Origin of the sequence: Bacteroides sp. 11BF (assembly GCF_019633765.1) — a bacterium.
Classification (GTDB): domain Bacteria; phylum Bacteroidota; class Bacteroidia; order Bacteroidales; family Bacteroidaceae; genus Bacteroides; species Bacteroides hominis.
Genome location: NZ_JAFKPJ010000001.1, coordinates 1 through 57,671, shown reverse-complemented (window position 1 = coordinate 57,671; position 57,671 = coordinate 1). Strand labels below are relative to the sequence as shown.

The following is a 57,671-nucleotide window of genomic DNA, read 5'->3' as shown; positions in this document are numbered from 1 at the left end:
AAGTGGGACAGACCGGAGTCATACTGCGGTCGAACAGCTTCACTCCCAATTCTTCCTCCAGTTTCTGGATCATCGCACTCAAAGTAGGTTGCGTTACCCGGCAATACTCGGCAGCTTTTGCAAAGTGCCGGAACTGATCGACGGCCAGAATATATTCCAATTGTTGTATAGTCATCGTTCTCTGATTTATTAAAGATATAGAATCTATCAATGCAAAGATAGAAATTTTCAGTTTGACACGAATCATTTTGTGCCGTATCTTTGTTCCAGATAAAAAGAAGATATATAGTATTAACTCAAAAAAACAATAGCATTATGAAAACTTTAAATTATACACATTTGGATGAAAAGGGAGCTAACAACATCGTAGTATCATTGCAGCAATTACTTGCCGATTTTCAAATTCACTATGCAAACTTAAGAGGATTTCATTGGAATATCAAAGGACACGGTTTCTTCGTACTGCACGGTAAATTCGAAGATCTCTATAACGGAGCTGCCGAAAAGGTGGACGAAATTGCCGAACGCATATTGATGCTGGGAGGAACTCCTGCCAATAAGTACAGTGACTACCTGAAGATGGCACAAATCAAGGAAGTGGACGGAGTGAGCAAAGCCGATGACGCGTTGAATCATATTCTTGAAACTTACGGGTATCTGATAGCAGAAGAGCGTAAAGTCCTGTCTCTCGCCTCTTCACACAACGATGAGGTAACAGTGGCTATGATGAGCGACTACCTGAAGGAACAGGAGAAAATGGTTTGGATGCTGACAGCATACAACGGATAACTCCAAACAGGGTTACGCCCTTTTATCTAAAGGGTGCAGCCATCCCGGCGGGATGGCTGCACCCTTTCTCTTTTATCCGATTCAGATGATACTTGTACGTTTTGTAAATTCTATAATTTCCGGAATATATCCGAATGCAAGTCCCGTCACCGTATCTGCACATCCGTAATAGATAGCAATTCGTCCGGTCTCCGAATCATGAAGCGCTGCGCACGGGAAGCAGACATTAGGCACATCGCCCATGCATTCGTACTCTTTCTGGGGTGAAATCAAGTAAGGCCCCGAACGGAATTTTACTTTCCAGGGTTCATCAAGGTCAAGCAATGCGGAACCGAAACTATACACAAAACCATTGCATGAAGCTAATACACCGTGATAGATCAGCAACCAGCCTTCTGATGTTTCAATCGGAATAGGTCCTGCACCGATCTTGGTGCACTGCCAGGCACTGTCTTCAAACGGAGCCGGAGACATTACATGACGATGGCGTCCCCAAAATTCCATATCGGGAGATTCACTATAAAAAATATCTCCGAAAGGAGTATGTCCATTGTCGCTCGGACGACTCAACATGGCAAAACGGCCGTTTATCTTACGAGGAAACAAAACTCCATTCCGGTTAAAAGGAATAAAGGCGTTTTCCAGCTGATGGAACGTTACAAAGTCATAGGTATAAGCAACACCAATAGTAGGACCATGATAACCGTTGCACCAAGTCACATAATAGCGGTCCTCAATGAAGCAAACCCTGGGATCATATCCATAAACCCAGTTCCCGATCTCCGCATCATCACATTGAAACTTCAACGGCTCTTCATTGATGTCCCAACGAACGGCATCTTTACTGAACCCCACATGCAGACGCATGCGACGGTTGGTATCATCACAACGAAACACTCCTGCATAGCCATCCTTAAACGGGACTACGGCACTGTTGAATATACTGTTTGAAGTAGGGAGCAAGTCGCGCGGAATAATCGGATTTGCCGAACAACGCCACACTACATCTTTACATCCTGCCGGACGTTCTTCCCAAGGCATGGCCGGCAAAGCAGCACCTGCAATTTTAAATTCTTCCATGATTCGATTAAATTAATATTATGTATATATCTCGTTTATATTGAAATTCTCTTTTATTTCTTCTTTCCGTCCGGATACGTAAAAGGTACTAACCAAGTGACGACAAAAGCCGGTATGGTAGCGATCAGCACCCAGACAAAGAAATCACGATAACCCAGCCAGTCGCTCAGATATCCGCTCATCATCCCCGGAAGCATTACTCCTAAATTCATGATACCGGTGGCAAAAGCATAATGTGCCATCTGGTGTTTGCCGGGGGCTACTTGCTGCATCATAAAGAGCATTAATCCGACGAAACCAAATCCGTACCCCAAATATTCAAATACAATGGTCGTACCGATAATCAACAGGTTAGAGGGTTGGTAAAGTGCCAACAGTAAGTATACCAAAAACGGAATATTAAAAGCGCAACACAAAGAAAACAAGGTCTTCCGAAGTCCGTAAGCCGAAATGTAATAACCCGCCAAGAGCGAACCGAGGATAAATGCTCCTGCTCCGAACGTACCGTATACCAATCCGATGTCCTGAGTACTAAGCCCCAATCCGCCATCTGCAACCGGTGCTTTCAGGAACAACGGTACAATCTTCAGGGCGTATCCTTCGGCAAATCGGTACAAAATGATAAAGACAATGTAGAAAGCAATATGTTTTTTTTGGAAAAAAGAACGAATGACTTCCCAAAGCACGTTCAATGCATCTCTCACCGTATTTACTTCACCGGAAGCACCTCCTCCCGAAGGCAGAATCCGAATGTGGTAAAGCCCGATCAAAATCATAATACCCGCACACATCAACATCACAATCATCCAGGCATGTACCACTCCAAATTCATCCTTCAGCATACCTGCCAGCCAAACCAAGCCTCCGTTGGCAAGTATCTTGGCCAGATTATAAAAAGCTCCCTGCCAACCGATATACTTGGCTTGCTGGGTAGCAGTCAGCTCCGTCAGGTATACTCCGTCACCCGCAATGTCATGAGTCGCACCACTGAGAGCAATGATCCCCATCAGAGCGATGGCATAACGAAAAAAATCGGGCAACGGCAGCGAAAGTGCCACCAACGCAAATGCCAGTCCGGTAATGATTTCTGTAGCGACAACAAAGTACTTCTTCGTCTTAAACATCTCCAGAAACGGACTCCATAAAGGCTTCAATGTCCAGGGAAGCATAATGAGAGAAGTCCAGAAAGCAATCTGTGCATTCGACACCTCCATATCGGAAAACATAAGGACAGAAACCATCGAAAGGGCCACAAACGGCAATCCCATCGCAAAGTAAACAGTAGGCACCCAACATACAGGGCTTATCGGCTTTTTATTCATCAGTTAGTTTTTTATAATAATTCCATCGGTTAACAATTCCAGTAAGCAAAGATAGGGGATATTAAAAACATAGCCCAAAATTACGACAAGAAGTTGCATTCACTATATAATAATACAACTGACTTCACAAAATCACTAATCCTTACCGGTTCTTTTTTTTGCTCTGTCGGGATGAAGTACACAAAAGAAGCACCGAAACCCCATGGCCCCGATGCTTCTCCCCCTTATCTACAATCTAAACACCTCTATTGCTTCACAAATAAATTTATTTCCGCAAATCCGGTATAGCTATCCGGGCTCAGACAATTAATCCTGAACTCTTTAACATCCCCGATAGGTGGTTCGATGACTGCATACTGCGGCTCGTTTCCTTTAAAGCTCCTGAAAGTCAAAGTCCTCTGATAAGTCACCCATTCTGTCGCTCCGTCTTTCCTGACTTTGATCTCCGCACTTTTCAGATTGTATGACGATCCGTAAGCACTCTGTTTAGTAACCGAGAATCCTGCCAAAGTAACAGGCCGGGGCAATACTGTATTCCACCAGCACTCTTCAGCATTGGCTACTCCCCACGAAAACCAAGATGTATTTGCTTCACCATCGATAGCCAGATGTGCACCATATCTGGCATCATCGTTTGCGTATGCATTACTGCAACTTACATCCCATGCACTGCGGTCCACTGCCGCCCAGTCTGCAGGCTTCGTATAGCCGGTATAGAGTATGCTGGCATAAATCCGGATATAGACCGTATTCATAGATGTACTTACAGCCTGTCCGTCCATACCGGTAACTTCTTTAAGCATCACCGGGAGTACGTATCCGTCAGGGTTACTCAATTTCTCTATGTTCTTCAAAACCACACGGAAAGAAGACTCGGCCACAGTCTGTCCGGTTTTCAGAGTGGACTCTTTTTTCTCAATGTCATAATTATCTCCGGGCAACAATTCACATTTCGTCTTCTTAGCCGAATTATAAGCATTTACTTTCAGGGTATCGATACCTAAAGTAGCGGTGACCTCCCGTGAAACGGGTTGTACGGCACACAGTTGTATTTCAAAATCAGAACGGTCAGCGGTAGATGAATTACTTACGCGATCTACCACTACTACAGCACTCATTTCAGCCCCCGGTGCTACTCCCGTTCTGATATATATTTTTTGATATTTGTTCATTTCATTATCATCGTTACTACACGAAGCCAATGATACAAACCCCGTTATCAAACAGATTAAGGTCACAAAATTCAAATGTCTATTCATATCTTATTCTTCTTTTACATAGTTATTGTTTATCAAAACGAACATGCTCTTTCCATACAAGAGTCCCTCCTGCCGTGAGGTCGTATCCGTGTCCGGTACAATCGGCAAAAGCATTTCCTTTGCCCTCGTCCATTTTCCAGTAGCCTATCAGATTCGGATCAGCGGGTTTCACGGCAAAATACATGTTAGACTGAATTTGTGTCTGGCTGATCGCTGTCTTCCAAAGACGTACCTGAGCCATCTGGCAATTGTTCCGGAAGTAGCTGCCGCTTGAAACCATGTTCATCGTGTCGAACCGTACCGGGCCTCCTTTCGTTTGTAAAGTCACATCAAGCACCCCGTTAATATAAATCGATAACAATCCGGAAGAATTATAGACGAACGCCAGATGATACCATTTGTCTTTCTCAAACAAAGTCACCGTATTAACCTGACTTCCCAGCGTTTTCACCTGCAATGAATTATAAGGAATCATAGCGTCACCAAAACGGATATATACCTCATGGTCTTTGCTACCCGAATTGAAGATAGCCTGATTATTAATGTCAAAGCCATCCATTTGTACCCAGGCTTCAAGCGACCATTCGTTGGTTGTCACTCCCCACAAACCTTCTTTGGACGGTTTTACAGCATTGGCCGTATTCATAAACGGTACGGACTGTATCAGCGGCTTGTCCAGTAAAATAATAAACTTCGACGAAAGCCCGATCGTAGACACCGGTCCTTGAATTTCGGTGAGGGATACCGGAATGGCATAGAGTTCTCCGTTTTCATTCGAATAAGGTTTCACCTTAAATTCTGATGGTACCGCACTTACATCACCCGCCTGAATCTTTATCTCTTTATCATAAGAAAAATATTGTTCAGGAAGAACCTCGTACGAAGTTTCATTGGCTTCATTGTACTCTTTAAGAATAGAGGGGTCAATCGTCAAAACAGCAGTTACATCTCCGGCAACAGGCTGCCCCATGCGTACGGTCAAAGTAGTTGTGGTAACATTTTCAGGATCAACCGTAACCTTTGCCGAACCATTCTCGGATGCTTCATTCAGATAAATAGCATTGTCAATCACACGGTAATCGGCATCTTCGCATCCAGCCAGAATCATCGGCAGAACAACACAAGCAAGCAAATAAGATTTTATTGTTATTCTTTTCATAATCAAATTCATTTAAGTCATTTTACAGCGGGATTCATAATTCTGATTGCCTCACGCAAATATTTGTATTCAACGTCGCCCGGATAATCATATTCCATATGGTACGTCCCTACTCCGCCCTTTCGAACTTGTTTACCATCAATGACCGGAGTCCAGCGTGCCATTCCGGCAAGTGCCCGCATTTTATTTCCGTAACGATCTACATAATCGCCTCCTCCTGTCGGAGCATAGGATTCGAAATTTTCTGTGACGATGTACATATTAGCCACTTTTTCGGGAGTGAGTACCTCTTTAAAATTGGCAATTGTACCGGCCAGCCGCCTGTCAAGATTAGTATCGGAGTTACCCGCAAGGTTGGAGTATGCCTGCACGATGAAGTAATCAAAATAAGGTCCGGTTTCCGGATGAATGCTTTGTGGCTCACCATCGATCACAAGCAGTCGCCCCGTGCCCGATTTGGGTCCGATTCTCTCTCCTAACGCCTTTACGAAAGTGAGCATATTTTCGGGATAGCTGGCCAAATTTCCGGGAGACCCATAATTAGGTTCATAATCGATATCGAAACCATCATATCCATACTTATCGATGGAGTCACAAATGGCATTTGCATATTTTCTGATCGCGCCGTCGATAGCTTCCTGATCGCCATCTTTCCACCCCCAATATTCTTTATAATTCTCTTTATACTCTTCGGGAGTCAACTGATCGCCTACATTAGCTACGATAAAGCACATCAATGCACGCGTACCTTTCAGTTCTTTCACTTTTTTCTTATCCAGCATCCGGGCTTCATCCAGATTCTTCCAGTTTCCCCAGATGGAAACGAAGTCCACACTATCGGGAAGTCCCATCAGACTCCCCACCATCGAAGCTCCCACACCTGTCCAGCCTCCAAACCAGCCAAACGCAACCGAATGCTCCGAACGTTTATAAGCTCTCAGATTCTCGTAGTAGTCATTTCCCGGCATTTCAAAAAAATCCTCTGCTTCGGGTTTGGTCCAGTCACTGCAACCCAGAAGCATACTGACGAACAACGCAAAAACCACTATATTTAAATATCTCTTTTTCATTTTCTTTTCTCTTTTTAGCTTAAACATCAATTCTTTTTAGCCCACCAAAGGTCGGTAGCCCCAGTATCCGGGCCACCCAACATTGAGACGGCTACCGAAACATTGGCAGCATTTCCCTGCTTCTCGGACAATGGGAAAGGCAAACGCCGCAATTGCCGGTTGGTGTCAATTACTCCGTTACTCAAATTGCTGACAGATGGAAACACTTCCGGATAACCTGTACGCCGATAATCGGCCCAACCTTCAAAGCCCAGAGGGAAATTGGCTATCCATTTCTGAGTAATGATACGCTCCAGTTTTTCTTCTGTAGGAGCACCTTCATTCCACGCAATCGTTATCTTGGTTTTCGGTGTATAATTGCATTTAACCGGGTTAGTCGGGTCGACAAAAGGTTCAGGCACTGCCACTGCATTTGCCAGATATTCTTCTGCTCCACCCACTTTCCGCTGGTCGAATGAAAGTTTAACGCCTTGTTCGTAGAAGTCACGGGCACTACCTCCCATATCCCAACCACGCAGAGCACCTTCAGCACGCAAAAAGGCTGTTTCAGCCGCACAGAACATCAACATATCGTCTTTCTGATCGTAATTGGGCATAGAGTATCCTGCATAAGTGGCCGGCTTCACTCCTTCCAATCCCGAACGCATACCCATATACGGGCTATTGCCTCCCAACTTGGATGTCGTGAAATAGACTGCGCTACGAGGATCGGAATACCCTTTCATATAACTGGCAATAGTGGCATTGATACGGATTTCGCCCCAACTGGAGGCTACCAGCCACAGCGGATTGGGTTCGGCACCTACACCGACATATGCATTATTATCATTCGTATCTATCAGTCCGCGGGCACTCTTTACCGCTTCCTCAGCTTTCGCACGGGCAAGTTCGGGCGCCACATTGCTGATACGGACAGCCAGACGCAATTTAAGCGAATTAGCAAAACGCATCCACTTATTATAATCTCCATTATAGACCGGATCATAGCCCTCCAACGGCTTCAATCCGCCGACCTCGTCTACAAATTCGCCCAATATCTGTACTGCATAATCCAAATCTTCAAACATGTGTTTATATACATCTTCCTGACTGTCGTATGCAACAGCCGTTTTGCCATTGGCCACTTGACTGTAGGGAATGGGGCCGTAACAATCGGTCACACGCAACATTGTATTTACGCGAAGCAGCTTCGCCATTGCCCAATAGTGACCTTTTCCGCCGGTTGCCGTTTCCAATTTAAAGTAGTTGGAATAGAATTTCTCAAAAGGCGTATTGAAAGGAATCTGATTCCAGGATTCCGTCTGGTTGAATGTATTGAAGTTAGAACCACCCCATGAGTTAGCCATTGTCAGATAGCCGCTAAAAGGTCCCGCTACCATCTGGTCAATCATCTGATTGTCATTCTGCTGTACATTGATTCCGGTAGTAATCATTGTTGCAAACAGCATGGGCGGATTAAGTGAATGGGGTTCGTACGGATTGGTGTTGTATTCCTCAAAATTACTGGTACAGCAACACAAGAGTGGCGTGATAGCTGCGGCCAAAGCCATATTTAATATTTTATTTTTCATAATAGACTTGTTTTAAAATTGAAACTTAACATTGAAGCCAATATTACGTGTGCTCGGCTGCATAAAGTAATCTACCCCCTGATAGAAATTGCTGGTAGTAGAAGGGGTCATTTCCGGATCGAACGGTGCTTTACAATAAATCATCCAAAGATTCTTTCCTACGATACCTGCCGTTATGCCCACTTTATTGTTAAACCACTTACGAGGTAATGTATAACTCAGGTTCAACTCGGAAAGGCGTACGTTCGTCGCACTATAAGTGTAGTATTGTCCCAATCCTCCGGTAGAGCCTCCGATGGTCTGAAAATAAGACTTGGCATCCACGAATCCGTTATTGATCCACACTCCACCGGCATCACGTGCATCGGCTGTAGCTTTGGACACACCGTAATAATCGAGTATACCCTGAGTGTTCGACACGCATAATCCACCGACACGCGCGGTCAGAACCACGCCCAGGCTGACGCCTTTATAAGAGAAGGTATTGCTGAATCCCATATTGAAATCAGGATTCATCGTACCTATTTTTTTAGGTTCGGCATAGTCCTGCACTCCGACTTTACCTGTCTGGGGATCTACCCAGATATTTCCGTTACCATCCGTACGAAGCCCCTTATCTACATACAGGTCCCCCATCGTTCCACCTTCTCTCAGGATGACTCTGGGACCATATCCGTCGGCTCCCAACACAGCCATACGCAACTCCGGCATATCGATGATTTCACCGGTTATCGGATTCGTCGCGCCACTGGCCAGACGTTTCACCTTATTACGATTCATGGTATAAGTCAGGCTGCTGTTCCAGCTGAAATCCCTCCATGTATTATTATATCCCAATGCCAGTTCCAAACCATAATTCTGGATATTACCTGTCTGTACAATAGCCGAAGAATAACCGCTCGACGACGCCAGGGTGATGTTAAAGGTTTGGTTATACGTATTCGAATGATAGTAAGTGGCATCTATACTGAAGTGGTTCCATAATCTGGCATTTAAACCCACCTCCCACGAACGTGTGTCTTCCGGCTTCAGATTAGTGGCAGGCAAAGTAGTTGAAGAGCCCCACTGATGGGATTGTTCATTGAACTCAAAGCCCGGATTCGATAAATAACGTTCGAAAGACGAAGCCACCGAACTGTATGAACCACGCAGTTTCGCATAAGAGATGAACTCGGGCAACCGGAACATCTCCGACAGAACGACAGATCCGCCGATGGAAGGATAGAAGAAAGAGGAGTGTTTAGTAAAGGCAAGCTGCGACTCCCAGTCGTTCCGTCCGGTCAAGGTCAGATATGCCATGCTGCGCCAACCTAATTCTATATTCGCAAATACTCCCTGGGACTGATCATGATATCCGAACTGTTTGGGCTTATAATTACTTTCATAATTAATATTTCTCACTGTAAAGAAATTGGGTATACCGGCCAGATCGCCTTCATTACCCATTTGTTCGTAAACCAAATCTTTAATAGATGCACCGATATTGGCATTCAGCGAGAAATCCCCTATCCTCTTATCGATATTTACCATAATATCAGCATATGTATTACGGTCTGTACGGTTCTGGTCCGAGTAGAAACCATTGGCTCCCGCAAAAGTAGTCAGGGTAGATGCATAACGCTCCTGAGTCAAACGAATATCCGAATTATCTACTTTAACACGGCCCGCAACGTTCAGCCAATCCGTAAGTTTATAAGTCAGGCTTGCATTGATCATGTAACGTTTCTTTTCTGTTTTACGGTTCATGCGTTTCATAATCCAGTACGGGTTTTGCAAACTCAGCCCCTGATGCCCATAAGGCCAGAACTGCGCATTCACCCCACGGCTCTCGCTATAACGTTCGAACATACGGATCTCCTCAAAATTATCATTACGAGGAAACAGATATAATGCCGGCAACGGATTGAAATATTGTCCCTGTGCCGTTATATTTTTATCATTCTGGATGATGTAACTGGCACCGATGTCCAGAGTCAGTTTATCTTTCAGGAAAGTAGCCGTATTCCGGATTGAGAAGTTGTAACGGCTATAACTGTTATTAGGCAGGATACCGGTTGCATTCGTTGTTGAAGCCGATGCATAAGTCTGGTTTTTCTTTGTTCCGGTCGAGAAAGAGATGGCATTAATTACATTCACTCCGGTATTAAAGAAACGGGCAGGATCATAACTCTGTCTGGTTTTATTGCCCCAGCTTGCAAATTCTCCCGGATTATTTCCATACCGGTTTTGCATCTCCGGCATAATATACGCATCAGAGAACATGGTATTATTGCTGACTGTCAGAGTTGTCTTCTCGGCAGATCCCTTTTTCGTGTTAATCAATACAACTCCATTGGCAGCCGCATTGCCGTATAAAGCAGCTGCGGAAGGACCGGTCAGCATATTAATACTTTCAATATCATCCGGATTAAGGTCGGCCACACCGTCCGAACCACTCTGAGTAGCAAAGGAACCTTCGCTCTTGCCAAAACTGACATTGAACATTGGAATACCGTCGATTACATAAAGGGCATTGTTATCCTTTGTTATAGACTTAGTACCTCGCATCACTACCCTGGAGGCCGAACCGACACCACCGGCGGAATTGTTAATCGTTACTCCGGCAACTTTGCCCTGCAAAGAGTTAATGAAATTAGCATCTTTCACTGTATTGATGGCATCGCCACCCACTTGTTGCACATTGTAGCTCAATGCCTTTTGTGCCCGCTTGATACCTAAAGCCGTTACAACAACCTCGTCAAGCACTTCCGTGTCTTCTTGCATCACAATTTTCAGTGGCTTAGAGTCTGTCACTGTAATGGCCTGCGAAGCATAGCCGATATAGGATATCTCGATGACATCTCCTTTGGCAGCCGGTATTGAAAAGTGTCCGCTCATATCGGTGATTGTCCCGTTGGATGTTCCTTTCACCAGTATACTTACTCCGATCAATGGTTCGCCTTTAGCGTCCGAGACATTTCCCGTAACCGTGATTTTCTCCTGCTGAATAGCTTTATCCTTATCATTAGCTGAAAGAATGAGGTGTTTGTTCATAATAGAATAGGAAATCCCCGTCCCCCGAAGCAAACGATTCATCACAGACGTAATATTTTCATTAGTAGCTTTAACGGAAACGGGTTGATTGGGGTTAACATCCCTGGTGTTATACACGATAGATAATGAGGTTTGATGTCCGATTTCATCCAGGACATTACCTAAAGGGGCTTTAGTGAAGTCGATATTTACCCGGATATCTTGCGCTGAAGCAAAAATAAAAGCAGGCATCGACAATAGAAAAAATAGCAAGTACTGAAACTTGTGTTTCACTGATTTCTTCATCTTGTTCTTTTTTAATTAGAAAATGTTTTAGGTAAAAATTGAAAGGTTTAGCAAAAGAAAACTGCTAATTCATATTAAGGTTGGTTTTTAATTAAGGGTCCTTGTTCATCGTTACAGATTTTAGGGTTAACTATATTCACTTTTCTACTAATAATACATTTCAACCTATAAGCATACTAAATCAAGAAGCGACTTTTTTCAAAAAAAGAATAAAAAAAGAATAAGAATACAGATTGAGAAATAAAAAAAAGGAACCATTCCACATTGGAAACAGTCCCTTTTACTGATTTAGGTTATAATAATAAATCGCTATCTACCCGCCTTGGGAGTCAATATTATGTTATTATCCTCACATTTATAATCAAAACGTTTGGTAAGAGCAAGTATAGAAAGAATTTGTCTGATATCATCATCCGTACTAAAAGTACAGGTGAAACGTTCTTTTTTCAGCTGTGCATCAGAAATAATGAAATGTACATCAAAATGCTTTTCCAGACATTGCACAATCTCCACGAGTGTAGCTTGTTCGAATTTCAGTTTTCCGTTAATCCAAAGCAACACATCACCCGGACGATCAGCTTCGGTAAGCATCAACTGCATCGTACGGGTATCCACACTCAACGTTTGTCCCGGTTTCAGTAAGATCCCTTCTTCTTTGGACTGTCCCGGCAGCTGCACTTGCACCAATCCTTTCAATAAAGTCGTCACAACCTTTGCTTCGGACGAGCGTGCCCGGACATTGAATTTTGTACCGAGCACACAAGTCCTGACATCTTTACTATTAACAACAAAGGGTTTGTGCTTATTATGAGAGACCTCAAAATAAGCCTCACCATTCAAATCAACCAATCTTTCCCGCTTCCAGAAAGAAGGTTTATAAACAAGCTGCGTTGAAGCATTCAACCACACCTTCGTGCCATCCGGCAAAACAGCACGTGCCCGTTGACCGGCTTCCGTAGCAAAAACATATCCGGCAGACTTACCGGAAGACATCCAATACAAAGCTCCGGTAGAAATCAGTAAACCGCACAAAAAGGCAGCCAAAGGTACTGCATAACGCTTCCATTTTGAAACACGCATTTTACCCACCGATTTTCTATCCGGCTCTTTCTGCTTCATCCGATCCTTCAAAGCGCTCAGTGAACTTTCGGTGTCCACCGCATCCATCACCGCTTTGCGCTCACCGACAAAAAGCATATAATATAGTTGTTCAAGTTGTTTTTTATGTTCCGCAGAGTCATGGTACCATGTCTCTACTTCCAGACACTCTTCAGCATCTGATTCTCCTTTCAAGTAGTTCAGTAGTTTTGTTTCATCCATTGTATTAACCAAATCTTTTATACCTATATCATACGTTGTTATGTATAATACATTTCAGAAAGCAAAGTTACTAAATAAAAACACAAACTTTTTTTCTTCGAAGAATCATTTTGTCAGTACCGAAAATTTAGCTACGTTTGTTCGCTAATAACAATGAAAAAAGAATGGCACAGACTCTGACTAACCTAAACATAAATGATAATAATGCCGTTATATCAGCCTTGAGAGAAGGGTGCGAAGAAGTATTTGACAATGTTTACCGTCATTACTTTCGCGGACTATGCGTCTTTTGTTCTCAGTACGTCACACTGAGTGAATCGGAAGAAATCGTGCAGGACACCATGATGTGGTTATGGGAAAACAGAAAAACCCTCATTCCGGAACTAACCTTAAAAACTCTTCTTTTTACTATTGTCAAGAACAAGGCACTTAATAAAATCTCCCATTTCGAAATAAAGCGTAAGGTACATCTGGAAATTGCCGAAAAATATGAAAGCGAATTTTCTTCACCTGACTTTTATCTGGAAAACGAACTTTTCAGGTTGTATGAAGAGGCTTTAAGAAAGCTACCGGCAGAATTTCGTCAGGCATATGAAATGAACCGAAATCAACAACTGACTCATAAAGAAATTGCGGAGAAACTAAACGTCTCTCCGCAAACTGTCAATTATCGCATAGGGCAAGCCCTGAAAATATTGCGTTCGGAATTGAAGGATTACCTCCCTCTTATCATGCTGTTTCTATTTCTGCAAGGGCATAAATGAGATGGCTTGCCCACCACCGGCGGCCATGCGGATATTTATTGTGTCTCTTGCCGTCACCTCCTGTTCCGTAATCTGATATTCGGTCGGATTGGTTTTCCAGTCAGCCTGCTCGCCATCAGCATAGACTATTGCTTTATAAGTCTTCCCCTTTTCCAGAAAATCAAGGCTGACCGGTAAAGTCCGTGGTTCCTCATTCGTAGAAGCTCCCAGGAAATAATTCTGTTTAGCCTTGCGCACTATCACTACAAATTCTCCCGGCTCACCGGCCAATGCTTTTGATTCATCACAGTCCGGATCGAAATCACGAAAGAACTGGAAAGCAGGATGTCCTTCATAATGCTCGATCATATCAGAAGCCATCTGTAACGGGGAATATAAGATAACCCAATTTGCCAACTGTTTGGCCAGTGTCGTATTGACACGGCTATTGCCTTTATCCTGGTCATTCCACTTCTGACGTTTAGGAGAATCTTTCGTCTGTGTAAACAATATGTCGAAAGTACCCGGAGTATAATCCATCGGACCACCCAGTAAACGGGTAAACGGTAGCATCTCGTGATGGGAAGGAGGATTTCCCTCACTCCAGGCATTCCACTCCATCCCACGGGCACCTTCACGAGTCATCATATTGGGCCAGGTACGGCGTATTCCCGTATCTTTGATAGGCTCGTGCGCATCCAAAGTCATATGGTAACGAGCAGCCGTTTCAACTACCTTTTGGTAATGGTTGACTCCGTATTGTCCGTGATGCGAATGTCCGTCGGGAAAAGCACCCGCATAACCGGTTTTCAGTATATGAATACCTTTTTCGGTATACCACTTGATCGCTTTTTCCATCTGGCGTTCGTAGTTGGGAATATTTCCTCCGGTTTCATGATGTCCGATGATCTGAACATTTTTCTCACGTGCATAACGGGCTATTTCATCAATATCAAAATCAGCGTACGGTTTGGTAAAATCAAAATTCTGCATACCACCCCAGCTCTCCCAGCCTTCGTTCCACCCCTCGAATAATACCCCTTCGATATTATTGTCATGAGCAAAATCGATATACTTTTTCGCATTAGCGGTTGTGGCTCCGTGACGGTCATCCATCTTCCAGGTTTCTACCCCCAGATGCATTCCCCACCAAACGCCAACATATTTAATCGGTTTAATCCAGTCGGTAGTTTCCAGTTTACAAGGTTCATTCAAATTCAGAATCAAGGATGAATTAATCAGGCCGACAGCTGCCGGAGCAATCTGAATGGTACGCCATGATGTCATGAAATTATTCCCTTTACGGGCCTTGATACCATCGGGCCAGGAAGCAAGTTCCGACTTTAGAGCATGGCCTCCATCCTGCTTTAGTGTCATCTCCGGAAAATCATAAAGAGCAGCTTCATGAATGCTGCCATATATCCCACCGGGAGTTTTGAAAGTGAAAGGAGTATTGGCATTCTTCACTTCACTGATCTTCTGTTCCGAATACAACAATTCATAGGTTTCGAAGCTGACCGGAATTGACCAAGAAATTCCATCTTCGTGAAAGCAGAAAGCAGTCAATTCGTCGGTGACGAGCAAAGAGTCAACGCCGGGCACCTCATATTCATAACGAAAAGCTATACCGTCATCAAATGCACGAAAACGAAGAGTTAACTCTATATTGGCATCGTTCTTCAAGAAAACCGCCATTTCATTATAATGATTCCTGTTCGTTTTATTCTCTCCCCACGGTTGGGTCCAGGTTTCATCTTTATCTGTAAACGTAGTTTTCACGACACGAAATCCTTGATTAAGGTCAATCCCGTCTTTCGCCTCGAAACCAAGCGATGAGTTGTCCAACAAAAGAGTATCATTGACCGCCACCCGATAAACCATCTTTCCGTCAGGTTCTGTTGCAAAAGCCACCTTGATGTGTCCGTCCGGAGAGGATAACTCAGTCTTCGGAGTACAACTATAAAAACTCATCAGTATAAAAGCGACAAATAACAAATGCAAGTTTTGTTTCATGGTCATGTAATCTGTTTATGTGGTTTAGAATTCCAGGTCGGCCAAATGCGCGTTGTGATCAGACAAATAGGTAGAGTCTGTAATCGCGGAAGAAATAATTTCCGCATCCGCCACCTTTATTTGCGGAGTTACGAAAATAAAATCGATCTTCTCCCGCTCAGCCACCGGTACCCTTCCAAAATCATGGAAAGTATAGCTTTCTCCTGTCTGTTTCGCAGCTATCTTCCACGCATCTTTCAATATGAACTCATTGGATGTAATTGTTTTATAAGCTTCCCATTCCTCAGAAACATTAAAGTCTCCGGTCATCATAGAGGGGTGTGTACCGGCTATCTCTTTTATCTTATCAATAATAAGCAATGCACTGTTCCTCCGGGCTTCTGTCCCTACGTGATCAAAATGAGTATTTACCATCAGGAATTCTTTTCCGGTGGATTTCTCCTTCAGTTTAGCCCAGGTGGCAACACGGGTACAGGCAGCATCCCAACCAAGTTTACCGACACTATCCGGATGTTCGGACAACCAGAATGTATTGCTGTCCAGTAAATCATATTTATCTTTCCGATAGAAAACCGGAGCATATTCACCTTGAGTTTTTCCATCCTCACGTCCCACGCCTACATAGGCATAATCGGGCAGTCCGGCCAACAAGTCTTCTAACTGATGATGTAACACCTCCTGCATGCCCAGTACATCCGGTTGTTTTTCACGGATAAACTCACAAACCCGGTCTTTACGGAATTTCCAAGAATTCAGGCTATCGCCCGGATTATCGTAACGGATGTTGAAGGTAGCCAAACGGACATGTGAAATCGGACTGGAACTGCAACCCGCCAGAAGCAGGGTAATAAAAGTTCCGATAAAAAAGCAAATCTTATTCATTAGTTTATATGTGTTGGTTATTAAATTTAAAGCCATTCCGTATATGATACAACTGAAAAAGAAAAAACACTTAACGCCCCACCTGATAAGTAGCAGCTAATTGCCGGCAACCGGCACGATTTATTTTCCCTGTTTCCGTCAAGGGTATAGTGCCCACTGAAAAAACCATTTTAGGCAACTGGTACTTGGTAAGAAGCTCTTTCATCTTCTCCTCCAACCGTTCCGTATACCCTCCATTTTCTATCAAAAGAACAACTGCCTCCCCTAATGCGGCATCGGAAACGGAAGTGATGGCAAAGGGAACATGTATCCAGGGACGCAGTATATCTTCCACCTGCTCCGCCTGCACTTTGATACCTCCGGTGTTGATGGTATTGTCTTTTCTGCCCAGGATAGAAAAGCTACCGTCCGAATTTATTTCCGCCACATCATTTGTCACCAAAATCGTATCGCAAACCAGCGGAGCATCAATAATCAATGTATGCTCGGGTGACAAAGAAAGTCGTACCGAAGGAAAAGGATAATAAAGAGTACTCGCATCCGGTCCGTTCAGCCGTCTTAAAGCAATATGCGACAGGGTTTCCGTCATGCCGTACGTAGAATACACCTTACCCGGTAATTGACGTATCTCAGCTTCCAGACCGGCATCTATCGCACCACCGCCAATTATAAGAATATCAGTCCGGCAGAGCCTTTCTCTTTCCGCGGCTATCTGCAAAGTATTGTAAACCTGCAGCGGAACCATTGCCGAGAAACGTAACGGCTGATCCAAATCCGCCATCGGATGACCGGAAGGAGTGCGGACAACCAGATTCAGCCCGGCAACCAAAGCCCGCACCACAACCATCTTTCCGGCAATGTATTGCAAAGGCATACACAATAGCGCACTATCCCCCCGCCGAAGCCCCAGATACTCACAAGTCAACCGGGCACTCTGCATCATCCGGTCTTTAAGGACCTTCATTTGTTTCGGTGTTCCGGTAGAACCGGACGTCTTTACAGTAAGATAAGGAGAATCGTTGAACCAATCGTCCAGAAAACGGTAGAGTTCACACAGAAATACCGGCGTTGCGTCTGTACAACTGGCAACAAGTCTTTTTACATCTTCCCGGGAAAGCAAATTGCCTTCCAGCATCAGCTGTTGTTCTTCCCGATTAAATATCATAAGTATTTCTTTTATTTACAAAACCATAAACAATCTTTTCGAATCTCAAGGGGCATTTCGATATTGTCTGTAAACAACAGTCCGGTTCCCAATCCCTGAGGCAGCGGATTACGGAAAGTAGCACACCATTGTGCAATAGCATTCAGTCCGATGTTCGATTCCAGTGCAGAGGTAATCCACCAACCGATATGCTGCTTTTCCGCTTCTGCAATCCATTCATTACCACCACTGATTCCACCATGTAAAGATGGTTTCAATATAATGTATTGAGGACGGACAGACGTCAACAAATCTTGTTTTCCTTCGGGAGTATTACAGCCAATCAGTTCTTCGTCCAATGCAATGGGAAGCGGAGTGTCTGCCGTCAGGCGGGCCATTTCCTCCCACTGCCCGGCACGGATGGGCTGTTCGATGGAGTGTAGTTCCAATTCAGCCAACCTATTCAGTTTTTCCATAGCGTCAATGGGTGAAAAAGCACCATTGGCATCCACTCTCAACTCTATTTCCCTCGCCGAATAATGAGCACGGATATGCTTCAGCAGTGCCAATTCTTCTTCGAAGTTTATCGCACCTATTTTCAGTTTGATACAACGGTATCCTGACTGCATCTTTACTTCGATCTGTTGCAACATCCTATCAAAATCGCCCATCCAGATAAGTCCGTTGATGGGTATACCGGTTTCTCCCCGGGAAAAAGGAGTATCCCATAATGCCCAACTCTGAGTTTCATAATGACGAAGAGCTGTTTCAAGTCCAAACAGAATCGAAGGATAATCACGCAAAGCTTCCGTATCCAGTTCGCCTGTCTGCTCCAAACACCGGCAAGCATTGCAGAGTATTTGTTCATAATCCGGCAGGTCGTCACAACTCAGTTTAGGCAACGGAGCACACTCTCCCACTCCGACACGTTCCGGATACTCTGTCGTAGAAAGATAGATATACCAAACCTTCCGGGTAGTATAGGTACCGCGGGAAGTTCCTGCCGGCTGCTTGAAATGGAGGATACGGGGAATAATATTTATTGTATACATAGGAATACTATAAAGCAAAGGCCTCCCATCAAGAAGGCCTTTTTTACTTATGGGAACTTAGGATATTGCTTAAAATCTGGTTTGCGCTTTTCAAGGAATGCATTCTTGCCCTCCTGTGCTTCATCGGTAAGATAATAAAGCAGAGTCGCGTCACCGGCTAACTCTTGAATACCTGCCTGCCCGTCAAGTTCGGCATTCAAGCCGGCTTTAATCATGCGGAGCGCCAATGGACTGAGCTGCATCATCTCTTCGGCCCATTGGACATACTCGTCTTCCAGTTTTTCCAAAGGCACCACCTTGTTGACAAGTCCCATATCCAAAGCTTCCTGAGCATTATACTTGCGGCAAAGGAACCAAATTTCACGAGCTTTTTTTTGTCCCACCACACGGGCAAGATAAGAAGAGCCGAATCCTGCATCGAAGCTACCTACACGCGGTCCGGTCTGGCCGAAGATTGCATTCTCGGAGGCAATGGAAAGATCACATACTACGTGCAGTACATGTCCGCCACCGATAGCAAATCCGTTGACAGCGGCAATAACCGGTTTAGGTATCGAACGGATTTGTTTCTGTACGTCCAACACACTCAGACGGGGCACCCCGTCTTTACCGATGTATCCGCCTCGTCCTTTTACATTCTGGTCACCTCCCGAGCAGAAAGCTTTGTCACCGGCACCGGTCAGTACCACGACATTAATGTCAGGCTCTTCACGACAAATACGCAAAGCATCACTCATCTCACCGGTTGTGGTCGGTGTGAAAGCGTTGCGATAACGCTCGCGGTTAATTGTAATACGAGCAATGCCATTATAGTAATCAAATAGAATATCTTCATATTCTTTAATAGGAGTCCACTCTCTTTTCGTTTCCATCTTTATTCATTTTAATGGTTATTTCTTTAATAATTCCTGTACTTTCTTCTGGAGTCCGGGTGTCTTTACATTGGGGTTGTTCAACATTGCGATAGCGAAATTATTTGCCATCACCTCTTCCGGATCGATAACATATCCGGTATTCCGCCCAACCTTATCAAAAAAGTCGGCAGCTTTCTGCAACGGATAAATAACCGTCTTGCCATTTTCCCGAACTGGTTTGAATGCTTTATCCAAAGGAATCAAACCTACATTGATATACTGATAGAACTTACCAACGGTATAGGGCCTGTTGGCATATATAATCATGGTACAATTCTGAGGTTTACCATCGATTGTAAAAGTGGCATAGCTGTCCCAACGGCTGACATCGGGATTGGAAATCCGGTATTCCCGAATATCTTCGGGCAATTCAATCTCTTTTGGCAGAATATTAAATTCAATAGCCTCGTACATTTTCTTTTTGAATCCGGGATTGAAACGTGTCAGGATATGAAAAATTTCATGCACCAACAGACGAGTATGCGACTGCTCGTTTCCCCGCTGAAAAGTAACGTCGGTCAGTGCTATCCAGTTACTGCGAGTATACCCTCCGGCTCCTCCTTCATCTTTCATTGTTGTTTTTACCAATATTATTTCTTTCGGGAAAGGAATCCGGTAACCATACTTACGAATCGTGTCATTCAAGCTTTTTCTGATCCGTTCAATCTGTTGCGCCTCCCGGGGAGTCCATTCACGAACTTCACCAATAGCCAGACTGACGAGATCTTCTCTTTTTCCTTCGGGATTCTCAAGACGGGCTGCAATATCAAACGGAGTCCAGTTACGCGTATAATGATCCTCAACCGCTATCAGGCGTTTAGCTTCTTCGGCAGAGGCCAACCTAAAATCGATTGTATCTACATGAGTCGTCACCTCCTGTAATACGGTATTCCCGGGAGACATGGCCCCAACCTTCTCCACAAGTGGGCTTATAACAAACAGCAATAAGCCACCAATCAACATCACCCCTTGCTTAATCATAATCTTATTTTTTTAGTTGATGATAATAGTCTTTCAAAATACGTGCATCTTTATTCTTGTTTGTGAAAACTTCCATTAACACAGGCTGAGTCAATAACTCGGCTTGGGTGAAAACCTTCATTGCTTCGTCCAGCTGATTTTCATCCTGCACTTCCTGGTAAAGAAAGCCACGTTCTTCAGCCCACCCTTTAGCAGACGTCTTGTGTACGGCAGTCACAAAACGATGCGAAGTGCCGGACATTTCCAAACCAGGCAGAGTATGGAAGATTTCCCCTCCCCCATTATTTAAGAGAAGTATGCGGAGATTACTTCCGAAATGATTATTCCACAACGCATTCATATCGTAGAAAAAACTCAGGTCTCCAATGACCACAAAATTCAACTTTCCGGAGGCAGCGGCATAACCGACTGCTGTCGATAAGGAACCTTCGATACCACTTGTTCCACGGTTACAGCAAACCTCTATTGTATCGGGTAAAGGGTATAGTTGAGCATAGCGTACAACCGAACTATTGGCCAGGTGTAAAGCACATGAAGCAGGCAAAGCCTTTATCAACGCTCCTATGGCAGACATCTCCGAATAGGGCAACTCTGGTTGGGGAAGTTCTTTGCAAAAATTTTCCCATTGCCGAGGATACTCTGGTGTACGGTTGTCCAGCAAGAAAGCTATTTTCTCAAGGAACTCAAACGGGTCCATTTCAATGACCGTCGTGAGTGAACCTTGGAACAGATCAATCACTTCACCATCCGTCGACACATGCCAATGCTCCTTGGGCGGATGCTGACGAAGGAATTTTTTCATCCGCTTGGAGACGATATGTCCTCCATAAGTGATTACCAGTTCGGGCATCATCTTTTCCTGCATTTCCGGAGACATGGCATATAAAGCAGCATCAAAATTCCGGATCGGAATACCGGGAACAGTCTGGTTACCCAAATGTTCGGTAAACCAAGCAAACTGCTTATACAGCATCTTTGAATATTTCTTCTCAAACAGGTAAATCAGATTCATCTGTCCGACAATTATCATGCGCCGGTTGTATTTATTAAGCCGATCAATCAGACCGTCGTAATCGCGATCATAAACATTCAGTCCCTGATAACGTGTTATAACACGCTCTTCGGGAAGAACATCTGCCGTAAACTGGAACAAAGGCTCCGAAACCGGTACATTAATATGCACAGGTCCTTTGCCATGGTGATTCAGTTCAAGTAATGCTTCGTTCAACAAACGGTTACAATACCATTTGTCTTCGTCGGTGTGTATCTCAGGCAAGTTCGCAGACATCTTCACCAACGACTGAAAGACACCCGGTTGCGGTAAAGTCTGCCCATCCATCTGGTTAATCCAGGCTACGGGACGATCGGCAGAAATAACTACTAAAGGAACTTTCTGATAATAGGCTTCCGCCACGGCAGGATGCAAATTCAGCAGAGCCGTACCGGATGTGCAACAGACTGCCGCAGGTTTTCCGCCATGTAAGGCAAGCCCGATAGCAAAAAAACCGGCACTCCGCTCGTCTGTTACCGAATAACAGGTGAAATCAGGATGACCGGCAAGTGTGTGTACAATCGGAGCATTCCGGCTTCCGGGGCATAAGACCACTTTCGTCACTCCGTGTGCCCGAAGCAACGCTACCAACTGCAATATGTTTTCCTTATCTGAATACATCGCTCTATTAAGTTATTTATAAAGAGTTCAAGTTCTTCATCGTCTGCATCTTCTTTTCAGTCTCTTGAAATTCATCATCCAATTCGGAAGATGCCAGTAACCCACCTCCGGCATAAAGTGTCAGAGTATCCTCTTTCACATTCATACAGCGTAGGTTGACATACAGGTCCGTCTTCCCCTCCGGTTTGAGCCACCCAATAAATCCGGAATAATAACTGCGGTCATAACCTTCATTATCGAGAATAAACCGATAGGCTTCCTCCTTGGGTAATCCGCACACAGCCGGAGTAGGATGCAATAGCTTCAACAAATCCCCCAATTTACGACTATCGTTCAGTGAGAAACGGAAAGCAGTTTTCAGATGCGATAAAGCTCCGGCAAAAGCCGGATAAGGTCCCTTCTCCACCGGAGAAATACCTAACGATCGGAGTTGATTACGGATATATGCGGCTACATATTCCTGTTCTTCCCGGTTCTTCTCATCCCAATGCTGAGGAAGTTCACCATTTTGTAAAGACTGGGTTCCGGCCAATGCCACAGTATTCCACTCTCCCTTCTCACCCGATAAAATGATTTCCGGTGTACTGCCCATCCACACTCCCGTTTGCGGAGTATAGCAAAGATAGACATAGGAGTAAATATAACGCCTGCAAGCTTTATAGAAAGCACTTGCAGGAGAGAACCCCGGTTCTTTCTTTACCGTCACTTTGCGGGACAGCACCAGCTTATCGAAAATATGTGCCCGTAAAGCTCGGATAAAAATATCAAAACAGGCTGCATAAGCTTCTTTTGCTCTCACAGGCCGTTCGTTTTGTGCAGACCGGTTGCACACCTCTGTGCAGACAGGCTGCACACTCCTGCGCGGGCTGCCTGCACAGGAAGGAATTTCTTGACAGTCCGGTTGAATCAATATGATAGGACATTGCGGAGTAACCCGAAAAGGAGCGATAACAAAACCTGTCTGTCCGTTTAGTTCTTCCATTTCCCGAACCAAACGTACTTCTCCGTAAGTCTGCATCAGAAAGTGAGGTTCTTCTTCCCCCGGATTACGATACATCGCAAAACTTCTTCCCTGCCGGATCAACTCATCTATAATCTCACAATTATTTGTTTCTTCTGACGTCATCTCTTCTTTAATATACTATTCACCACCCGAATAGAAGACACCAACTTGTCGGTCGACGTAAATACGTCCACATTCCAGACATGAGATGAACGACCTTTATGGATGATGGTGCCGACAGCCCGCACCGTGTCTCCTTCGTGGGCAGATGACATGTGATTACCGCTGACTTGCATACCAACGACAATCTCGTCAGGCTGGCAAAGAATCATCGACCCCAATCCGGCTACAGTTTCGGCCAATGCCAAAGTAGCCCCTCCATGCAGAATGCCAAAAGGCTGTCGGGTTCGTTCGTCTACCGGCATGGTAGCCTCAACCCGGTCCTCGGACGCATAAGTATATTGAATACCCAGATTCCCCATCAATGCGTGACGGGCACGCTCGTTTAACTGATCAAGTGGAATCTCGGCAGGACGGATCTCTGCAAGAATCGCCTTTTCTACGGCAAGGGCAACTCCGTCTTCTTCGTTCGATGCAGTCACCACATCGGCACAAACTTTCACAGAGTCCTGGGCATTCCCCATGGCAATACCCAATCCGGCAAACTGTATCATCGAAACATCGCAGACACCGTCGCCTATCACAATCGTTTCTTCGGGTGTAATATCAAGGTGGGACAACAGTGCTCCCAAAGAGGTAGACTTATCGATACCGCAAGGCAACACTTCAAGAAAATAAGGTTCCGAACGGAATACATCGAGTGCACCGTTCAAACGTTTCTTCCAATGTTCTTCCAAAGCTACCAATGCTTCTTCATCATCACTGACCAACATACATTTGGAAGGAGCAAAATCTACAGCTGCCGAAAATTCGGGTTCCTCAATCAGCTCCATCCCATTGAGACGTGCTTCCCAAAGAATATGTTCATTATTAGCATAATCGGCAATCATCCGATCTTCGGTGTATGTAAAGATAGAAAATCCGTTTTTACGTGCCTTTTTCTCCAAATAGGGCAACATTTCCGGATTAATACGCCGCTCAAGCAATACTTCTCCATTTTTTGCATTAATAACCTGCGCACCGTTATAAGACACGATATATCCGCCATAGTTACCCAATTCCAGTTTTTTAGCCAATGGCAAAATCCCATAGGTAGGCCTGCCCGATGCTAAAACAAGATGTACACCCATCTGCTGCACTTTCAATAAGGTAGCGAGGGTACGTGGAGTAATCTCCTTTTCATCATTAAGCAATGTCCCGTCTACATCAAGGACTAACAATTTATACTTCATGACTTCGAGTTTTTGTTTAGATTACAAAGGTAAAATTTTTAAGGCAACATCGCCCCTTATTTAGGGAAAATTATACCATAAGAATGCGTTAACAAGGTGTTTTTATATTGTCAGAAAGAGAACAAACGGTGGACAAGTTGCACTGTTCTGCAACCCGCCCACCGTCTTAATCCAATTTATTTCGTAAAGCGAATCAGAACTCGCTCGTAAAGTGGAACCTAATATTTTTGAAATCCATCTGTGCCATCTGAAGCACATAATTCGAATCGGCCAGAAAGACATCACGCCCTTCGCGGTCTTTGGCCATATACTGATATTTACGCTTTTTGAATGCTTCCAGTTCTTCCAGATCATCACTCTCAATCCAGCATGCTTTGTACAGACTTAATGGCTCCCAGCGACAAGAAGCATTGTATTCGTTCAACAAACGATACTGAATGACCTCAAACTGCAATTGCCCCACTGTACCGATAATCTTGCGGCCATTGAACTGGTTGACAAACAACTGGGCCACACCTTCGTCCATCAACTGGTCGATGCCCTTGGCAAGCTGTTTCTGCTTCATCGGATCGGCATTCTCAATATACTTGAACATCTCCGGTGAAAAACTCGGTAAACCACGGAAATGAAGCTGTTCGCCTTCGGTAAGCGTATCGCCAATCTTAAACGTTCCGTTATCCGGTAAACCGATAATATCTCCCGCCCAAGCCTCATCGATAGTTGTCTTACGCTGTGCCATAAATTGGGTGGGCGAAGAGAAACGCATCGTCTTGCCATGGCGCACATGCAAATAAGGCGCATTTCTTACAAATTTGCCAGAACAAATCTTGCAGAATGCCACACATGAACGATGATTAGGATCGATGTTGGCTGTTATCTTGAAAATAAAACCGGTAAATTTAGGTTCTTCGGGAATCACCTCACGTTCCTCAGCATGTACCGGACGGGGAGCGGGAGCAATCTCAACAAAGCAATTGAGCAATTCCTGCACACCAAAGTTATTCAAAGCCGAACCGAAAAATACAGGAGCACACTCTCCCTGCAAATAAGTTTCTACATCAAATTCAGGATACACACCTTCAATCAACTCCAGATCACCACGTAATTTATCAGCCAGCGTATCACCAATCTGCTTGTTCAATTCCTCGGAATGAATATCCACTTCCACTTTTTCCGTTACCACCTGTTTAGAGGGTTGATAAAGATCGAGTTTCTGTTCGTAAATATTATAAACTCCTTTGAAACGGGCACCCTGTTCGATAGGCCACGACAATGGGCGCACCTGAATCATCAGTTCTTCTTCCAGTTCATCCAGCAGGTCAAACGGATCTTTCCCTTCACGGTCCATCTTATTGACAAAGATAATCACCGGTGTATTCCGCATCCGGCAAACCTCCATCAACTTACGAGTCTGGGTTTCCACACCCTTCGCGCCATCTACCACGATGATAACGCTATCCACTGCCGTCAGAGTGCGGTATGTGTCTTCGGCAAAATCCTGGTGTCCCGGAGTGTCCAGAATATTAATCTTATAGTCCCGGTAATCGAATTCCATCACCGAAGTAGTGACTGAGATACCACGTTGTTTTTCGATCTCCATCCAGTCGGAAGTCGCCGTCTTTTTAATCTTGTTACTTTTTACTGCTCCTGCCACCTGTATCTGTCCGCCAAACAACAACAATTTCTCAGTCAGTGAAGTCTTACCGGCATCCGGGTGTGCAATAATGGCGAAAGTGCGCCTTCTTAATATTTCTGTATTATCTGCCATATTTCAAGAATTGAGGATGAAGAATCACAGATTCTCCACTCTTAATTGATTAATGCAACGTTTCAGGCTTTCTTCCCAATGCGGGATTTCAATGCCAAATGTCTCTTTTATTTTCGTCTTATCGAGTACGGAATAATGCGGACGAGGTGCCTTTGCCGGATAATCAGCAGTATGCAATGGTTTCACCTTACATGAAGTGATTCCCGCTAAACGATGAATGGCTATTGTAAAGTCGTACCAAGAACAAACTCCCTCATCGCTAAAGTGATAGATACCACGGACAATACCTTTATTAAGGGCTGCAAAAATAGCCAGAGCCAAGTCATTGGCATAAGTCGGCGTACCGATCTGATCAAATATAACCCCCAAAGACTCACGCTCACGTCCTAAACGAATCATCGTTTTCACAAAATTGTTGCCATAGATAGAATACAACCATGCCGTACGGATTACCATAGCTTTTTCACAATGGTTCATCACGTTCTGCTCACCGGTCAATTTGGTAGAGCCATAAACTGAGGTCGGACAAGTGGGTTGATCTTCTGTGTAAGGGATATGGGCTGTGCCATCAAACACGTAGTCGGTAGAAACCTGAATCATCGCAGCTCCGTTGGCTTGTGCCGCCCGAGCTAAATATCCTGGTGCGACATTGTTCAGTTTGTCGCAAAATTCAGCATCATCTTCCGCCTTATCCACCGCTGTATAAGCCGCACAATTCACAATGACATCAATTTTGTGTTCACTCACATAGGCATAAACAGCTTGTTCATCACAAATATCCAACTCCTGCACATCCGTAAAAAAGTACGTATGCTGCAGGTTTTCTTTGGCAAGCACCTGCATTTCATTGCCAAGTTGCCCGTTGGCTCCGGTGACTAATATATTCATTTCTATCTTTTTTTGAGTTTAATTCACCACGGAGGACACAGAGAACACAGAGAATATCTTTTTCTTAAACATCTTAATAAACAAGAGATTAAAACTCTGTGTCCTCCGTGTACTCTGTGGTGAATCGTATTCATTTCTATTCCAATTTTAACTCTCCTTTTTTGTCCTTGTCGTAATAGTTAGCCAGCATAGACAGGAAACTGCTGATAGCCTCCATCGCCTTTGTAGTCTCCGGGCTGATAGGCTTCTTCTGCAAACGCAATAACATCATCCCATACAAAGCCTCGAAACAGGTTTCAAGTTCCGGTTCTTCCTTTTGACCGTTTTTATTTCGTAACTCTACAATGAAAGGCAGTGCTTTGAAGTAAGACGAACTATAGAAAGGAAACTTAGACGATGCCAGCAAAGCTGCATGCAGTTCGGTCAAGTTAATGATTACATTTCGGTTTATCTGGAGATGTCCTTCCTCACGGACTCCCTCTTCCCGCATCATTGAAGCCAGATTAGAATACCATTCCGTCAACTCACGGCGTTCTTCATCGCCAATCTTGTAACGGGATATAATGTTCTCCTTAATCCGGTCGATATCACAATCATTGGCACGGATCAGATCTTCTACCTGCCACATATATATAAGGTACTCGGCAATATTCTTTTCTTTCAGTTGTTGCGCTATTTTCATCTTCTTTCTTTTCTCCTACATTAATAGATAGATTCCCCCAACAGAGTGAATATCAATCCAAACACAGACACAGCCATCACAATACTTCCGATCACCCGGTTCAGAATCCAGATGCCACGCAAATTGAATCGTGTCCGCACTTTATTGACAAAGAAAGTAATTCCGAACCACCATGCCAATGCTCCGAGAGCTATGGCCAGATAACCGGTTATCTCTTCAAAAACCAACACACCGGGTTGCACAAATGCAAAACGGGCAAACAAACCGATGAAAAGGAAAATTATAAGAGGGTTTGAAAGTGTAACCGCAAAAGCGGTGATGAAATTGTGGAAATAAGAACCTTTATTGGCTGATACCGGACGGATGGATTGTACCGGGTTGCTACGGAATGTATATATACCAAAAACCAATAGCATAATGCTTCCGAGAAGCTGTAGATAAAAAATATTCTTATTGATATAATCGAACACGAAACTCATGCCATATCCCGTTAGAAGGGCGTAAGCAATATCACTCAACGAAGCACCCAGACCGGTAACGAATCCGTACCAGCGTCCTTTATTCAAAGTACGCTGAATACAAAGGACACCTACAGGCCCCAGCGGTGCAGAAACCACAATGCCAATCACGAATCCTTTAACAAGTATATCAAGTATAGTCTCTATCTGAATCATTTCGCAAATATCGCATTTTTTTATGATATGCCAGTATCCTGTTAACGTTTTCTATCACAATTTTGCCCTATTAACCGGTATACATCTTCATTCTCACCTACCACCCATACCACATCTCCTTCTTCAAAAGGAATATTTACGTCAGGAGTCATCAAAGCCTCTCCTCCCCGCTCTACACCGGCTATCAGGCAATGGTACTTATCCCGGATACCTGATTCACGCAACGTTTTGCCCAGAAAAGCAGAATCAGTATCAATCAACAATTGTTTCAATGTCATTTCACTTTTCTCAAACACATCCCAATCAATGACAGAAACATGAGACATTTCCTCTGCAAATGTATTTAACTGATCATCAGTACCAATAACCTGTATCTTATCCATCGGGAATAAACGGACAGAACCTCCCGGAATGTTAATCCGACGCTTTCCCCGTAGAATAGAAACAACATGCACTCCATACTTTTTGCCCAAATTCAGCTCAAGCAATGTTTTTCCGGCCCAAGCCGATTCTCCGGGAATTTCAAAATCGGTCAGGTGTAAATCTCTCGACAACAAACGCCCGGCATAAGCCGGCTTTTTCTCCCCCAAGTATTCGGCACGCATATCACGGGAACGGAGATTTTGAAAAAATTTACGTTCTATCAAAATAGATTGTTTCTTCAGCTGCCGTGAAAGAACCATCAGGATTACCAGCAACAAGGCAACTCCGAACATCAATCCGACAGACGCTTTAAAGAGACGGGTAATCACGAACATGACAAACAGAACGGAAACAGCAACACGAAACACAATCGTAGAAACCAAAGGTCCCCGGTTGACACGGTTGTCATTCCACAAAGTCATGAATTCTGCCGAATGGTTTTTCTTCACCATAATGGCCCGCAGGAAAGGAGATATACACAAAATAGTAAAAACAGCTCCCGCCAGTGGTCCCCAGATACCCGGAAGATGTTCACGAAACAAGGGCACCACAAAACGAAATGAAAGGGTAATCACAGAAATACTGACAATGGAGTAAACCACCAGAATCCGTGCCAAGGCAAACAGTAATTTCCGCCAAAGGCTTTCATGATTGACGGTCCGGGAACCGTTAGTATACCGCATCAGGAAACGTCGCCACGACTCAGGCAACTTACGGTCTACAAAATTTGAAGCCGGCTCGGCAACACGGATCATATAAGGAGTCAGGAATGTAGTGATAACAGAAACAGCAACTACGATCGGATATAAAAAATCACTTGTCACATGCAAGGACAAACCGAGAGAAGCGATAATAAAAGCAAACTCCCCTATCTGTGTCAAGCTAAAACCACACTGCATGGCTGTCTTTAAAGGTTGTCCCGCCAGCATAACGCCCATTGTGCCGAAAAAGGCCTGACCCAAGATTACTGCCAATGTAATAGCTATAATTGGAACTGCATATTCAACAATCATTGCAGGATCTACCATCATTCCCACTGATACGAAGAAGATAGCTCCAAACAAATCCTTCACAGGTTTCACCAATCGGTCAATAGATTCGGCCTCAATTGTTTCGGCAAGAATAGACCCCATAATAAAGGCACCGAATGCAGCAGAAAAGCCCGTATTGGCAGCGATAGCCACCATACCAAAACAGAGAGCCAGAGAAACAATCAGCAATGTTTCTTCACTCATCAATTTCCGACAACGTTTCAGAAATTCGGGTATGGCATAAATACCTACCACAAACCAAAGAATAAGGAAAAAAAGTAGTTTACCGATACTGCTCAACATCTCTGTTCCCTCAAAATTATTGCTGACAGCCATCGTTGAAAGCATCACCATCAACACAATGGCAAGTATATCTTCAAGAATCAGAATACTGAGCACCAAACCGGTAAATTGTTTCTTCCGCAACCCCAAATCATCAAACGCTTTGTAGATGATGGTAGTAGAAGACATAGCAATCATCCCGCCCAGAAACAGACTGTCCATACGCTGCCAACCAAAGCCCATCCCGACAGCAACCCCCAACAGAATCATACAGAAGATAATGGTACAGGCAGCAATGACAGCCGTACCTCCAACCTTCACTATCTTTTTAAAACTGAATTCCAGCCCAAGGGCAAAAAGCAAAAAGATGACTCCAATATCCGCCCAGGTTTTAATATTGGCTGTATCCATCACCGAAGGCGTATAAGGCATGTGTGGACTGGCAAGAAAACCGGCAACGACATAACCCAGCACAAGTGGTTGCTTCAGTTTCTTGAATAACAAAGTCATAACACCGGCACAAATCAAAATCAGAGCGAGGTCGGCTATTAACGTTGGAAGTTGTGACATTCGAATCGGATTTAAATCGAATGCAAAATTAATGTTTTCTACTAATTAAAAACAGAAAAACAATAAAATCACGTATTATAACCTGCTCATCTCACCTTCTATCTGCCGGGCTTTCGAACTTGCGAGCGAATGTCCCAATTGTGCAGCATGCTCAAAGCACTCTTTTGCTTTGTTACTTATAATATGATAGATCTTCACACATTATCCGCCCAAAGGATAGGAGGTAAAAGCACATTTTCCGTAAAAGTTCTCCGAGGGAGTCCCTATGTATTCCAGGCAATGCAGAAATAACAGACACGGCAGAATTTATCCGATATTTTTAGACGAAGGTAAAGCATTCAACTCTTGAACGAGAACTTTTGATTCAGATATTGAATCCGCAAGATCATCAAAACATTCATCAACATAAAGGGTGTGCCGAAACTCACCACAGAGGACACAGAGCAAACTATAAGTCATTGATTATAAAAATCATTAGTCTGTGATAAACCTGTGGTAAAAAGAGTTTTAACTCATTCAACCTCATGCTATCTGCCGCAAAAAGAACCGGAACAATTCCAGCAGGATAATCAAAATTCAAGAATTCCTCTTTTACTTTATTACTCAATAAATTACCGGTATCAAATACCTTAGGAGAATATAAACATTGCTCAGTATCATCTGAGCAAGCCGAGAGCAAAAAAAATGCAGAAAGAAATGATAATAACAGATATATTTTTTTCATATATAGAACTTTTATATTAACGTCAATTCCAGTTATTATTCAGTGAACAAAACATCCAATGCAACTTATTCTGTATAAATCTCGTTTTTCAACTGATATTTGAACAATAATAATGTAAAGCTTGACTTACTGTAATATCCTCGCATCTCCCCCCCAATATTCTTGTACCTATAATAAAGTAATTTGTTATGTAAGTGTAATACCCCTATAAAATTTTATTATCAAATATATCTTTTCTTTCTCTTATTGAATTCTTATTTAACGGATCCAATAGCGTTAGCCGTACAGTTAACATTATTTCAATAAGAGCAATTCTTCATTTAGTATCTTTTAGTGTAACAGCAAATATAGCGCATAGATTTATCATTTCAAATACTTAACAGAAAAAAAATATTTCAAAATTTATCAATCACGTATTATTCGCTTCACTATTTGCCACCATAAAACGATATTAAATACATTTTTGTCACTGAAAACAGTGATACACCTATCACTATTTAATTACATTATTATTTCATAGAGAGTAAAAACTTCACTTCTTGATCAATATAATCATTCTTTTCATTGTGATATAAAAGTGAATCAAAAATACAAATATATATTAATTCAAAGAAATCAATAAACGCAGAATATGGAATATAATGCAAATACGAGAGTTTATATGGATGTAAATAGTGATTATTTAGAGATAAAAATATTTCGTAAATAGAGAAGAAAAGAGCGGATGCATATTATAAAGAGAGCAGATCATTTAAAATCTGTCCGATACATATCCGCAATCAATGGTGTCCGGTATCTTACTTGCCCTAAAACAACTTCACACAATAATAACATGAAGTCATTTTAAGACGAGTCGGAATCAGGTTTCTTCCGCAAAAATACCGATATGTCCCGGCAACGCGATGCGTATGCACTGATTATCTTTTTTGTAAGGACACACTCATAAGTTGGAACGGACCATGTATATCTTATGCGAGCCCTGTCCCCGATAATCAATACCTGTTTCAGGTTGTTCGGTCCAGCGTTTCAACTCCCGTGCGGCCTTGTCACGCAACAACCCCGTCAAGCGGCAATAATCCGCCACTTTCATAAAATGATTCACAGCCAGATAGTCTTGTGCCATCTTGAGCCGTTCCTGCTCTGAGTAGAATTGCGAAGAGTGCCTGAACTTCCATTCCGAACGCTCCAGCATACAGTGGTCTCCTGTTTCAATGATCAGTTGTTTGTCAGCACGAAAATTGATATTCTTTACACAGATGCTCATGGCATTACGTTTTTTACCACCTTTCTCGCCGCTCTCACGCTCGGCTCCGTCACGTAACCCCAGTGAAGGAGTAAAGATACCCAGTCCGTCGATTTTCACTGAATGTCCCTGCCCCATTTCATAGGCAATGGCCTGCGCCAAAGCCTTCGTCAGTCCGATGATATCCCCCGGGGTAAAAGAACTTGCATAATTAATGTGTGAAGCAATGTAATTTAAGTCTACTTGCCCGGACAGCTTCATGCGCGGGAAAAGAATTTTCTTGTCTTCCTCATTGGGAAGAGTCAGTTCTTGCATTTGATATTCAGCCATAGCTTGCAATGTTTTTAAAAGGTGAATAGAGAAAACCGATAAAGAGTGGGCTTGTCGGAAGTAAAGGTAAAAACTTGCCAAGTATGCCGGACAAAGTCGCTCCGGCTACTTCAGTAAATGGCCTCCCTTAGGCGATAAGTTCATCTTGCGTCGCAAGATGTGCATCTTAGCGGCTAAGATTTGCATCTTGGCCGCTAAGATATACATCTTGCCTGCTAAGATACACTCAATTTGCCTTATAAACAAACTTTAAGTACTACTTTCCTACATTTATCAGCTGTACTTTTGCATTTTCTTTTTTTATCCTTTATTCCTTTTTTTGTAACTGCTTGGCGTCTCGCCTACCTGCTTATAGAATACTTTAGAGAAATGGTATTGATCATAAAAGCCAAGTTGTTCTGCTATTTCTTTTATTTTCAAGTCTGAAAAATCAAGTAACTGACAGGCCTTTTGTATTTTCAATTGATTGAAGTAATTTAAAGGAGTGTATCCGGACTTCTTTAAAAACACTTGTCCGAAATGCGAAGATGAGTAGTTGACACTGCCGGCTATATCATCCAGTGAGAGTTTCTTTTCGATATTCTTTCTCATATAACTGATCGCTTCCTGAGTGACATCTCCTTGTTTGGCCCGGTTAATTTCCCTAAACTGTGAAACAAACTTGAAGGAAGCTATAAAATGCCACAGGCACAGTGTAGTGTATTCCAGGTTTTCAATACTATATCCCATTTCCAGATTCTGGTAAATTTCTTCGAACAACTGCATCCGATCTTTAATACGTGCGTTGGGAGATTCATCTATTTTATGCAGTTTGTTGTAGAATGAATTAAACAAATGACTTTTTTCTCCAGTGAAATGCAACCAATATATACTCCATGGACTGTTTTCTGAAGCGGCGTAAATGTGTGGTAAGCCCGCTTCGATAATGAAGAATTGGTCTTTGCATACTTTCTGTCTTTGACCGTGAATGCTATACCAGCCCTCTCCCTCAGTGCAATATATAAGAATGTGCTGTTGCGAACCATATCTTCTGGCTCGATAGTGTCCGGTGGCATGTGGATAATACCCGATATCCGTTACATACAACAAATTAGTCAGCTCGTTACCGACCAATATTTTTTTTATAGCTTCAGGAAGAACAATCGCTCTTTGATTGGTAAATCCTTCTTTTTTGCGTTCCATAGTTACACTCTTTTTGCAAATATACATCTTTATTATAAAACGAGATATTTTTCGACTCTTTTTATTGAATTAATCTAAAAACACTGGTTATTAGGATATTTCTAAATATAATCAATGATATAATCACTTAAAATTAGAGATTTTATACATCATAACAGTCCTTTCTTACATTTTCAAGGTTATATTTTCTTAGCTATTTTGCAATGTTGAAAGATCAGCTATTTGTAATATTTAAAATGTAATAATATGAAAAAACTACTATTTTCTTTATTGATCATTATTCTGTCGACATCATGTTCTTCTGAAAAGAAACAGTTGGATATTTCCGGAGAGTGGACTGTCAGGCTGGACAGTACAGATGTTGGAATAAAAGAATCATGGCAAGGCAACCTGTTTGAAACGTCCATGCAGTTACCGGGTACAACTGACGATGCCGGACTTGGAACCCCCAATGCCTTGGAACCTGCACTGTCAAAACCCCAGTTATTATATCTCACACGTTTGCACAATTACGTAGGAGTTGCATGGTACTCAAGAGAGATCTCGGTCCCTGCCCAATGGAATGATAAAGAGCTGTTTCTGGATTTGGAACGAACCTTGTGGGATACTCAGGTTTGGGTAGATAATAAGAAAGTCGAAGGACATGAAGAAAGCTTAAGCACGCCACACCGCTACAATCTGACTCCTTATATGACATGCGGTAAAAAGCATATTCTGACCATACGCGTCGATAATCGCAAGCGTTATGATATCTCCAATGGTATGGCACATGCATATACAGATCATACACAAATTAAATGGAATGGTATTTTAGGAGATATGACTGTCCGGGCCATGGAAAAAATACGTTTAGAAAGCGTACAACTATATCCCGATGTAAAAAACAAACAGGTAAAAGCCGTTATTTCGTTTTCAAACAATACACCTGCCGCAGAACATGCATTGCTTTCAATGAAAGTATCTGCAAGAAACGGCTCTCAACAACTTGAAGAGCAGGTAAAAAAGATGGATGTGAAAGCCGGAACCTCATCGGTTGAGTTGCTTTACAACATGGGAGATAACCCGATATTATGGAATGAATTTACTCCTGAAATGTATCAGGCTACGGTCACATTGGAGGCCAATGGAAGAGTTTCAGAAATAAAAGAAGATTTCGGTATGCGCCAATTGGAAACAAACGGTGATAAAATGTTGATGAACAATAAACCTTTGTTCTTAAGAGGTACATTGGAGTGTTGCATATTCCCATTAACCGGAACTCCTCCAATGAATAAAGAAGGCTGGCAAAAAGTATATGCCGCAGCCAAAGAATATGGGCTGAATCATCTCCGTTTTCATTCCTGGTGCCCTCCCGAAGCAGCTTTTGAAGCAGCAGATGAAATGGGATTTTATTTACAGGTTGAACTTCCTGCATGGGTACTTACAATTGGGCAGGATTCAAGTGCCGTACGCTTTTTAAGAGAAGAAGCAGACCGGATTATCAAAAATTACGGCAATCACCCCTCTTTTTGCCTTTGGAGCCTGGGAAACGAATTACAGGGAGATTTCACCATTCTGTCTGCAATGTTAGACGAATTGAAAGCAAAGGATAACAGACACTTATACGTAACAACTTCGTTTACGTTCGAAGGCGGACATGGCGGATGGCCGGAATCAAACGATGATTTCTTTGTCACGCAGTGGACCAATAAAGGCTGGGTACGCGGACAGGGAGTTTTCAATCAACTATCCCCTACATTCGATAAAGATTACAGTGAGTCGGTTGCAGGTATACAGGTCCCTCTGATTACGCACGAAATAGGACAATATTCGGTTTATCCAGATTTAACCGAGATTTCCAAATATACCGGAGTTCTGAAACCCTTAAATTTTATGGCTGTGAAGAATGATCTTGAAAAAAAGAAATTACTTGATAAAGCACCCGATTATTTAATGGCTTCCGGAAAGTTAGCCGCAATCTTATATAAAGAAGAAATTGAGCGTGCATTGAAAACTGATGGAATCAGTGGTTTTCAATTACTTGATTTACATGACTTTCCGGGACAAGGGACAGCACTCGTCGGACTATTGAACGCCTTCTGGGAAAGTAAAGGAATTATCGACGGTAAAGCCTTCCGGGAGTTTTGTTCACCGGTGGTACCGTTATTGCGCTTTCCTAAAGCAGTATATAAAAACAATGAAGTGTTTCAAGCTGAGATTGAGTTATGCAATTACGGAAACGATATTCTGACAAACAAAACACTGCATTGGGATATTCTGGATAAAGGACGTTCTGTAAAGCATGGTGAAATACAAGTAGGAGAATTGAAATTTGGTTATAATGGAAAATTGGGTGAGATATCGGTGCCCTTGACAGACATACAGAATGCTTCAAAACTGGAAGTGTGTGTAAAAGTAATCGGAACAGATTATGTAAATAGATGGAACATATGGGTTTATCCTGAAGGAGAAAAAGTAGAATGGGGTAATGTGAAATATACCCGTAATTATGATCAGGCCATGGCATGGCTGAATGAAGGGCAAAAAGTCCTTTTCAATCCGGATTGGAAAAAGATGAAAGGTATCGAAGGCAAATTCGTACCTGTATTCTGGAGCCCGGTACATTTTCCGAATCAGGCCGGGACAATGGGAGTATTATGTAATCCGGCTCATAAAGCATTGGCTGATTTTCCGACAGACATGCACACCGATTGGCAATGGTGGGATTTAAATAAGAACTCCAAAACCATGATAACAGATAGTATACAGGGAGGAACTCCCATTGTAGAAATGGTCGATAACTTTACTAATAATCGCCGTCTAGCTTCTTTGTATGAAGGCAAAGTGCGTGGAGGCAAATTGGTATTAGCCACTTTCGATTTGCAATCTGATTTAGAGAACAGACCGGTAGCAAAACAAATGCTTGTTTCATTACTGAAATACATGAATAGCACAGATTTCGATCCTACAATCATTGAAAACTTTGAGGAAATAAAAGACATGTTCGATAAGAATTCGAAATAACCCGTATAGAAGAAAGAAACTGCGTTAGATTCGGAGATATAATCATTTTTGGCCAAACTTGATATACTTAATTCAATGACATTAATTTAGTTAACGTTAATTTTATAGAAAAATTAAAAACATGAAAAACATGAAAGTGAAAAACAATTGTAAGTTACTATTAGCTTTATTGCTGTCTGCCGGGTTTGCTCCCTCGGCCGTCTTTGCAACATCGGGCAAGCCTAATGATGTAGTAAAAGAGGCTTTTCAGCGGAAAAATACAATTTCCGGCAAAGTGACGGACGCCAATGGAGAGCCGGTTATTGGAGCCAGCGTCGTAGAAAAGGGAACCACTAATGGAGTCGTGACAAATTTAGAGGGGGACTTTTCTCTGTCTGTCCCGGATGGTGTGATAGTCGTAATTTCATATATCGGCTATAAGTCTCAGGAAATAAAAACGTCTCTGGGAAAATCGTATAATATTACTTTGAAAGAAGATTCGGAGGTTTTGGATGAAGTCGTGGTTGTGGGATTCGGTACCCAGAAAAAGGTAAACCTGACAGGGTCCGTCAGCGTTGTTTCAGCCAAAGAGTTGAAAGAACGTCCGGTGACAAATGCGGCACAAGCATTGCAAGGTATGGTTCCGGGACTACGAATCACACAGACGAACGGTAGCCTGGAAGATAAACCAAGTGTAAATGTGCGCGGTACTACCACTATCGGACAGGGAACCAGCGGTGAACCTTTGGTTTTAGTTGATGGAATGGAAGGTGATCTTAATTCCATTAATCCTCAGGACATTGCCAATATTTCTGTTTTGAAGGATGCGGCTGCATCATCAATATATGGTTCACGTGCACCATTCGGTGTAATCTTGATCACAACCAAATCAGGAAACACGGAAGGCAAAACCCAGGTAAACTATAATAATAGTTTCCGCTGGGGAAACCCCATTAATATGAACCATATGATGAATTCGGTTGATTTTGCCAGTTGGATCAATGATACCAACACCAATGGGGGAGGTGGAATCTACATCAACAATGATCGTATGAAAAAGATTGTTGCCTATCACAATGCCAAACCTTATGGACCTGCGCAACGTATAACCGAGGATGGAACGATCTTAAACTCTATTGCAGCCGGGAATGATGGATATTGGCAAGATGGTTACGATAACGGGATAGATGATATTGATTATTATGATATGATCTTCAAGAAGTGGACCTTCTCACAAGAGCATAACTTTAATGCCAGCGGAGGAACCAAAAAGCTGAATTATTACGCTTCATTCAGTTATCTGGATCAAGGTGGTTTTATGAATTTGGGGGAAGAGGGATTATCACGTTATAATGGCACCGCAAAGATTGCTTCCGAATTGACTAAATGGCTGAAGTTTGATTATACGATGCGATTTACCAGGGAAGATTACAAGCGGCCGGCAACAATGACCAGTGATCTGTATAGGGATATGGCACGTCAAGGATGGCCTATTTTACCTATGTACGACCCAAACGGTTACTATTTTTATGCCCCCTCCCCCCTACTAGGATTGGAAGAAGGAGGAGTCGATCAGACTCAGACGGACAATGTATACCATCAGGTGAGCTTCACCCTTGAACCGATAAAGAATTGGATTACTCACGTAGATTTTAATTATCGTATAAAATCGGCTAATAACAACTGGAATAAGCAAGTGCTTTATAATCATGACGCCAATGGCAATGCCTATGCGTGTGACAAATCGTCGAATGTACATGAGAGTCAGTATAAAGAAAATTATTATAATTTCAACGTATATACAGAATACACTCATCTGTTCAACCAAAAGCATGATTTTCATGTGATGGGTGGCTTTCAGGCTGAGAACCTGAAACAAACTCAATTCGGACTGACACGTAATGGCATCATGTTTCCGAATAAACCCCAGGTAGACTTGACTAACGGTCTGGATTACGATGGAAATCCGGTTACCCCTTCTGTTAACGGATCTCGTAATGAATGGGCCACAGCAGGTTTTTTCGGGCGTGTCAATTATAGTTATAACAGTAAATATCTTTTAGAAGCAAATCTGCGTGCAGATGGCACTTCACGTTTCCGCAAAGGAAACCAGTGGAAAACGTTCCCCTCTTTCTCTTTAGGATGGAATATCGCACGTGAAAACTTTTTCGAGCCTTTGAATAATACGATCGATGTACTTAAGCTTCGTGCCTCCTATGGTTTATTGGGAAATCAGAATACAACGAACTGGTATCAGACTTTCCAGACAATGTCAGTGGGTTCTTCGAATGGTGGATGGTTAATGAACGGAAGTAAGCCGAACACCGCTTCCGCTCCGGGTCTCGTTTCAGCCGCATTGACTTGGGAAACAATTGAGAGTTATAATTTAGGATTGGATTGGGGAATATTAAATAACCGCTTGACGGGAACATTCGAGTGGTATATCCGTGACACAAAAGACATGGTTGGTAATGCTCCCGAGCTACCGGCTCTATTAGGAACAGCGGTACCGGTTACGAATAATACGGACTTGAGAACCTCCGGATGGGAACTTACGATTGGTTGGAATGACCGGTTAGAAAATGACTTTACCTATGGCGCGAAATTTAATATCTCGGATGCCCGTACGAAAATCACGCGATACCCGAATAATCCAACTCAAGCAGTCAGTACGTATATTGAAGGACGTTATATCAATGAAATCTGGGGATATAAGACAGTTGGTCTCGCTAAAACCGATGAAGAGATGCAGGCTCATTTGGCAACAATGCCCAATGGTGGACAGAACGCGTTAGGATCTGATTGGAAAGCAGGCGACATTATGTATGCTGATCTAAACGGCGATGGCAAGATTTCAGGTGGTTCGGGAACATTGAATGATACCGGAGACTGGACTGTAATAGGTAATACAACTCCTCGCTATCTGTTTGGCCTCGATCTAAATGCTACTTGGAAAGGTTTCGATCTTCGTATGTTTTTCCAAGGAGTCATGAAACGTGATTACTGGCAGGGAAGCGCCTACATGTTTGGTGCAACCAGTAGTGGAATGTGGCATTCTACCGGTCTTGAAGGTGTAGATGATTACTTCCGTAACGATAACACATGGTCGGTTCAGGAGGGCTATCAGAGTCCTAATCTTAATTCGTATTTACCTCGCCCATTGTATAGTAATAAGAATTTACAGACTCAAACTCGCTATTTGCAGAATGCGGCTTATATTCGTTTGAAAAATCTACAGTTAGGATATACATTTCCTACAAAGTTAACTGCCCGGTATGGAGTTCAAAATTTACGCATTTATTTCTCCGGAGAAAATTTGTGGACTGGAACAAGTCTGGTTGACCAGTTTGACCCAGAAACAATTTCCGGTGGTTCAGGAGGCAATGGCTATCCTTTATCAAGAACTCTGTCATGCGGATTAAGTGTAACATTTTAATGGAGAACAATTATGAAACTCAATATTTTACAATTTTTAGCTGTAGCCGTACTGGCTACTTCAGTTGTTGCGTGTGAAGATTTTTTAGATAAGCAACCACCTTCTTACGTTGTTCCTGAAGACTACTATCAGGATGAAAACCAGGTTCAGAGTATAGCTAATCAGCTATACGCCGACATATTGCCCTCTCATAGCGGAGGTTATGGTACATTTGGATATGACAACCATACAGATAATCAAGCTACCTTTTCTGCGGACGGCAAATACGCAACAGATCAATGGAAAGTAGGTCAGACCAATAGTAACTGGTCGTGGGATAATATTCGTAGTATCAATTATTCTTTGAATACGATACTCAATTATTACAATAAAAACGAAATCGCCGGTTCAGACCGTAACATTCGTCAATATATTGGTGAGATTTACTTTTTCCGTGCTTACAGATATTTCAGTATGCTTCAACAATGGGGCGATTTACCCATATTGAAAGAAGCTATGCCCGATAACGAAGCGATTCTGGTGGCAGCCAACAAGCGCAGCCCACGTAACGAAGTGGCTCGTTTTATTCTCACAGATTTGGATAGCGCACAAATATATATGAGTGATAATTTTGATGATCGCCATAACCGATTGTCACCAGATGTAGCTATTTTGCTGAAATCACGCGTAGCATTGTTCGAAGGTTCGTGGCTGAACTATTTTAAAGGTACTGCTTTTGTTCCGAACGGCGAAGGCTGGCCCGGTAAAGCTAAAGATTATAATGCGAATTACGAATATCCTTCCGGCAATATTGATAATGAAATCACCTACTTTTTTACAGTAGCGGCAAAGAATGCGGAAATCATCGCTGATAAGTACAAAGGACACTTGACCTCAAATACGGGATTAGTGCCTCAATCGGAATCAGATCCTGATAATCCTTATTTTAGTATGTTCGGCAACATCGACATGTCCGGATATACGGATGTTTTATTGTGGCGTGAATATAGTAAAGGGTTAGGTGTTATGAACCAGGTGGAAGTTCCTGTTCAGCACGGAAATCATGGCATTGGCTTGACCCGCAGCATGGTTGAAGGTTTCGTAATGAAGGATGGTAAGCCCAGCTATGCTTCGCATGACGGTTTTTCTTATAATGATGAGACGCTGGCATTGGTTAGGAAAAATGCCGATCCTCGTTTGTACATATTCTTAAAAGAACCAAATCAGAAAAACTTATTTAAGAATATGGATGCAGAAGAAAATATGGGTGTGGAGAATGAGCCCTATCCGGTCATCTTATCGACTAATGCCGAGAAAGGCTATAGCACAGGTTATGCTCTTCGAAAAGGCGGTACTTTTGATAAAAAGCTTTGTGGTAATTATGAAGGTTATACCGGATCAATCGTATTTCGTGCCACAGAGGCTCTATTGAACTATATAGAAGCTGAATATCAGTTGACGCGCAATATCACTTCTGGAAAAATATTGGAATATTGGAAAACGATTCGTACAGCAGCGGGCTTCAAAGGCGCAGCTATTGATCCACAAGTGACCATTGATGCGACAGATATGACTAAAGAAAAGTTAGATTGGGGAGCTTATTCCGCCGGAGCATTGCTGACTGACCCTGTGTTGTATAATATTCGTCGTGAACGTCGTAGTGAATTGATGGCGGAAGGTTTGCGTTGGATGGATTTGATACGTTGGAGATCATTGGATCAAATGATTACAGAACCATATCATGTGGAAGGATTCCATCTTTGGAACACTCCGATGGAACAGTGGTATGTCGATCAGTTGGTTGCTGACGGTAGTTCATCGGCAAATGTCTCAAATGCCAGTTTAAGTGAGTATCTCCGGCCTTATCAGAAAAATATGGGATCCGAAAATTTATATAAGGATGGTTATACCTGGCATATGGCCCATTATTTACAACCATTGCCAATTAAACAATTCCTGTTGACGGCTTCTGACCATACATCCGTCCATTTATCTCCACTGTACCAAAATCCATATTGGCCCACAACACCGGCAATGCCTGCAGAAAAATAAAAGGATAGTGATCAGTCTGACTGACTTTTCCTAAAATCAAGCTCCATCCCAAGCGTATAGATTATACTTTGGATGGGGCTTTTTTATAATAACAAAACCGGAACATATTTTCAAGAACAGAAATAACGATAAGTTATGGGGTATAAATTTTTTAATTGCTTGCGTCCCGATTTAAAGTGCTTACTTTGTGGTGTACTAATAAAAACACTATAAATAAATTCATTTATGTTAAGCGAAAAAAGAAACAGTATGCTTCACGGGGTATTGTTAATAGCCCTGTTTTCATGTGCAGCCTTTTACATAGGCGACATGGAGTTCATAAAAAGACTCTCTTTCAGTCCGATGATCGTAGGTATTATTTTAGGTATGCTATATGCCAATAGCCTCAGAAACAATCTTCCGGAAACATGGGTACCGGGTATTCAGTTCTGCTCAAAACGTATCTTACGGATAGGCATTATTCTTTATGGTTTTAAATTGACTTTTCAGGATGTGCTGGCAGTGGGGCTACCTGCCATATTTATCGATGCCATTGTAGTAGCTACAACTATTCTCGGAGGTATCTTAATTGGACGTATGCTTAAGATGGACCGTGGGGTCGCACTACTGACTTCCATTGGTAGCGGCATTTGTGGTGCAGCCGCTATTTTAGGGGCTGAATCGACCATCCAGACCAAGCCATACAAAACTGCGGTAGCTGTGTCCACCGTAGTTATTTTTGGTACTCTGTCAATGTTTATCTATCCTATATTATATAGAAACGGAACTTTTATGTTGTCGCCCAACGAAATGGGAATCTTTACCGGTGCTACGTTACACGAAGTTGCACATACGGTAGGTGCGGGAAATGCGATGGGAAAAGAAATTTCCGATGTTGCCATTATCGTGAAAATGATCCGCGTAATGATGCTGGTTCCGGTACTGTTGATCACCAGTTTCATGGTATCCAGGGCAGCAGTGAAAACAGGCGGACAAGGCGGCCGCATGAAAGACATATCCATTCCATGGTTTGCCATCGGTTTTCTGGCAGTTATCGGTTTTAATTCTTTTGATTTACTGCCACAAGGGTTGATCACTTTCATCAATAATCTGGATACTTTTTTGCTTACCATGGCGATGACTGCATTGGGAGCCGAAACCAGCATTGACAAATTCAAAAAAGCTGGTGCCAAACCATTTATACTTGCTTCCCTGTTGTATCTATGGCTGATTGCCGGAGGATATTTTCTGGTTAAATTCCTTGCACCTGTTTTGATGTAAAAAAGTACCTTCCCGGATTCCGAAATGCCTTCGAAACTTTTCCGGTTGAGTTTCTGCAACTTTGTTGCACCTGCAATCCGCTACCTTTGTATCATAAACCTAATAATAAACATGATTATGGGACAATGCAAATGTGAAACGAATGCAAATATGCAGGTCAGAAATTGCCAGGAAGCAAATGGCTTCATAGGCGAATATTGGAAAGTAATGCTTTCATTGGTGATGTTGGTAGCAGGCGGTATAATGAATCAACTGGATATTGCTTTTTTCAAGGAAAATACAGTTTCTTTGGTTTGGTATGTATTGGCCTATCTGCCTGTCGGCTTACCTGTGATAAAAGAAGCATGGGACAGTATTCTCCAGAAAGATTACTTCAGTGAGTTTACGTTGATGTCAGTCGCAACATTAGGCGCTTTTTATATCGGGGAATATCCCGAAGGAGTTGCTGTCATGTTGTTCTATTCAGTTGGTGAATTATTTCAGGATCGAGCAATAGACAAGGCTAAACGTAATATCAGTGCCTTGTTGGATGTCAGACCCGAAAAGGCAATGGTAGTGAGAGGGAACGAGATCGTTACAGTCAATCCGAAGTCAGTCTTTATAAACGAAATTATCGAAATAAAAGCCGGTGAACGTGTACCGTTGGATGGAATTATGCTTAACGAAATAGCAGCATTCAACACAGCGGCCCTTACCGGAGAGAGTGTTCCACGAGATATTCGCAAAGGTGAGGAGGTACTTGCCGGTATGATTGTTACAGACAAAGTGATCCGGATGAAGGTGACAAAGCCTTTTGATAAAAGCGCATTGGCTCGTATTCTGGAACTTGTAGAGGACGCTTCTGAACGTAAAGCACCGGCCGAATTGTTTATTAGAAAATTCGCCCGTATATATACCCCTATTGTTATCGGCCTTGCCTTTTTGATTGTGCTGATCCCATATATCTATTCATTCATAAACCCGTTATTCGGATTTGTTTTTAATGATTGGCTGTATAAGGCATTGGTTTTTCTGGTGATTTCATGTCCGTGTGCATTGGTTATCAGTATTCCATTAGGATATTTCGGAGGAATTGGAGCAGCCTCCCGTTTAGGTATTTTGTTCAAAGGTGGAAATTATCTGGATGCCATAACCCGTGTCAATACAGTCGTATTTGATAAAACAGGTACTCTGACTAAAGGAGTTTTTGAAGTGGAATCCTGTGAAGTTATTCCAGGCGTTTCAAAAGAAGAACTGATACATATAATAGCTTCCGTTGAGAAAAATAGTACTCATCCGATAGCCAAAGCTATTGTTAGTTATGCCGAAAAGAAAAAGATTGGCCTTACTGCTGCTGAGAATATAGAAGAGGTTGCAGGTTATGGGTTAATGACTGAGGTTGATGGAGAAAAAGTGTTGGTCGGTAACGCCAGATTGTTGTCGAAATATTCCATTGAGTTTCCGGCGTATATTCTTTCGATAACGGAAACAACAGTCGTATGTGCTGTCGGAAATAAATATATAGGTTACATTACATTGTCCGATGTGTTAAAGGACGATGCAGCAGATACTGTCAGATCACTTAAAGAGTTAAATATTAAGAATATTCAGATTTTGTCAGGTGATAAACAGAGTATTGTTAGCATTTTTGCAAACAAACTGGGACTTACCCGGGCGTATGGTGATCTGCTACCGGAAGGAAAGGTAGAGCATATGGAAAAGCTGAAGGAAAACAAAGATAACCGGATTGCTTTTGTCGGTGACGGAATGAATGATGCTCCGGTACTTGCCTTAAGTGATGTAGGTATTGCGATGGGAGGGTTAGGAAGTGATGCCGCTATTGAAACCGCAGACGTGGTTATCCAGACAGATCAACCTTCGAAAGTGGCGACTGCCATAAAGGTCGGACGTTGTACGCGCCGCATCATCTGGCAGAATGTATCGCTGGCATTTGGAGTAAAATTGCTGGTAATGGTATTGGGAGCAAGTGGTATTGCAACTTTATGGGAAGCAGTTTTCGCAGACGTAGGTGTGACATTGATTGCCATAGTGAATGCTATTCGTATACAGAAAATGATTAAATGAGAATGGAAAATTTGTGTTTGAAGATATTAGAACAGAGAGGAATAAAACCTACTGCCATAAGGATGCTGGTTTTAAAAGCTATGATAGATGCGGAACAAGCTGTTTCACTTCTTGATTTGGAGAACAAACTGGATACTGTGGATAAGTCGAGCATATTCCGAACGATTACCCTGTTTGTTTCCCAACATCTGGCACATAGCGTAGATGATGGTACAGGATCTTTAAAATATGCAGTTTGTGACAGTGAATGTACTTGTGCCGTGAAAGATTTGCATACGCACTTTTACTGTGAATATTGCCATAAGACTTTCTGCCTTGAAAACATTCATGTCCCCGTAGTAGATTTGCCTGAAGGATTTGCCGTACGAAGCATAAATTATGTATTAAAAGGATGTTGCGCGGAATGTGCGGCAGAGCTGAAAAAAGGCCATTAAAAATAAAAGCGCATTGATATGATCTATCAATGCGCCTTCTTAAAAAAGGTAGTATAATTGTTATTACTTAATCAATTCCACAACTACTGCACGGTTCCAGTCATCATTTTCAAATTTAGTGCTGGTACCTTTGAATTCTGTAGTGATACGATCTTTAGCAATTCCGTACTTATTGACAAATACCTCTGTCACTGCATTGGCACGTCTTTCAGAAACAATTCTGTTAGCTTGTTCCGAACCACGTTTGTCGGCGTAACCAGTCAGACGAACACGGATTTCAGGATTTGCTTTTAAGAATTCAGCAATATTGAAGATACTTACTTCCTGTGAGAGTTCAATTTTACTGCTGTTGAACGGGAAAGTGATAGTACTTGGGAGAGCCTTGATTTCTGAATTATCGATTACGGTTTCTTCTTTGATAACCTCCGGCTTACGTGCTTTCAACTCAGCAATTTCGGCTTGTTGTGCAGCATTTTCTTTTTTCAAAGAAGTATAGTTTGCCTCTAAGTCAGAATAGTTGCTCTTAATTGCATTGTACTGACGTGAAGAGTAACCTTTCTTGAAACCGGTTTTTCCGAAACGGAAAGTAACGCCGGCTGTCAGCCCACTGATTCCATCGTTCGGGAAACCGCCGCGAACTACCATATCGTCGTCTAAAATAGCTCCCTGGTATTCAACATTGATATCGAAACGCTTTGAAATACGGTAGCGTGCCTGAATACCTGCATTGATTGTAAATGACTGGTCACCTTTGCGGATGAATGCTCCACCGATACCTGCAAAAGGAACGATGTCAAAACGACGATTTTCTTTATAAGGAGCGAAGAAATTGATCAGTCCAAACATAAAGTCTGCATGAACGGCACCATATTGATAATGTAACATTGAATTAGCTCCAGATGTAAATCCATGCAATGAGCCACCTGTACCCTGCAAACGAACTCCCCAATAAGGGTTGAACCATTTACCTACCGAAAGAGTCGGCATAAAAGTTATAGTGTTTCTGAATTTTGCATCTTTAGAGTTTTCAGCGAAGAGAGACTGCGCACCAAAGTTTAAAGACATATACCAGTTATTCCAAAATCCATTACCTTCGAAAGTTGTTTTGTACCCCGGAAGGCGTTCTGCATCATTGTTTTGAGCGAAAACGCTTGTGCTCATCAATGCTGCTAATGCAAACATAATAATACTTTTCTTCATTTTTTCTAAATTTTAAATTGGTTTGGTTAAACATTAATAGTTAATTATTCGCCAATAACTGTTTTATCGATCCGATTCATGTAAACCGGTTTTGCAAAAACAGCCGCAAAAATATAATTTATTTTTGTAGCTTGCAAATTTCCGCAAGCCTATTTCTGGGAAGTAAATTTTGAATTAAATGCAAACCTTTGTAAAATAGGTATTTATAATTGGAATAGAAAAAGAGCGTTTAGATCGCTTTGCAGAGCTATTCACATAAATTTGTTTCTCAGCAGATTATAATAATTAAATAGGTATAATACCAATATAAAGCTCTACAAACAAAATGAATGATTTGTTAATTCCTTATGTTCCGATTTTCATCTTTCATAACTTCTCTTATCAATCTCCACTTGAAGAACGATGCACTTACAATGTTTGAATTTTAAAACTCACATTTTCTTAAGGTATTATGATTTGTCCTTTCTTCCATAAACTTTTTCTATTTCTATTAAGTTATTATAATCAAAAGATCATTGATATGAATCAGATAAGAATTAAACGTGTATATGAAGATCCTTCGGAACAGGATGGCTATCGTGTACTGGTTGACCGGCTTTGGCCTCGTGGAATGAAAAAAGAATATTTAAAGTATGATTATTGGGCGAAGGAACTGACTCCCTCTTCCGATTTGAGAAAATGGTTTCACGGAGATATCCCAGGACATTGGGAAGAGTTTGCGGCAATGTACCGGAAAGAGCTTGAAACCTCCGATAAAGTAACTGATTTTTTAGTCCGGATACATCCTTATAAAACAGTCACTCTTTTATATGCTTCTAAGGAACCGGTTTATAATCATGCCCGTATTTTACAGGCGTTTCTGGAGGATCGCCTGAAAAACTGATTTCTTATAGAAACCTATGCCAACACGAATCTTTTTTGTACTTTTGCGCCATCTTTTTAAAAACAACATCAAAAAAGAATCATATGGGAGGTTTTTTCGGAACAGTCTCGAAAACGAGCTGTGTGACCGATTTATTCTACGGCACAGACTATAACTCACACCTGGGAACAAAACGGGGAGGACTGGCGACATATAGTGAAGAACAAGGATTTATCCGTTCGATCCACAATTTACAAAGTTCATATTTCCGGACTAAGTTTGAGGAGGAACTTGATAAATTTAAAGGAAATGCCGGTATAGGCATTATTAGTGATACAGACGCACAACCCATTATTATCAATTCACATCTTGGCAGATTCGCCATTGTTACAGTCGCAAAGATCACCAACCTCAAAGAACTTGAAGAGGAACTACTCTCACAAAACATGCATTTCGCCGAACTTAGTTCGGGTAACACCAATCAGACTGAACTTATTGCTTTATTGATTATTCAAGGAAAAAACTTCGTTGAAGGGATTGAAAACGTATATAACCATATCAAGGGATCGTGTTCCATGCTTCTGTTAACAGAAGATGGAGTGATTGCCGCACGTGACAAATGGGGACGTACTCCTATAATTATCGGTAAAAAAGAGGGGGCTTATGCTGCTACCAGTGAATCCAACAGTTTTCCGAATCTTGATTTTGAAATAGAACGTTATTTAGGTCCCGGTGAGATTGTCCGTATGCACGCCGACCGTTTAGAACAACTCCGTAAGCCCAACGATAAAATGCAGATTTGTTCATTCCTTTGGGTATATTACGGCTTTCCCAATTCATGCTATGAAGGCCGTAATGTAGAGGAAGTGCGTTTCACGAGCGGAATGAAAATGGGAGAACAGGATAATTTTGACGCCGATTGCGTTTGTGGAATCCCGGATTCGGGTATTGGACAGGCATTAGGTTATGCAGAAGGGAAAGGGATTCCTTATCATAGAGCCATTACTAAATATACTCCCACCTGGCCTCGTAGTTTTACTCCGAGTAAGCAGGAATTACGTTCTCTGGTAGCAAAGATGAAATTAATACCTAACCGTGCAATGCTTCAGGACAAGCGTATCATCTTTTGTGACGACTCCATTGTACGCGGTACGCAGTTGCGCGATAATGTGAAAATACTTTTTGATTATGGTGCAAAAGAAGTACATATGCGTATTGGATGTCCACCGCTGATTTATGGCTGTCCCTTTATTGGGTTTACTGCCTCAAAATCAGACATGGAACTGATCACCAGACAAATAATAAAAGACTTGGAAGGAGATGAAAACAAAAACCTGGATAAATATGCTACTACCGGTTCACCGGAATATGAAAAAATGGTAAGTATTATTGCTGAACGTTTTGGACTTTCTTCCCTCAAATTCAATACGATTGAAACACTAATTGAAGCTATCGGACTGCCAAAATGTAAGGTCTGCACCCATTGTTTCGATGGCTCCAGCTGTTTCTAAGTAGCTATTAGTGACTAAATATAGAATAATGTATTAAAAAAGAGCCGTGAATTGCTTGGCAGTTCACGGCTCTTTTTTTACCTTTACAGGCGTGAAAAATAATAGATTAGCAAATTATTAATTCTTAATGATATGAATTTAGTAGAACGTTTTTTAAAGTATGTAAGCTTTGACACACAGTCGGACGAACTGACAAGACTTACTCCCAGTACTCCGGGACAGATGGTATTTGCCGAATATCTAAAGTCCGAATTAGAGTCTTTGGGGTTAGAAGATATAACATTGGATGAAAACGGTTATCTTTTTGCAACATTGCCGGCCAATACAGACAAGGAATTACCTGTTATCGGTTTCATAGCACATATGGATACGAGTCCCGACATGAGTGGAAAAAATGTAACTCCACGCATTGTAGAAAAATATGATGGTTCGGATATTGTACTCTGTGCCGAAGAAAACATTGTGCTTTCACCGGCTCAATTTCCCGAATTGCTTGATCACAAAGGAGAAGATCTGATTGTCACCAATGGTAAAACCTTATTAGGAGCAGACGACAAAGCAGGTATTGCCGAGATTGTATCAGCCGTTGTCTATCTGCAAGAACATCCCGAAATTAAACATGGCAAAATCCGGATCGGTTTCAATCCGGATGAAGAAATAGGTGAAGGTGCTCATAAGTTTGATGTTCAGAAATTCGGATGTGAATGGGCTTATACGATGGACGGAGGAGAAGTCGGGGAATTGGAGTTTGAAAACTTTAATGCCGCTGTTGCCAAAATCATTTTTAAGGGACGTAATGTGCATCCGGGCTATGCGAAACATAAAATGATTAACTCTATCCGCATAGCCAACCAATTCATCACCATGCTTCCCCGGCATGAAACTCCGGAACATACTTCCGGATACGAAGGATTCTATCATCTTATCGGTATCCAGGGGGATGTAGAGCAGAGTACTGTATCCTATATCATTCGTGACCATGATCGCAATAAATTTGAAGATCGCAAGAAAGAAATAGAGCATCTGGTAAACAAGATCAACGCAGAGTTTGGTAAAGGTACCGCCACTCTTGAGTTGCGTGACCAATACTATAATATGCGAGAAAAGATTGAGCCTGTGATGCATATTATCGATACTGCTTTTGCCGCAATGGAGGCTGTAGGCGTGAAGCCGAATGTGAAACCAATTCGTGGAGGAACGGATGGAGCCCAATTGTCATTCAAAGGTTTACCCTGTCCTAACATCTTTGCAGGTGGGCTGAACTTCCATGGCCGCTATGAATTTGTTCCGATCCAGAACATGGAAAAGGCAATGAAAGTCATTGTGAAGATTGCTGAACTTGTAGCTTCTAAATAATCATTATTTATATAATTCTTAAATTCTCATTTCATGAAAACCACTCCATTTACCGAGAAACATATCGCACTTGGTGCTAAGATGCACGAGTTTGCAGGATATAACATGCCTATTGAATACACCGGTATCATTGACGAACACCTTACTGTCTGTAATAATGTCGGTGTTTTCGATGTCTCCCACATGGGTGAATTTTGGGTGAAAGGGCCTCATGCATTGGCTTTTTTGCAGAAAGTGACCTCAAATAACGTGGCAGCTTTAGTGCCGGGCAAAATTCAATATACCTGTTTTCCGAATGAAGACGGCGGTATTGTTGACGACCTGCTGGTCTATCAATATGAACCGGAAAAGTATTTATTGGTTGTCAACGCTTCAAACATAGAGAAAGACTGGAATTGGTGCGTCTCTCACAATACAGAAGGAGCCGAACTGGAAAATTCTTCTGATAATATGGCGCAACTCGCCGTACAAGGTCCGAAAGCTATTCAAGCTCTGCAAAAGTTGACAGACATTAACCTTTCCGATATTCCTTATTATACATTTAAGGTTGGTGAGTTTGCCGGTGAGAAAAATGTGATTATTTCTAATACGGGATATACCGGAGCCGGTGGATTTGAACTTTATTTCTATCCTGATGCTGCCATAAAGATCTGGAATGCCGTTTTCGAAGCAGGAGCCGAGTTTGGCATTAAGCCGATAGGACTTGGCGCACGTGACACACTTCGACTTGAAATGGGATTCTGCCTGTATGGCAATGATCTGGATGACACTACCTCTCCTATTGAAGCCGGACTTGGTTGGATTACTAAATTCGTGGATGGCAAGAACTTTACAAATCGCCCAATGCTTGAAAAACAGAAGGCTGAGGGCACAGTCCGCAAACTGGTAGGTTTTGAAATGATCGACCGTGGTATTCCCCGACATGGTTACGAACTGGTAACAGCCGAAGGTGATAAAATCGGGATTGTGACTTCGGGCACAATGTCTCCAACCCGTAAAATCGGTATTGGCATGGGATATGTAAAGCCTGAATATAGCAAGGTCGGTACGGAGATATGCATCGATATGCGTGGCCGTAAGCTGAAAGCTGTGGTAGTAAAACTGCCTTTCCGTAAATAAACATTGAGAAAATAATAAGTTGAAATCCCTCTCTGCCTCAAAGGACAGAGGGGGATTTTTATGTAAGTACAGGGGGCCACTATCATGAAACCGGCCCCGCTGAATCAGATCAAGCGGATCACCCGCCACGACACTTTATAAAAGCTCATCCAAATGATCCTTCCGTACATCCGCCAATGATAAAATCACTGCAAAACAGCTGCCTTTCCCCTTCTCTGAATGCACTTCTATACGCCCTGACAATCGCTCGATAATAACTTTAGAAATAGCAAGTCCGAGACCGCTTCCCTGTTCAAATTCGTCTGTTTTATAAAAACGGTCAAAAATCATCATAAGTTCCTTTTCATCGATTCCCTTACCGGTATCTTTTACATATATACAAACTTCATGATGTTCTTCGTCCACTTTGCATCCCAATATTATATGACCATTTTGAGTAAACTTATTTGCATTATTCAAAAAGTTGGAGATAACCTGAGTAAAACGGAAACGATCAATATGCACAAGTAAAGGAACCGGATTACCCAATTCAAGATGAAACTGCAAGGAAGGCTGAATTAACGGCTGATACGTCAGATAAATCTCTTTCATAATCTCTGTCATATCCCATTCCTTTATTTCGAAATCCAGACTTCCGGAGTCCAGACGGGATATTTCCAGCACATCATTAATAAGCTTCAAAAGCAATTCATTATTATGATTGATGATATCAAGCATACTTGCCTTTTCATACGGATCTATCTCTTCGGAACCTTCGCCTATCAACACATTCGCAAATCCGACAATTGCATTGAGCGGGGTACGAATTTCATGACTCATATTATTAAGGAAAGATTGTTTTAATTCAGCTTTCTCAGCCATTTGTTTAGCCAGAATCAACTGATGCTCACGTTCTACCGCCTCCTGAATATTCTGCATGATACCTGCCAGCATCATCTCGCCTTCTACATCTTTCAGACTCCGGCAGCGCAATTCGTACCATTGATATTCTTCCGTTTCATCAAAACAAAAACGTGCCCGTTGTATTTGCATGCCCGGAGATTTGTAAAGTGCTTCGTAAAAAGAACTCAATAACTGAGAATCATCGGGATGTACATACTCTAAAAAGGTGCTTCTCTTAACCCTCCTTTTTCCCATACCTGTCAGACGCGTATAATTATCGTCAAATTCAATGTCATCTCCCTGCATATTCCATAATGAAATCTGCCCTCCGTCGGCAGAAAGAGTCAACCGTTTGTGTGCTTCTTCCAATATTTGTAAGTTCTTACGTTCTATCAGAGAACGTCGCCGCGTACGCAACAGGCTGATTGATATGAAAATGAATGCAAGAATAAATAGCACACCCAATAAATAAACCTCCCTTCGGTAATGGTCATAGAACGGATAATTAATAATACGCACATCCTTTGCCACATTTCCAATATCATAACCATTATAGGACGAAAAGACACTCCAATCCAGCACATACTCTTTCTCCAGATCCCTTATCTTAGGCATACCTATTTTCTCTTTATTCATTAGCCGGACGGATAAACCGGTAACAGCTTGTGCAGAGATCTCTTCAGTAGCCATATAACCACCTACAATTTTACTCCCATCTCCAAATCCCTCGCGTACACAACTGAAAGAAGGTATATTCAGAGCATTTACTATCGGAAGCGATACCAGATCAAATTTATCAAGTAAGAATGCCTTCCTCTCTTGCTCACATTTCGAATTTTCCATCATAACAAGCAAAGAAGCACCTTTTATGTACCGGAAAGGGCAGAGACTCACAGTCAGTTCCTCCTTTTCTGATTTATGATTTGCGACAGCAGGCATCAGACTGTAATACTCTATCATTTCTCTCATTTCCTTGTATTCATACTCCATAGAAAACGCTGACTTATGCCCCAAAATCTGCACATTCTTTCTGTCGATAACCCGATTCAGCAAGTCAAAAGATTTATGCCCAAGAGCAGTTAAATCAATATTATAAACAATCTCCATATTTACATGGGGTTGCAAAGACTTTATAAAATCCATATTGCGTTTAAAGTCCGGAGTATCTCTCAACACATATACCTTTCTGGATTCATACTCTTTTATAAGATTTTCATCAGGGAAATGCACGTTGCAGGCTACCACAGGAATAGAATAGAGAAGGCGATGACGGGTCGATAACAAAGAAAAAGCAGCTTGGTCTCCTACCACTAAAATAAGATCTATCGGCTTAGTTTTCAGAATTTCAAGATAATTACCTATATGTTCCATTTCGACTTTCTGGTCGAAACGGTCACAATCAAGGTAAAATTCATCAAACACCGGCTCTATACCCTGCGCTTTAAACTCTTGTTTTACAAGTTCTTCAAAGCGTCCATGCCCGATTTTATCTTTTGAACAAAAATAAATAAGAGAAATGTTTTTTTTAATCCGATGATTTGTGACATACCACTGTTTGGAATTATACCCACATAAGAAGACCCCCAATAAAAGAATGAAGGCAGAAATGTATTTGCATTTAGGGTCTGTGAGTCTCATAGCTTATTTTCTACCGGTCAAAATAATATAATTTCCATCAATACGGTAATGTCTGATTATAAAATGGTAGCATTATTATACCTTTTTGTTCACTCAGATGTTCTGGAAATAAAAAGTATAAATAGTAAAAAGCCTACAAGTTGTGAACTTGTAGGCTTTTTATCTACTTACCATCCGATAAGTTTGCGGAGAGACAGGGTTTTGAACCTACAACTCTAACCGCTTATATTTCAGCTACTTCGCTTTCAAAATTTCAAATAGGTAACGAAACAGTAACGATTTTCAGATGTTGGGCTTGTCCAACTTTGACCGCTGTTTGTCTGCCTAACTTTCGGGTTCAAAGATACGGCTTTCTTTTGAAACTCGCAAATATCTGATAATAAATATTTTTGGGTTAGTGCAAGGTGCAAGCTATATATATAAATATATACTTGCACCTTGCACTAAAAAAAAGCACTGGGGTACAAATGGTTAAAACAAAATCCGTATCTTCGTAACCGATTAAAAACAAACGTGTATGATAATAACTAACCGTGAAGAAGTAATAGATAAAGCGTTCGGCGTATTTGTCAGGATGAACTACGAGAAAGCAAGCATCATCACGCTTGCCAAAGCCTGCGGGGTGACAAAAACGGGTATCGTTTATTATTTTCCGCACAAGTTGGATTTATTCATGGCTGTGGCGGACAAATACGTGTTGCAAATGCACGAACCGGAAAACAAGTTTGCCGCTCCTGCCGATACGTTGACGGAGTTCATCGGGCAATACGTGGCGGGAGTAGCCGCTTCCATGAAAAGGATTGTTGAACTGATTGGCGATAATAGCAGCCCGCATGATTGTAGTCCTAACTTCTACTACTTTCATTTCCTGTCACAAGTGCGCATGTACTATCCGGGTATCAGGCAGAAAATTGAGAAAATCTACCGACAAGACTATGACCTATGGGAGAAAGTCATACAGAAGGCAAAAGAAAGCGGGGAAATCAGGAGCAACACGGACGTGAAGAAAACGGCTATCTTGTTCCGGCAAATGTTTTTAGGACTGTCATACGAACAAGCATTTCTGAACGGTCTGAACGTGGACGAACTGGCAGAAAATTTTCGCCATATCTATTCGCTGCTTAAAGCCTGATACTCTTTTGTTTTTTTAACCTCTATTATTTTTGAACAGATGTTCAAAAAGTGATATTTTTATCTTATCTTTGGAGCGAAGCAAAATTCAGCGACATGGATAAGGTTCAGAAACAGAGAGGAAGCATCGTTCTGTACAAGGAAGAAAGAAACGGTGCGGACTACATACGGATAGAGTATGTAAACAGTCAGGCTGTCGCCCTGCTGCTCGCCCAAGATACGGACGTGGAAAAGACAGGCAATAGTTCTGCCTACATACCTGCCACCGCTTTTAAACTGCCGGATTTCTATGACCGCTATTCGCCCCACGCCTATATTGATTACAGCCGGGTTTACGTGCGGCATCCCAAACCTAAAAGGGAATACATACTGCCGAGAGGCTACCTCGAACTGCTGGAACAGAAGCGGTACAGCCTTTCCACCATAAAAGCCTATAAAATCTATTTCAGCGACTTCATGGAATACCACAAGGGGCAAGACCTTGACCTGCTGACGGTCGAGGACATAAACAGCTATATGCTCCACATGGTAAAGGAAAAGCACATATCCGCCACCCAGCAGAACATGCGCATCAACGCTATCAAGTTCTATTACGAGAAAGTCCGGAAAGGCAAGCGGCAATATTATGGCGGGATAGCCCGTGCAAAAGAGTACAAGGCATTGCCCGAAGTATTAAGCCGGGAAGAAATGAAAAGCATCTTTGCACAGTTATCCAATCGGAAACACAGGTGCATGATTTCTCTTATTTACTCTGCCGGACTACGCCGAAGCGAACTTCTGAACCTGACACCCCAAGACATCATCAGCGAACGGATGCTAATCAGGATTGCCGGAAAAGGCAAGAAGTGCAGGTATTCCCTACTGTCGGAAAAGCTGCTCAACGAACTAAGGGCTTACTACCGGGAATACAGACCGCAAAAATGGCTTTTTGAGGGCGAACAGGCAGGCGAACAATACTCGCCCAGCGCATTGGTTAAGATATTGAAAGAAGCGGCAAGGAAAGCCGGAATAAAGCATCGGGTACACCTGCACATGCTCCGGCACACGTTCGCCACCCACCTGCTGGAACAAGGGACAGACCTAAGAACCATACAGGAACTTATGGGACATACCGATATAAAAACAACGGCAATTTATCTGCACGTATCGAACGCCTATAAAGCAAAAATCCCCAATCCGCTGGATTGTTTGGATGATGATTAGACAATGATTTAATAGTGAATAGGAACTACACCATAAGGTGCGTTTATCGAAAAATTCAAGACAATTAAAACAACTATGAATCAGCAGTTTATAGCGAAGTGGCAAAAACAACGGAAATAAC

The 57,671-nt window shown here is 42.3% G+C and carries 41 protein-coding genes and 1 pseudogene (1 of these 42 running past the window's edge); 14 read left to right on the top strand and 28 right to left on the bottom strand.

The window, feature by feature from the left end:
- Positions 1-175, bottom strand: the 5' end (the start) of a protein-coding gene (locus JZY04_RS00210) for a hydrogen peroxide-inducible genes activator (RefSeq protein WP_122143069.1). Its footprint begins 752 nt before the window's first position; 175 of the gene's 927 nt are visible here — the first part of the coding sequence; the start codon lies at positions 173-175; its stop codon lies off the left edge, out of view.
- A gap of 140 nt (positions 176-315) precedes the next feature.
- On the opposite strand from JZY04_RS00210, the gene JZY04_RS00205 reads away from it, so the two are divergent.
- The gene (locus JZY04_RS00205; protein ID WP_032540676.1) at positions 316-789 is read left to right on the top strand and encodes a Dps family protein; all 474 of its coding nucleotides are present in this window, start codon (positions 316-318) and stop codon (positions 787-789) included.
- Between the two features lie 81 nt (positions 790-870).
- On the opposite strand, the gene JZY04_RS00200 is transcribed toward JZY04_RS00205, so the two are convergent.
- The 8 genes from JZY04_RS00200 to JZY04_RS00165 all read right to left on the bottom strand — a co-directional run bounded on the left by JZY04_RS00200 (position 871) and on the right by JZY04_RS00165 (position 12,888).
- Positions 871-1,869, bottom strand: a complete 999-nt coding sequence (locus JZY04_RS00200) for a glycoside hydrolase family 130 protein (protein ID WP_005776041.1) — start codon at positions 1,867-1,869, stop codon at positions 871-873.
- A 53-nt stretch (positions 1,870-1,922) separates the two neighbouring features.
- Positions 1,923-3,191 (bottom strand): MFS transporter, encoded by a 1,269-nt coding sequence (locus JZY04_RS00195; protein ID WP_122143024.1) that lies wholly within the window; start codon positions 3,189-3,191, stop codon positions 1,923-1,925.
- Positions 3,192-3,436: 245 nt separating this feature from the next.
- The gene (locus JZY04_RS00190) at positions 3,437-4,450 is read right to left on the bottom strand and encodes a BT_3987 domain-containing protein (RefSeq protein WP_122143023.1); all 1,014 of its coding nucleotides are present in this window, start codon (positions 4,448-4,450) and stop codon (positions 3,437-3,439) included.
- A 22-nt stretch (positions 4,451-4,472) separates the two neighbouring features.
- Positions 4,473-5,609 (bottom strand): DUF1735 and LamG domain-containing protein, encoded by a 1,137-nt coding sequence (locus JZY04_RS00185; RefSeq protein ID WP_032540729.1) that lies wholly within the window; start codon positions 5,607-5,609, stop codon positions 4,473-4,475.
- Positions 5,610-5,626: 17 nt separating this feature from the next.
- Positions 5,627-6,679: a glycoside hydrolase family 18 gene (locus JZY04_RS00180; protein ID WP_005818929.1), complete on the bottom strand. Its 1,053-nt coding sequence runs from the start codon at positions 6,677-6,679 to the stop codon at positions 5,627-5,629.
- Positions 6,680-6,705: 26 nt separating this feature from the next.
- A complete protein-coding gene (locus JZY04_RS00175; RefSeq protein ID WP_005809684.1) occupies positions 6,706-8,250 on the bottom strand; it encodes a SusD/RagB family nutrient-binding outer membrane lipoprotein in 1,545 nt (514 codons plus the stop codon).
- A gap of 12 nt (positions 8,251-8,262) precedes the next feature.
- On the bottom strand, positions 8,263-11,568 hold the full coding sequence (locus tag JZY04_RS00170; protein ID WP_122143022.1) for a SusC/RagA family TonB-linked outer membrane protein: 3,306 nt from the start codon (positions 11,566-11,568) through the stop codon (positions 8,263-8,265).
- A 309-nt stretch (positions 11,569-11,877) separates the two neighbouring features.
- Complete coding sequence (locus JZY04_RS00165; protein ID WP_122143021.1) at positions 11,878-12,888, bottom strand: FecR family protein; 1,011 nt, start codon at positions 12,886-12,888, stop codon at positions 11,878-11,880.
- A 164-nt stretch (positions 12,889-13,052) separates the two neighbouring features.
- Between JZY04_RS00165 and JZY04_RS00160 the strand changes: the two genes are divergently transcribed.
- On the top strand, positions 13,053-13,652 hold the full coding sequence (locus tag JZY04_RS00160) for an RNA polymerase sigma-70 factor (RefSeq protein WP_005776032.1): 600 nt from the start codon (positions 13,053-13,055) through the stop codon (positions 13,650-13,652).
- Here JZY04_RS00160 and JZY04_RS00155 read toward each other — a convergent pair.
- The 17 genes and pseudogenes from JZY04_RS00155 to JZY04_RS00075 all read right to left on the bottom strand — a co-directional run bounded on the left by JZY04_RS00155 (position 13,629) and on the right by JZY04_RS00075 (position 34,441).
- Positions 13,629-15,644 (bottom strand): glycoside hydrolase family 97 protein, encoded by a 2,016-nt coding sequence (locus JZY04_RS00155; RefSeq protein WP_122143068.1) that lies wholly within the window; start codon positions 15,642-15,644, stop codon positions 13,629-13,631. The two genes, JZY04_RS00160 and JZY04_RS00155, sit on opposite strands and share 24 nt — an antisense overlap.
- Before the next feature lie 24 nt (positions 15,645-15,668).
- Positions 15,669-16,526, bottom strand: coding sequence for an endonuclease/exonuclease/phosphatase family protein (locus JZY04_RS00150; RefSeq protein WP_122143020.1), 858 nt, complete (start codon positions 16,524-16,526; stop codon positions 15,669-15,671).
- A 70-nt stretch (positions 16,527-16,596) separates the two neighbouring features.
- Positions 16,597-17,691: an AMP-binding protein gene (locus JZY04_RS00145; protein WP_122143019.1), complete on the bottom strand. Its 1,095-nt coding sequence runs from the start codon at positions 17,689-17,691 to the stop codon at positions 16,597-16,599.
- Positions 17,692-17,702: 11 nt separating this feature from the next.
- Positions 17,703-18,722 (bottom strand): o-succinylbenzoate synthase, encoded by a 1,020-nt coding sequence (locus JZY04_RS00140; RefSeq protein WP_122143067.1) that lies wholly within the window; start codon positions 18,720-18,722, stop codon positions 17,703-17,705.
- Between the two features lie 47 nt (positions 18,723-18,769).
- Positions 18,770-19,594 (bottom strand): 1,4-dihydroxy-2-naphthoyl-CoA synthase, encoded by an 825-nt coding sequence (gene menB, locus JZY04_RS00135; protein WP_005776026.1) that lies wholly within the window; start codon positions 19,592-19,594, stop codon positions 18,770-18,772.
- 18 nt (positions 19,595-19,612) lie between these two features.
- On the bottom strand, positions 19,613-20,617 hold the full coding sequence (locus JZY04_RS00130; RefSeq protein ID WP_122143018.1) for a hypothetical protein: 1,005 nt from the start codon (positions 20,615-20,617) through the stop codon (positions 19,613-19,615).
- Between the two features lie 4 nt (positions 20,618-20,621).
- Positions 20,622-22,289, bottom strand: coding sequence for a 2-succinyl-5-enolpyruvyl-6-hydroxy-3-cyclohexene-1-carboxylic-acid synthase (menD, locus tag JZY04_RS00125; RefSeq protein WP_122143017.1), 1,668 nt, complete (start codon positions 22,287-22,289; stop codon positions 20,622-20,624).
- 16 nt (positions 22,290-22,305) lie between these two features.
- Positions 22,306-23,415, bottom strand: a complete 1,110-nt coding sequence (locus JZY04_RS00120) for an isochorismate synthase (RefSeq protein WP_122143016.1) — start codon at positions 23,413-23,415, stop codon at positions 22,306-22,308.
- A complete protein-coding gene (locus tag JZY04_RS00115; RefSeq protein WP_005776021.1) occupies positions 23,412-24,644 on the bottom strand; it encodes a Cof-type HAD-IIB family hydrolase in 1,233 nt (410 codons plus the stop codon). Before JZY04_RS00115 ends, JZY04_RS00120 begins: the two co-directional genes overlap by 4 nt.
- A gap of 193 nt (positions 24,645-24,837) precedes the next feature.
- Positions 24,838-26,412: a peptide chain release factor 3 gene (locus JZY04_RS00110; RefSeq protein ID WP_005809698.1), complete on the bottom strand. Its 1,575-nt coding sequence runs from the start codon at positions 26,410-26,412 to the stop codon at positions 24,838-24,840.
- 24 nt (positions 26,413-26,436) lie between these two features.
- The gene (rfbD, locus tag JZY04_RS00105) at positions 26,437-27,300 is read right to left on the bottom strand and encodes a dTDP-4-dehydrorhamnose reductase (RefSeq protein WP_022011862.1); all 864 of its coding nucleotides are present in this window, start codon (positions 27,298-27,300) and stop codon (positions 26,437-26,439) included.
- A 136-nt stretch (positions 27,301-27,436) separates the two neighbouring features.
- Complete coding sequence (locus JZY04_RS00100) at positions 27,437-27,982, bottom strand: DUF4924 family protein (protein WP_122130548.1); 546 nt, start codon at positions 27,980-27,982, stop codon at positions 27,437-27,439.
- Between the two features lie 20 nt (positions 27,983-28,002).
- Positions 28,003-28,656, bottom strand: coding sequence for a LysE family translocator (locus JZY04_RS00095; protein WP_005776017.1), 654 nt, complete (start codon positions 28,654-28,656; stop codon positions 28,003-28,005).
- A 41-nt stretch (positions 28,657-28,697) separates the two neighbouring features.
- Positions 28,698-30,962: a cation:proton antiporter gene (locus JZY04_RS00090; protein WP_005809701.1), complete on the bottom strand. Its 2,265-nt coding sequence runs from the start codon at positions 30,960-30,962 to the stop codon at positions 28,698-28,700.
- 525 nt (positions 30,963-31,487) lie between these two features.
- A pseudogene (locus JZY04_RS00085) lies at positions 31,488-31,686 on the bottom strand (hypothetical protein); the annotation flags it as partial.
- Positions 31,687-32,626: 940 nt separating this feature from the next.
- Positions 32,627-33,259, bottom strand: coding sequence for an HU family DNA-binding protein (locus tag JZY04_RS00080; RefSeq protein ID WP_122143014.1), 633 nt, complete (start codon positions 33,257-33,259; stop codon positions 32,627-32,629).
- 300 nt (positions 33,260-33,559) lie between these two features.
- On the bottom strand, positions 33,560-34,441 hold the full coding sequence (locus tag JZY04_RS00075) for an AraC family transcriptional regulator (protein ID WP_122143066.1): 882 nt from the start codon (positions 34,439-34,441) through the stop codon (positions 33,560-33,562).
- Between the two features lie 246 nt (positions 34,442-34,687).
- Between JZY04_RS00075 and JZY04_RS00070 the strand changes: the two genes are divergently transcribed.
- The 6 genes from JZY04_RS00070 to JZY04_RS00045 all read left to right on the top strand — a co-directional run bounded on the left by JZY04_RS00070 (position 34,688) and on the right by JZY04_RS00045 (position 46,648).
- Positions 34,688-37,444, top strand: coding sequence for a sugar-binding domain-containing protein (locus tag JZY04_RS00070; RefSeq protein ID WP_122143013.1), 2,757 nt, complete (start codon positions 34,688-34,690; stop codon positions 37,442-37,444).
- Between the two features lie 121 nt (positions 37,445-37,565).
- Positions 37,566-40,859, top strand: coding sequence for a TonB-dependent receptor (locus tag JZY04_RS00065; RefSeq protein ID WP_181996456.1), 3,294 nt, complete (start codon positions 37,566-37,568; stop codon positions 40,857-40,859).
- A gap of 12 nt (positions 40,860-40,871) precedes the next feature.
- Positions 40,872-42,890 carry a RagB/SusD family nutrient uptake outer membrane protein gene (locus JZY04_RS00060; RefSeq protein ID WP_032540691.1) on the top strand — a complete coding sequence of 673 codons (2,019 nt, stop codon included), beginning with the start codon at positions 40,872-40,874 and terminating at the stop codon, positions 42,888-42,890.
- Positions 42,891-43,115: 225 nt separating this feature from the next.
- Positions 43,116-44,150: a YeiH family protein gene (locus JZY04_RS00055; protein WP_005809709.1), complete on the top strand. Its 1,035-nt coding sequence runs from the start codon at positions 43,116-43,118 to the stop codon at positions 44,148-44,150.
- A 117-nt stretch (positions 44,151-44,267) separates the two neighbouring features.
- Positions 44,268-46,214 carry a heavy metal translocating P-type ATPase gene (locus JZY04_RS00050; RefSeq protein ID WP_122143064.1) on the top strand — a complete coding sequence of 649 codons (1,947 nt, stop codon included), beginning with the start codon at positions 44,268-44,270 and terminating at the stop codon, positions 46,212-46,214.
- Positions 46,215-46,216: 2 nt separating this feature from the next.
- Positions 46,217-46,648 carry a Fur family transcriptional regulator gene (locus JZY04_RS00045; RefSeq protein WP_005809711.1) on the top strand — a complete coding sequence of 144 codons (432 nt, stop codon included), beginning with the start codon at positions 46,217-46,219 and terminating at the stop codon, positions 46,646-46,648.
- A gap of 63 nt (positions 46,649-46,711) precedes the next feature.
- Here the strand turns inward: JZY04_RS00045 and JZY04_RS00040 are convergent, their stop codons facing one another.
- The gene (locus tag JZY04_RS00040) at positions 46,712-47,848 is read right to left on the bottom strand and encodes an OmpA family protein (RefSeq protein WP_005775986.1); all 1,137 of its coding nucleotides are present in this window, start codon (positions 47,846-47,848) and stop codon (positions 46,712-46,714) included.
- 520 nt (positions 47,849-48,368) lie between these two features.
- Here JZY04_RS00040 and JZY04_RS00035 point away from each other — a divergent pair.
- From JZY04_RS00035 to gcvT, 4 genes are all read left to right on the top strand, one after another.
- Positions 48,369-48,731, top strand: coding sequence for a DUF488 domain-containing protein (locus JZY04_RS00035; protein WP_122143012.1), 363 nt, complete (start codon positions 48,369-48,371; stop codon positions 48,729-48,731).
- Positions 48,732-48,814: 83 nt separating this feature from the next.
- Positions 48,815-50,221: an amidophosphoribosyltransferase gene (locus JZY04_RS00030; protein WP_005775983.1), complete on the top strand. Its 1,407-nt coding sequence runs from the start codon at positions 48,815-48,817 to the stop codon at positions 50,219-50,221.
- Positions 50,222-50,353: 132 nt separating this feature from the next.
- Complete coding sequence (gene pepT, locus JZY04_RS00025; protein ID WP_122143011.1) at positions 50,354-51,577, top strand: peptidase T; 1,224 nt, start codon at positions 50,354-50,356, stop codon at positions 51,575-51,577.
- 33 nt (positions 51,578-51,610) lie between these two features.
- Entirely contained in the window at positions 51,611-52,696 is a 1,086-nt protein-coding gene (gene gcvT / locus JZY04_RS00020) for a glycine cleavage system aminomethyltransferase GcvT (protein ID WP_122143010.1), read from the top strand.
- Between the two features lie 135 nt (positions 52,697-52,831).
- Here gcvT and JZY04_RS00015 read toward each other — a convergent pair whose 3' ends face one another.
- Entirely contained in the window at positions 52,832-55,216 is a 2,385-nt protein-coding gene (locus JZY04_RS00015) for a HAMP domain-containing sensor histidine kinase (RefSeq protein WP_122143009.1), read from the bottom strand.
- Positions 55,217-55,733: 517 nt separating this feature from the next.
- Between JZY04_RS00015 and JZY04_RS00010 the strand changes: the two genes are divergently transcribed.
- Together JZY04_RS00010 and JZY04_RS00005 are read left to right on the top strand one after the other, a co-directional pair.
- Entirely contained in the window at positions 55,734-56,348 is a 615-nt protein-coding gene (locus JZY04_RS00010) for a TetR/AcrR family transcriptional regulator (protein ID WP_007480251.1), read from the top strand.
- A gap of 95 nt (positions 56,349-56,443) precedes the next feature.
- Entirely contained in the window at positions 56,444-57,550 is a 1,107-nt protein-coding gene (locus JZY04_RS00005) for a site-specific integrase (protein ID WP_007480249.1), read from the top strand.
- Positions 57,551-57,671 lie beyond the last annotated feature (121 nt).

What these genes read in the sequence shown, in the direction of transcription:
- JZY04_RS00205 (WP_032540676.1), top strand. Translation starts at nt 316, where the DNA reads ATGAAAACTTTAAATTATACACATTTGGATGAAAAGGGAGCTAACAAC.
- JZY04_RS00200 (WP_005776041.1), bottom strand. Translation starts at nt 1,869, where the DNA reads ATGGAAGAATTTAAAATTGCAGGTGCTGCTTTGCCGGCCATGCCTTGG.
- JZY04_RS00195 (WP_122143024.1), bottom strand. Translation starts at nt 3,191, where the DNA reads ATGAATAAAAAGCCGATAAGCCCTGTATGTTGGGTGCCTACTGTTTAC.
- JZY04_RS00190 (WP_122143023.1), bottom strand. Translation starts at nt 4,450, where the DNA reads ATGAATAGACATTTGAATTTTGTGACCTTAATCTGTTTGATAACGGGG.
- JZY04_RS00185 (WP_032540729.1), bottom strand. Translation starts at nt 5,609, where the DNA reads ATGAAAAGAATAACAATAAAATCTTATTTGCTTGCTTGTGTTGTTCTG.
- JZY04_RS00180 (WP_005818929.1), bottom strand. Translation starts at nt 6,679, where the DNA reads ATGAAAAAGAGATATTTAAATATAGTGGTTTTTGCGTTGTTCGTCAGT.
- JZY04_RS00175 (WP_005809684.1), bottom strand. Translation starts at nt 8,250, where the DNA reads ATGAAAAATAAAATATTAAATATGGCTTTGGCCGCAGCTATCACGCCA.
- JZY04_RS00170 (WP_122143022.1), bottom strand. Translation starts at nt 11,568, where the DNA reads ATGAAGAAATCAGTGAAACACAAGTTTCAGTACTTGCTATTTTTTCTA.
- JZY04_RS00165 (WP_122143021.1), bottom strand. Translation starts at nt 12,888, where the DNA reads ATGGATGAAACAAAACTACTGAACTACTTGAAAGGAGAATCAGATGCT.
- JZY04_RS00160 (WP_005776032.1), top strand. Translation starts at nt 13,053, where the DNA reads ATGGCACAGACTCTGACTAACCTAAACATAAATGATAATAATGCCGTT.
- JZY04_RS00155 (WP_122143068.1), bottom strand. Translation starts at nt 15,644, where the DNA reads ATGAAACAAAACTTGCATTTGTTATTTGTCGCTTTTATACTGATGAGT.
- JZY04_RS00150 (WP_122143020.1), bottom strand. Translation starts at nt 16,526, where the DNA reads ATGAATAAGATTTGCTTTTTTATCGGAACTTTTATTACCCTGCTTCTG.
- JZY04_RS00145 (WP_122143019.1), bottom strand. Translation starts at nt 17,691, where the DNA reads ATGATATTTAATCGGGAAGAACAACAGCTGATGCTGGAAGGCAATTTG.
- JZY04_RS00140 (WP_122143067.1), bottom strand. Translation starts at nt 18,722, where the DNA reads ATGTATACAATAAATATTATTCCCCGTATCCTCCATTTCAAGCAGCCG.
- menB (WP_005776026.1), bottom strand. Translation starts at nt 19,594, where the DNA reads ATGGAAACGAAAAGAGAGTGGACTCCTATTAAAGAATATGAAGATATT.
- JZY04_RS00130 (WP_122143018.1), bottom strand. Translation starts at nt 20,617, where the DNA reads ATGATTAAGCAAGGGGTGATGTTGATTGGTGGCTTATTGCTGTTTGTT.
- menD (WP_122143017.1), bottom strand. Translation starts at nt 22,289, where the DNA reads ATGTATTCAGATAAGGAAAACATATTGCAGTTGGTAGCGTTGCTTCGG.
- JZY04_RS00120 (WP_122143016.1), bottom strand. Translation starts at nt 23,415, where the DNA reads ATGACGTCAGAAGAAACAAATAATTGTGAGATTATAGATGAGTTGATC.
- JZY04_RS00115 (WP_005776021.1), bottom strand. Translation starts at nt 24,644, where the DNA reads ATGAAGTATAAATTGTTAGTCCTTGATGTAGACGGGACATTGCTTAAT.
- JZY04_RS00110 (WP_005809698.1), bottom strand. Translation starts at nt 26,412, where the DNA reads ATGGCAGATAATACAGAAATATTAAGAAGGCGCACTTTCGCCATTATT.
- rfbD (WP_022011862.1), bottom strand. Translation starts at nt 27,300, where the DNA reads ATGAATATATTAGTCACCGGAGCCAACGGGCAACTTGGCAATGAAATG.
- JZY04_RS00100 (WP_122130548.1), bottom strand. Translation starts at nt 27,982, where the DNA reads ATGAAAATAGCGCAACAACTGAAAGAAAAGAATATTGCCGAGTACCTT.
- JZY04_RS00095 (WP_005776017.1), bottom strand. Translation starts at nt 28,656, where the DNA reads ATGATTCAGATAGAGACTATACTTGATATACTTGTTAAAGGATTCGTG.
- JZY04_RS00090 (WP_005809701.1), bottom strand. Translation starts at nt 30,962, where the DNA reads ATGTCACAACTTCCAACGTTAATAGCCGACCTCGCTCTGATTTTGATT.
- JZY04_RS00080 (WP_122143014.1), bottom strand. Translation starts at nt 33,259, where the DNA reads ATGGCTGAATATCAAATGCAAGAACTGACTCTTCCCAATGAGGAAGAC.
- JZY04_RS00075 (WP_122143066.1), bottom strand. Translation starts at nt 34,441, where the DNA reads ATGGAACGCAAAAAAGAAGGATTTACCAATCAAAGAGCGATTGTTCTT.
- JZY04_RS00070 (WP_122143013.1), top strand. Translation starts at nt 34,688, where the DNA reads ATGAAAAAACTACTATTTTCTTTATTGATCATTATTCTGTCGACATCA.
- JZY04_RS00065 (WP_181996456.1), top strand. Translation starts at nt 37,566, where the DNA reads ATGAAAAACATGAAAGTGAAAAACAATTGTAAGTTACTATTAGCTTTA.
- JZY04_RS00060 (WP_032540691.1), top strand. Translation starts at nt 40,872, where the DNA reads ATGAAACTCAATATTTTACAATTTTTAGCTGTAGCCGTACTGGCTACT.
- JZY04_RS00055 (WP_005809709.1), top strand. Translation starts at nt 43,116, where the DNA reads ATGTTAAGCGAAAAAAGAAACAGTATGCTTCACGGGGTATTGTTAATA.
- JZY04_RS00050 (WP_122143064.1), top strand. Translation starts at nt 44,268, where the DNA reads ATGGGACAATGCAAATGTGAAACGAATGCAAATATGCAGGTCAGAAAT.
- JZY04_RS00045 (WP_005809711.1), top strand. Translation starts at nt 46,217, where the DNA reads ATGGAAAATTTGTGTTTGAAGATATTAGAACAGAGAGGAATAAAACCT.
- JZY04_RS00040 (WP_005775986.1), bottom strand. Translation starts at nt 47,848, where the DNA reads ATGAAGAAAAGTATTATTATGTTTGCATTAGCAGCATTGATGAGCACA.
- JZY04_RS00035 (WP_122143012.1), top strand. Translation starts at nt 48,369, where the DNA reads ATGAATCAGATAAGAATTAAACGTGTATATGAAGATCCTTCGGAACAG.
- JZY04_RS00030 (WP_005775983.1), top strand. Translation starts at nt 48,815, where the DNA reads ATGGGAGGTTTTTTCGGAACAGTCTCGAAAACGAGCTGTGTGACCGAT.
- pepT (WP_122143011.1), top strand. Translation starts at nt 50,354, where the DNA reads ATGAATTTAGTAGAACGTTTTTTAAAGTATGTAAGCTTTGACACACAG.
- gcvT (WP_122143010.1), top strand. Translation starts at nt 51,611, where the DNA reads ATGAAAACCACTCCATTTACCGAGAAACATATCGCACTTGGTGCTAAG.
- JZY04_RS00015 (WP_122143009.1), bottom strand. Translation starts at nt 55,216, where the DNA reads ATGAGACTCACAGACCCTAAATGCAAATACATTTCTGCCTTCATTCTT.
- JZY04_RS00010 (WP_007480251.1), top strand. Translation starts at nt 55,734, where the DNA reads ATGATAATAACTAACCGTGAAGAAGTAATAGATAAAGCGTTCGGCGTA.
- JZY04_RS00005 (WP_007480249.1), top strand. Translation starts at nt 56,444, where the DNA reads ATGGATAAGGTTCAGAAACAGAGAGGAAGCATCGTTCTGTACAAGGAA.